This window comes from Epilithonimonas sp. (assembly GCF_056329745.1).
In genome coordinates this window covers 1-56,087 of record NZ_JBWEYV010000020.1, presented here as the reverse complement: position 1 = coordinate 56,087, position 56,087 = coordinate 1, and the positions used below count along the sequence as shown (strand labels likewise).

The 56,087-nt window shown below is 36.9% G+C and carries 42 protein-coding genes; 18 read left to right on the top strand and 24 right to left on the bottom strand.

Annotated elements, in window-relative coordinates; translation table 11 throughout:
* Positions 1-74: 74 nt before the first annotated feature.
* The 3 genes from kdsA to AC00Y6_RS13370 all read right to left on the bottom strand — a co-directional run bounded on the left by kdsA (position 75) and on the right by AC00Y6_RS13370 (position 5,151).
* Positions 75-884, bottom strand: a complete 810-nt coding sequence (gene kdsA / locus AC00Y6_RS13380) for a 3-deoxy-8-phosphooctulonate synthase (RefSeq protein ID WP_474491111.1) — start codon at positions 882-884, stop codon at positions 75-77.
* A 145-nt stretch (positions 885-1,029) separates the two neighbouring features.
* Positions 1,030-1,569 carry a DUF1697 domain-containing protein gene (locus tag AC00Y6_RS13375; protein WP_474491110.1) on the bottom strand — a complete coding sequence of 180 codons (540 nt, stop codon included), beginning with the start codon at positions 1,567-1,569 and terminating at the stop codon, positions 1,030-1,032.
* A gap of 96 nt (positions 1,570-1,665) precedes the next feature.
* Positions 1,666-5,151, bottom strand: a complete 3,486-nt coding sequence (locus AC00Y6_RS13370) for a DUF2723 domain-containing protein (protein WP_474491109.1) — start codon at positions 5,149-5,151, stop codon at positions 1,666-1,668.
* Positions 5,152-5,370: 219 nt separating this feature from the next.
* On the opposite strand from AC00Y6_RS13370, the gene AC00Y6_RS13365 reads away from it, so the two are divergent.
* Together AC00Y6_RS13365 and AC00Y6_RS13360 are read left to right on the top strand one after the other, a co-directional pair.
* Complete coding sequence (locus tag AC00Y6_RS13365; RefSeq protein ID WP_474491108.1) at positions 5,371-6,408, top strand: PLP-dependent cysteine synthase family protein; 1,038 nt, start codon at positions 5,371-5,373, stop codon at positions 6,406-6,408.
* Positions 6,409-6,489: 81 nt separating this feature from the next.
* Entirely contained in the window at positions 6,490-7,761 is a 1,272-nt protein-coding gene (locus AC00Y6_RS13360; RefSeq protein WP_474491107.1) for an aminotransferase class I/II-fold pyridoxal phosphate-dependent enzyme, read from the top strand.
* Positions 7,762-7,830: 69 nt separating this feature from the next.
* On the opposite strand, the gene AC00Y6_RS13355 is transcribed toward AC00Y6_RS13360, so the two are convergent.
* Complete coding sequence (locus AC00Y6_RS13355; RefSeq protein WP_474491106.1) at positions 7,831-9,771, bottom strand: heavy metal translocating P-type ATPase; 1,941 nt, start codon at positions 9,769-9,771, stop codon at positions 7,831-7,833.
* Positions 9,772-10,291: 520 nt separating this feature from the next.
* Between AC00Y6_RS13355 and AC00Y6_RS13350 the strand changes: the two genes are divergently transcribed.
* Genes AC00Y6_RS13350 through AC00Y6_RS13340 form a run of 3 tightly spaced genes read left to right on the top strand, consistent with a single transcriptional unit; the run spans position 10,292 to position 13,792 of the window.
* On the top strand, positions 10,292-10,747 hold the full coding sequence (locus tag AC00Y6_RS13350) for a glucosaminidase domain-containing protein (RefSeq protein ID WP_474491105.1): 456 nt from the start codon (positions 10,292-10,294) through the stop codon (positions 10,745-10,747).
* A gap of 52 nt (positions 10,748-10,799) precedes the next feature.
* On the top strand, positions 10,800-12,134 hold the full coding sequence (locus tag AC00Y6_RS13345) for an SGNH/GDSL hydrolase family protein (RefSeq protein WP_474491104.1): 1,335 nt from the start codon (positions 10,800-10,802) through the stop codon (positions 12,132-12,134).
* Between the two features lie 2 nt (positions 12,135-12,136).
* On the top strand, positions 12,137-13,792 hold the full coding sequence (locus AC00Y6_RS13340; RefSeq protein WP_474491103.1) for an MBOAT family O-acyltransferase: 1,656 nt from the start codon (positions 12,137-12,139) through the stop codon (positions 13,790-13,792).
* Here AC00Y6_RS13340 and AC00Y6_RS13335 read toward each other — a convergent pair.
* The 5 genes from AC00Y6_RS13335 to AC00Y6_RS13315 all read right to left on the bottom strand — a co-directional run bounded on the left by AC00Y6_RS13335 (position 13,773) and on the right by AC00Y6_RS13315 (position 23,030).
* Positions 13,773-15,107, bottom strand: a complete 1,335-nt coding sequence (locus AC00Y6_RS13335; RefSeq protein WP_474491102.1) for a GDSL-type esterase/lipase family protein — start codon at positions 15,105-15,107, stop codon at positions 13,773-13,775. The two genes, AC00Y6_RS13340 and AC00Y6_RS13335, sit on opposite strands and share 20 nt — an antisense overlap.
* A gap of 72 nt (positions 15,108-15,179) precedes the next feature.
* Positions 15,180-17,504, bottom strand: a complete 2,325-nt coding sequence (gene tamL / locus AC00Y6_RS13330) for a translocation and assembly module lipoprotein TamL (RefSeq protein ID WP_474491101.1) — start codon at positions 17,502-17,504, stop codon at positions 15,180-15,182.
* On the bottom strand, positions 17,505-22,535 hold the full coding sequence (locus AC00Y6_RS13325) for a translocation/assembly module TamB domain-containing protein (RefSeq protein WP_474491100.1): 5,031 nt from the start codon (positions 22,533-22,535) through the stop codon (positions 17,505-17,507). It abuts the gene before it with no gap.
* An 85-nt stretch (positions 22,536-22,620) separates the two neighbouring features.
* A complete protein-coding gene (locus AC00Y6_RS13320; protein WP_474491099.1) occupies positions 22,621-22,797 on the bottom strand; it encodes a hypothetical protein in 177 nt (58 codons plus the stop codon).
* A 14-nt stretch (positions 22,798-22,811) separates the two neighbouring features.
* Complete coding sequence (locus tag AC00Y6_RS13315) at positions 22,812-23,030, bottom strand: hypothetical protein (RefSeq protein ID WP_474491098.1); 219 nt, start codon at positions 23,028-23,030, stop codon at positions 22,812-22,814.
* A 196-nt stretch (positions 23,031-23,226) separates the two neighbouring features.
* Here AC00Y6_RS13315 and AC00Y6_RS13310 point away from each other — a divergent pair, with 196 nt between their 5' ends.
* From AC00Y6_RS13310 to AC00Y6_RS13295, 4 genes are all read left to right on the top strand, one after another.
* Complete coding sequence (locus AC00Y6_RS13310) at positions 23,227-23,928, top strand: response regulator transcription factor (RefSeq protein WP_474491097.1); 702 nt, start codon at positions 23,227-23,229, stop codon at positions 23,926-23,928.
* Positions 23,929-23,932: 4 nt separating this feature from the next.
* Entirely contained in the window at positions 23,933-25,324 is a 1,392-nt protein-coding gene (locus AC00Y6_RS13305; protein WP_474491096.1) for a HAMP domain-containing sensor histidine kinase, read from the top strand.
* 271 nt (positions 25,325-25,595) lie between these two features.
* Complete coding sequence (locus AC00Y6_RS13300) at positions 25,596-26,090, top strand: hypothetical protein (protein WP_474491095.1); 495 nt, start codon at positions 25,596-25,598, stop codon at positions 26,088-26,090.
* Positions 26,091-26,129: 39 nt separating this feature from the next.
* Positions 26,130-26,978, top strand: coding sequence for a YoaK family protein (locus AC00Y6_RS13295; protein WP_474491094.1), 849 nt, complete (start codon positions 26,130-26,132; stop codon positions 26,976-26,978).
* A gap of 111 nt (positions 26,979-27,089) precedes the next feature.
* On the opposite strand, the gene trxB is transcribed toward AC00Y6_RS13295, so the two are convergent.
* The gene (trxB, locus tag AC00Y6_RS13290; RefSeq protein WP_474491093.1) at positions 27,090-28,058 is read right to left on the bottom strand and encodes a thioredoxin-disulfide reductase; all 969 of its coding nucleotides are present in this window, start codon (positions 28,056-28,058) and stop codon (positions 27,090-27,092) included.
* Positions 28,059-28,180: 122 nt separating this feature from the next.
* Positions 28,181-29,218: a DNA polymerase III subunit delta gene (gene holA / locus AC00Y6_RS13285; protein WP_474491092.1), complete on the bottom strand. Its 1,038-nt coding sequence runs from the start codon at positions 29,216-29,218 to the stop codon at positions 28,181-28,183.
* An 8-nt stretch (positions 29,219-29,226) separates the two neighbouring features.
* On the opposite strand from holA, the gene AC00Y6_RS13280 reads away from it, so the two are divergent.
* Both AC00Y6_RS13280 and AC00Y6_RS13275 read left to right on the top strand, forming a co-directional pair.
* Complete coding sequence (locus AC00Y6_RS13280; RefSeq protein ID WP_474491091.1) at positions 29,227-29,661, top strand: type I restriction enzyme HsdR N-terminal domain-containing protein; 435 nt, start codon at positions 29,227-29,229, stop codon at positions 29,659-29,661.
* Positions 29,662-29,681: 20 nt separating this feature from the next.
* On the top strand, positions 29,682-32,156 hold the full coding sequence (locus AC00Y6_RS13275) for a hypothetical protein (RefSeq protein ID WP_474491090.1): 2,475 nt from the start codon (positions 29,682-29,684) through the stop codon (positions 32,154-32,156).
* 35 nt (positions 32,157-32,191) lie between these two features.
* Here the strand turns inward: AC00Y6_RS13275 and AC00Y6_RS13270 are convergent, their stop codons facing one another.
* The 3 genes from AC00Y6_RS13270 to proS all read right to left on the bottom strand — a co-directional run bounded on the left by AC00Y6_RS13270 (position 32,192) and on the right by proS (position 36,588).
* Positions 32,192-33,532 (bottom strand): Nramp family divalent metal transporter, encoded by a 1,341-nt coding sequence (locus tag AC00Y6_RS13270; protein WP_474491089.1) that lies wholly within the window; start codon positions 33,530-33,532, stop codon positions 32,192-32,194.
* A gap of 119 nt (positions 33,533-33,651) precedes the next feature.
* Positions 33,652-34,959 carry a DUF937 domain-containing protein gene (locus tag AC00Y6_RS13265; protein ID WP_474491088.1) on the bottom strand — a complete coding sequence of 436 codons (1,308 nt, stop codon included), beginning with the start codon at positions 34,957-34,959 and terminating at the stop codon, positions 33,652-33,654.
* Positions 34,960-35,112: 153 nt separating this feature from the next.
* On the bottom strand, positions 35,113-36,588 hold the full coding sequence (gene proS / locus AC00Y6_RS13260; protein ID WP_474491087.1) for a proline--tRNA ligase: 1,476 nt from the start codon (positions 36,586-36,588) through the stop codon (positions 35,113-35,115).
* Between the two features lie 150 nt (positions 36,589-36,738).
* On the opposite strand from proS, the gene AC00Y6_RS13255 reads away from it, so the two are divergent.
* Positions 36,739-37,761, top strand: a complete 1,023-nt coding sequence (locus AC00Y6_RS13255; RefSeq protein ID WP_474491086.1) for a prolyl-tRNA synthetase — start codon at positions 36,739-36,741, stop codon at positions 37,759-37,761.
* Positions 37,762-37,789: 28 nt separating this feature from the next.
* Complete coding sequence (locus AC00Y6_RS13250) at positions 37,790-39,205, top strand: OmpP1/FadL family transporter (RefSeq protein WP_474491085.1); 1,416 nt, start codon at positions 37,790-37,792, stop codon at positions 39,203-39,205.
* 429 nt (positions 39,206-39,634) lie between these two features.
* On the opposite strand, the gene AC00Y6_RS13245 is transcribed toward AC00Y6_RS13250, so the two are convergent.
* From AC00Y6_RS13245 to AC00Y6_RS13235, 3 genes are all read right to left on the bottom strand, one after another.
* Positions 39,635-39,883, bottom strand: coding sequence for a T9SS type A sorting domain-containing protein (locus tag AC00Y6_RS13245; protein ID WP_474491084.1), 249 nt, complete (start codon positions 39,881-39,883; stop codon positions 39,635-39,637).
* Positions 39,884-40,327: 444 nt separating this feature from the next.
* A complete protein-coding gene (locus AC00Y6_RS13240; protein WP_474491083.1) occupies positions 40,328-41,095 on the bottom strand; it encodes a DUF3108 domain-containing protein in 768 nt (255 codons plus the stop codon).
* A gap of 98 nt (positions 41,096-41,193) precedes the next feature.
* Positions 41,194-42,222 (bottom strand): threonine aldolase family protein, encoded by a 1,029-nt coding sequence (locus AC00Y6_RS13235; RefSeq protein ID WP_474491082.1) that lies wholly within the window; start codon positions 42,220-42,222, stop codon positions 41,194-41,196.
* Between the two features lie 258 nt (positions 42,223-42,480).
* Here AC00Y6_RS13235 and AC00Y6_RS13230 point away from each other — a divergent pair, with 258 nt between their 5' ends.
* The 3 genes from AC00Y6_RS13230 (at position 42,481) to AC00Y6_RS13220 (ending at position 45,349) form a co-directional block, all read left to right on the top strand.
* Positions 42,481-43,134 carry a metal-dependent transcriptional regulator gene (locus AC00Y6_RS13230; protein WP_474491081.1) on the top strand — a complete coding sequence of 218 codons (654 nt, stop codon included), beginning with the start codon at positions 42,481-42,483 and terminating at the stop codon, positions 43,132-43,134.
* A gap of 126 nt (positions 43,135-43,260) precedes the next feature.
* The gene (tyrS, locus tag AC00Y6_RS13225) at positions 43,261-44,556 is read left to right on the top strand and encodes a tyrosine--tRNA ligase (protein ID WP_474491080.1); all 1,296 of its coding nucleotides are present in this window, start codon (positions 43,261-43,263) and stop codon (positions 44,554-44,556) included.
* A 40-nt stretch (positions 44,557-44,596) separates the two neighbouring features.
* On the top strand, positions 44,597-45,349 hold the full coding sequence (locus AC00Y6_RS13220) for an acyl-CoA desaturase (RefSeq protein WP_474491079.1): 753 nt from the start codon (positions 44,597-44,599) through the stop codon (positions 45,347-45,349).
* Positions 45,350-45,669: 320 nt separating this feature from the next.
* Here the strand turns inward: AC00Y6_RS13220 and AC00Y6_RS13215 are convergent, their stop codons facing one another.
* Both AC00Y6_RS13215 and AC00Y6_RS13210 read right to left on the bottom strand, forming a co-directional pair.
* A complete protein-coding gene (locus tag AC00Y6_RS13215; RefSeq protein ID WP_474491078.1) occupies positions 45,670-48,543 on the bottom strand; it encodes a type I restriction endonuclease subunit R in 2,874 nt (957 codons plus the stop codon).
* A gap of 104 nt (positions 48,544-48,647) precedes the next feature.
* Positions 48,648-49,574: a tyrosine-type recombinase/integrase gene (locus AC00Y6_RS13210; protein WP_125349867.1), complete on the bottom strand. Its 927-nt coding sequence runs from the start codon at positions 49,572-49,574 to the stop codon at positions 48,648-48,650.
* 84 nt (positions 49,575-49,658) lie between these two features.
* Here AC00Y6_RS13210 and AC00Y6_RS13205 point away from each other — a divergent pair, with 84 nt between their 5' ends.
* On the top strand, positions 49,659-50,750 hold the full coding sequence (locus tag AC00Y6_RS13205) for a restriction endonuclease subunit S (RefSeq protein ID WP_474491077.1): 1,092 nt from the start codon (positions 49,659-49,661) through the stop codon (positions 50,748-50,750).
* Here AC00Y6_RS13205 and AC00Y6_RS13200 read toward each other — a convergent pair.
* A complete protein-coding gene (locus AC00Y6_RS13200) occupies positions 50,743-51,375 on the bottom strand; it encodes a restriction endonuclease subunit S (protein WP_474491076.1) in 633 nt (210 codons plus the stop codon). The genes AC00Y6_RS13205 and AC00Y6_RS13200 overlap by 8 nt on opposite strands.
* A 55-nt stretch (positions 51,376-51,430) precedes the next feature.
* On the opposite strand from AC00Y6_RS13200, the gene AC00Y6_RS13195 reads away from it, so the two are divergent.
* A complete protein-coding gene (locus AC00Y6_RS13195; protein ID WP_474491075.1) occupies positions 51,431-51,931 on the top strand; it encodes a restriction endonuclease subunit S in 501 nt (166 codons plus the stop codon).
* On the opposite strand, the gene AC00Y6_RS13190 is transcribed toward AC00Y6_RS13195, so the two are convergent.
* The 4 genes from AC00Y6_RS13190 to AC00Y6_RS13175 all read right to left on the bottom strand — a co-directional run bounded on the left by AC00Y6_RS13190 (position 51,924) and on the right by AC00Y6_RS13175 (position 55,996).
* Entirely contained in the window at positions 51,924-53,063 is a 1,140-nt protein-coding gene (locus AC00Y6_RS13190) for a restriction endonuclease subunit S (protein WP_474491074.1), read from the bottom strand. The genes AC00Y6_RS13195 and AC00Y6_RS13190 overlap by 8 nt on opposite strands.
* 138 nt (positions 53,064-53,201) lie before the next feature.
* The gene (locus tag AC00Y6_RS13185) at positions 53,202-53,687 is read right to left on the bottom strand and encodes a hypothetical protein (protein WP_474491073.1); all 486 of its coding nucleotides are present in this window, start codon (positions 53,685-53,687) and stop codon (positions 53,202-53,204) included.
* Entirely contained in the window at positions 53,684-54,430 is a 747-nt protein-coding gene (locus AC00Y6_RS13180; protein WP_474491072.1) for a DUF3800 domain-containing protein, read from the bottom strand. Before AC00Y6_RS13180 ends, AC00Y6_RS13185 begins: the two co-directional genes overlap by 4 nt.
* Positions 54,431-54,439: 9 nt before the next feature.
* On the bottom strand, positions 54,440-55,996 hold the full coding sequence (locus AC00Y6_RS13175) for a type I restriction-modification system subunit M (RefSeq protein ID WP_474491071.1): 1,557 nt from the start codon (positions 55,994-55,996) through the stop codon (positions 54,440-54,442).
* Positions 55,997-56,087 lie beyond the last annotated feature (91 nt).

Genomic DNA, 56,087 nt, shown 5'->3' with positions numbered 1-56,087 from the left:
GCTAAAGTCTTTAAAACATAAAAAATGGTCGGAATTTTCTTCCGACCATGACTACGGCAAAACCGGACTTTAGATTATAATATTGCTTCTCTAACGCGCGTGAGTTTCCCTAAGAGATCATCCAGCAAATCCAGCTTCAGCATATTGGCACCATCGGATTTGGCACACGAAGGATCTGGGTGCGTTTCTATAAAAATACCATCTGCACCTACAGCAATCCCTGCTTTGGCAATGGTCTCGATAAGCTCTGGGCGGCCACCTGTAACCCCAGAATTTTGGTTGGGTTGCTGCAAAGAATGCGTAACATCCAAGATAACCGGCGCATACTGCTGCATCGTAGGTATCCCACGGAAATCCACCACCAAATCTGTATAACCGAAAGAATTTCCCCGCTCTATAATCGCAGCTTTTTCGTTCCCGGAATCTTTCACTTTCTGAACCGCAAATTTCATTGCTTCGGGCGAAAGGAATTGTCCTTTTTTAAGCGTCACTGCTTTCCCGGTTTCTGCAGCGGCAATCAAAAGATCGGTTTGCCTTACCAGAAACGCCGGAATCTGCAATACATCCACATATTCCGCTGCCAAAGCCGCATGCTCGTTTTCGTGGATATCTGTTGTGGTGGGGATATTGAAAGTCTCCCCTACTTTTTTAAGGATTTTAAGTGCTTTTTCATCGCCAATCCCGGTGAAAGAATCCACACGGCTGCGGTTGGCTTTTTTGAAACTTCCTTTAAAAATATAAGGAATATTGTACTTGTCCGAAAGTTTTACAATATGCTCCGCAATTTGCAACGCCATTGTTTCGTCTTCTATAGCGCAAGGCCCGGCAATAAGGAAAAAATTTTTTGAATCTTTGTGATGGATATTATCCAGATATTGTATCATTTTATAAGTTTTAGATTACAAATTTCAGACTTTGGATACTCTAAAATTTGTATACAAATATAGGTAATTAATAGGTGAAATTTTCCTTGTTCATTATGATAACATTTAGAATATAATCTTCACCTGTAGAAGTGAAAATAATATGTTATACTGACACAAACTTCTTAATGATTTTCTCCAGCGTGTTGATGTTGCGGCTGGTAAATTGGTTTTTCAATGATTTTTTGCCCAGCATTTTACCAAATTCGGATTTAAGGGTTTCCCCTTTTGGGAGTTGCCAATAAAAAACATGATTTACAATTTTACCTTTCTCATTTTCCGATTTGTTTGATTTCTCAAATGCTTCCAAAAGTGTTTCTTCTATTTTTTCGTTACTGATAAAAGCGTAATTGTGAAAATTCTCTCTCGCGGGAAAAGGATTATTCTTGACAATACTGTTGATCTCCTCTTCATTCCTGATAAATAAAAAAGCCTCGTAATGGAAATGTTCCGACATGGCTTTTTCCAAAATACCTTTCAATTCCTCCACATCCTTATCTGACTTAAAAAGAATATTCCCGCTGGCTAAAACCGAAGAAACCTTTAGCATACCAGCTTCTGAAAAAACTGTACTGACTTCAGCCATTTTCATATTGGTTCCGTTGACGTTAACACCACGGAGAAAAGCGCAGAAATTTTCCATCATCTCAAAAATAAGAAATTAAATATGGTTTGAATAACTCAAAATAAAAAACCCTTCCAGAGTTAAAATCCTGAAAGGGTTGATAAAATTTTGTAAAAATTACTGGGTGACCTTCATCAGTTTTTTCGTGATCTGATCCATCTTTTCGGCTTCATAAGTGGTATCGTAATCTTTCATCACATCGAAAAGGTAGGTGTAGAACGAGGTAATTTTTTGCACATCATCCGCTTTTTTGAAAGCCTTTTCCTTGCCCATTTCCTGCAGGTCTTTTATAAACGTATCGAATCTTTTATCGATAACGTTAAGAGAATTGACAAGATACTGATAGCCCTTCTCTTTCTGACCAATCTTGTTATAAGCATCCGATACAGCACCAACTACGAGAGAATATTCCATAGGTTTGGTTTTCATCTGTCTGGCTGCGTAAGCCTGGAATTTAGGTGAAAGTTTGGTATAATAATCATACTCTTGGAAAATCCCCTTTTTAAGTTCGTCTGCCAATTTGAGCCCTTTCTGCTCCTGTCCAGCTACAATATAAGCATAAACAATTGAGCTAAGCGACCTAGGATCGTTATACTTCACAACCGGAATCTCTCTGCTTGCCAAGTCTAGCACTTCTATCGCCTTGTTTTTCTCGCCTTTCAAAGCCAAAGCTTCTGCTGCCCGGCTGGATGAGGATCTATAACTTACAATATTTTGGGTGCAAGTCTCATCAAAATGAACTTTTAGATTTTTAAAATTGCCCCATCTGTAATTTTTCACAATGTTATAAAGCTCATCGCCGTTCACCATTCCCAGTTCTCCGTCCGGTGATTCTTCGGTTTTAATTGGTACCAATCTGTAACTGAATCCATCAAATTTTAGATAATTGGAAAGGAAGAACAAATTACTCGGATCATAAATCCCGCCACTTGAGAAATTGATCGGACGTTTCCAATCAAAATTGGCCAGGATATCCATCATCATCATATTATTCTTAAACATGCTAGATCCTTTGTAATCTATAACAATTTGCTTTTCTGCTTTTTGAGCTTCTGCCGGTGTTATGATACCTGATTTAACTGCATTATTTACATTTACTGGAAGAATAAATTTGGATACCGGCAAAAAGTTAAACTTCTCGTACCGTTCTTCTCCAAAAATCATTTTTACGATCTCATCTTTTTCCGGAGATTTCATTTTTAGGAAATTAACAGCATCTTTCAGCGTCATAGAATCCTGAGTCAGATATTTTCTAAACTGTGCAAGTTCTGTATCTGGCGCACCCTGGTCTTTGAGATTGGCAAAAATATTAGACCAGTCAGTTTTAGACATCATATAAACCTGGTCATTAGAACCCTCCCGATAATCCTCGTGCGATAACGTAGATGGAACAGGCATAGAATTATAGGTTCTTCTCTTGACCTGATCGATATTCCAAGGCGTGGATAATAACGTAAAATTGACCACTTTTACATCCGGGCGAAACTCCTCTGTCTCTTGAATGGCCCAAACGGGATATGTGTCGTTATCACCATATACAAACATAATATCGTTCTTAGGAAGCGATTTGAGGCTGGAATAGGCATAATCGTAAGCCGTGTAACGCCCGCTACGGTCGTGTACATTATAGTTTTGGAAGCCCATCATAAAAGGAATCCCTAACAATATGATCCCGATTATAATTTGCGTCGTTTTACTCTTGACTTTTTTCTGCAACAGCCAGTAAATTGCGGCAACGCCCAAGCCTATCCAAATAGCAAAGGCATAGAAAGATCCCACCATCGCATAATCTCTTTCTCTGGGTTCAAAAGGTTTTACACCGGTATAAAAAACGATACCAACACTGGTTAATATAAATAATGATAATATCGCATAGAACCTTCCAAAGTCTCTGTTAAGTTGGAAGAAAAAGCCAATTAAACCTAGGATGAGTGGCAACATAAAAAATTTGACCGTGCTCTCATTCTTAAATTTTGCCGGCATTGCACTTTGGTCGCCCCAAAGATTGTTATCTATAAAAGGAATGCCTGTGATGAAATTACCATTGGTATTTTCCATATGTCCCTCTACATCATTTTGGCGACCTGCATAATTCCAAAGGAGATATCTTGCGAAATAAAAATAGTTCTGGAAGGTGATAAAATAATCGAGGTTTTGGGCTAATGTTGGTTTTTGAACATTGATAATGCCATACTGTTTAGCCTTCAGATAATCATCCATTTTAATGGTGCCATTCTCATATTTCCGACGAAGTTCATCAAAAAACTGTTTTGCTTCTGGGCTTTCTGAGACCTGTTCGTTCCCATAATTAAAAGTAAAATCAGGCGCACCATACATAGAGATATAATTGGGCATCACCGACTTATCTTCGCTAAACATCCTTGGGAAGAAACCAACCTGATCTTTGCTAAAAACATAATTAAATTTCTCTCCCACTACGCGGTATTTGCCGGTTTGCGGATCACGTTCATAGGTATCACCTGTTTTTTCGGTTTTATAACTTCCGTCTTCATTTTTTTCAATGCCATTAGGATCAAGATAAGCGGTATAGTTTTGGCCGTAGAATGTTGGCCAATCGCCATATTGCTCACGATTATAATAATCCAGCATACCAATGGCATTGTCAGGATCATTCAGATTCATTGGCGGATTAGCATTGGCTCTAATAGGAATTACTAGCCAGCAAGAAAACCCGATAATCATGTAAACAATAGACAGAGCCACAGTCTGATAAAGAGAACGGCCTGTTTTTTTTGTATAATTAATCAATAAATAGCAAACCAATGTTAAAATGACAAATGCGAAAACCGTCCCGGAATGGAATGGCAGACCCAAACCATTAACAAAGAAAATCTCGGATTTGCCAAACAACGTCATGATAAAAGGGAAAATACCTTTGAAAACAAGTCCCAGAATAATTAATGTAATCACATTGGCCCAAATGAAGGACTTCCAAGTAAACTTATAATTTCTGGTGTAGTAAATAAGGCATACTGCCGGCAGCGCCAACATACACATCATATGCACACCTACCGATAAACCGATGACAAAAAATAGCAGAATAATCCACCTCTCGTTATCTTTTTCAAGATATTCATTTTCCCATTTGGTAATCAGCCATACAATTAGCGCGATAAACATGCTTGCCATTGCGTAAACTTCTCCTTCCACCGCAGAAAACCAAAAGGTATCAGAAAATGTAAAGCACAAGGCACCTACCGCGCCTGCAAAAAAGGTGGCCAGCTCTTCTCTCACTGTTATATTTTCAAATTCTTTATTGAGAAGACGCCTTACCAAATGTGTAATAGTCCAAAAGAGGAATAAAATGGTTAATGCACTAAACAATGCAGACATCGCATTAATCACCAGCGAGTAATGTTGCCCGTTGCCAAATGCGAAAAAAGCGACCACAGCACCTACCAGCTGAAAAAGAGCAGCACCTGGGGCATGCGTTACCTCCAGCTTAACCGCAGAAGAGATATATTCGCCGCAATCCCAAAAACTAAAATTAGGCTCGATTGTTGATAAGTAGGTGAAAAATGCAATTGCAAAAACGATCCAACCCAGGATCGTGTTCCACTGTTTAAATGTCCAGTTCTTCATACAAAAAATGAAATATCGGCGAAATTAATGTTTTTGAATCAGTTTTTGGGGTTTTTAACAAAAATTAAATAATTGGCAGTGTTATCCAAAAAAGACCAAAATAAGCCTGATTAACAACTAAATATTTTGATTTAGATCACCTTCTATACAGAAAAGTAAGAAGATTGCAATATTTTTTTTATTTTTGCAGACAGTTTTTGAGAGAAAAAATGATATAAAATGACGAATGTATACGATAATATTCTTGGTTTAATTGGAAACACACCGTTAATTAGATTAAATCAGGTTACAAAGGACGTTCCTGCGGCAGTATACGCTAAGTTGGAGTCCTATAATCCAGGGCATTCTACGAAAGATAGAATTGCGCTACATATTATAGAAAATGCAGAAAAGCAAGGACTGATAAAGCCCGGATCTGTAATTGTAGAAACTACCTCCGGTAATACCGGTTTTTCTATAGCCATGGTATGTATAGTAAAAGGCTATAAATGCATATTGGCGGTAAGTGATAAAACCAAACCCGAAAAGATTGCCTATCTAAAGGCATTGGGCGCAACCGTATATGTTTGTCCGGCATCTGTACCTGCAGACGATCCTAAGTCTTACTACGAGGTAGCTAAGAGAATCGCGAAGGAAACTCCCAACTCTGTTTACATCAATCAATATTTTAACCAATTGAACATTGATGCACATTACCAGACAACAGGACCGGAAATTTGGAATCAGACAGAAGGTAAAATTACACACATCTTTGCATGTACAGGAACTGGAGGAACTTTATCTGGTACAGCTAAATACCTAAAAGAACAAAATCCTGACATCAAAGTGATAGGTGTAGATGCAGATGGTTCTATTCTCAAAACCTACCATGATACCGGAAAAATCAATAAATCAGAAATTCATCCTTATCAGATTGAAGGATTAGGAAAAAATCTTATCCCCGGCGCTTTGCTTTTTGATGAGATTGATGAATATGTGAGAGTTAATGATGAAATGTCTGCTTACAGGACTCGCGAGATCGCTTTAAAAGAGGCTATTATGGGAGGTTACACAACTGGGGCAGTAACTCAAGCGCTGATTCAGTATGCTAATTCGCATGAATTTAAGAAGGATGATCTTGTTGTTCTTATTTTTCCAGACCACGGCTCCCGATACATTACAAAAGTGTACAGTGATAAATGGATGGAAGAACAGGGGTTTATCAATAACTGCTTCCACAATTATGATGAAGTTTTCAAAACGGAGATTATCAAATAACTCTGTAACACAATATGTATAAGCCTTTTGTAAATACAAAAGGTTTTTTTTAATAAAATCAAAAAAATATTAGTTAGTAAAATGGACATTTTTGACAGAATAAAACACAATCCCGGCCCACTGGGACAATTTGCAGACTATGGTGAGGGTTATTATATTTTTCCTAGGTTAGAAGGACCTATTGGCCCAAGAATGAAGTTCCAGGGTAAAGAGGTCATCTTCTGGAGTGCCAATGATTACCTTGGCCTTTGTAACCATCCCGAAGTTAAAAAAGCAGATGCAGACGCTGCGGCGGAGTTCGGAATGTTTTATCCAATGGGTGCCAGAGCAATGTCTGGTGAAACAGAACAACATCTGCAATTGGAAAAGGAATTGGCAGATTTTGTGAAGAAAGATGCAGCCTATCTACTAAACTTTGGGTATCAGGGGATGGTTTCCACTATTGATGCCTTGGTATCAAGAAATGACGTGATTGTCTACGATGTAGATTCTCATGCATGTATTGTGGACGGTGTTAGGCTACATGCGGGCAAACGTTTCACCTACCGACATAATGATATAGAAAGTCTTAAAAAAAATCTAATTCGTGCACAAAAAGTGACCGAGGAAACAGGCGGTGGAATCCTTGTGATTACCGAAGGAGTTTTTGGAATGAGAGGACAACAAGGGAAACTTAAAGAAATCTGTGCGCTTAAAAGTGAATTTAACTTTAGACTTTTGGTGGACGATGCCCATGGTTTTGGAACATTGGGTAAAACAGGAGCAGGTGCTGGCGAAGAGCAGGGCTGCCAAGATCAGATTGATGTCTATTTCTCCACTTTTGCAAAATCCATGGCAGGCTTTGGAGCTTTCCTTGCCGGTGACAAAGACATTATCCGCTACCTAAAATTCAACCTTAGGTCTCAGATCTTTGCTAAATCCCTTACAATGCCAATGGTAATAGGAGGTTTAAAAAGATTAGAACTCTTGAGGACTAGACCTGAGATCAAAGCAAAACTTTGGGAAAATGTTGACAAATTACAAAATGGACTTAGAAAAATTGGCTATAACTTAGGAGATACCAACACGTGTGTAACACCTGTTTTTATCCAGGGAACACCTGTCGAAGCAACGTTGCTTGTTAAGGAACTTCGTGAAGATTATGGCATTTTCACCTCTGTGGTGGTTTACCCTGTAATTCCGAAAGGCATGATTCTTCTAAGATTAATCCCAACCGCTTCGCATACTGATGCCGAAATCGATGAGACGCTAGCTGCCTTTGCATCCATCTTTAATAAATTGCAAAGTGGATATTATAAAGAGGCTGAAGCTAGATTGTTGAAAGAACAAAATTTGGAGTTCAAACCAATCTAATCTTAAATAAAATTAGAAACATAAAAAAAGTTCAAACTGTATTGTTTGAACTTTTTTTATGTAATAATATTAAGAAAACTTCATATTTTGAATTCTAACTGCGTTCAGAATAGCAAGCATGGCTACGCCGACATCTGCAAAAACGGCTTCCCACATGTTTGCCAATCCGCCAGCGCCTAAAATCAATACAATAATTTTTACACCAAAGGCTAAAGCAATATTTTGGTAAACTATTTTCTTGGTGGCTTTACCTATGTTAATGGCAGTTACAATTTTGGATGGCTGGTCTGTCTGAATAATCACATCAGCCGTCTCTATTGCTGCATCGGATCCCAGCCCTCCCATAGCTATCCCCACATCACTCAAAGCCAACACAGGAGCATCATTAATACCATCTCCTACAAATGCGACTGTTTCTTTTGGACGTTTCATGATGTTTTCAAGCTTTTCAACCTTGTCTTCTGGTAGAAGTGCACCGTAAGCTAAATCAATACCCAGGGTCTCACCTACAGACTTTGTAAGGCTCACTTTATCACCACTTAGCATGACCGTTTTTATATGCTCGGATTTTAGCTTTTTAATGGCTTGTGGCGCATCATCTTTTATTTCATCGGCAATGATGACATAACCACTATAAACGTTGTCTATCGCAAGAACAACGCTGGTCTCGTTAATGCTTTCAAGTTCTTGAGGATAGATAATATTGTAGCTTTTTAACAGCTGTACATTACCTACCAAAATATTTTTCTGATTGATGACAGCTTTAAGGCCTTTTCCAGAAATTTCTTCAACATTTTCGGGTACAATGGTCGTAGGATGATATTGGGCAATCGCTTTGGCAATAGGATGGGTAGACTGGCTTTCGACAGAGGATAAAATGGTCAAAAACTCATCTTCTGCGATGTTTTCTGGGACAACTTTTTGTATTTTGAAAACAGCCTTTGTCAATGTACCTGTTTTGTCCATTACCACTGTTGTTACTTTGGCAATGATATCTAAATAGTTAGAACCTTTAAACAGAATTCCGTTTCTGGAAGCCGCTCCAATCCCACCAAAATATCCTAATGGAATCGAAATGACCAATGCACACGGGCAGGAAATCACCAAAAATACAAGTCCTCTGTATAACCAATTGCGAAATACATAATCGTGAACAAAAAATGCGGGTAACACTGTTACCATTACAGCCAGCAGGAAAACGACAGGTGTGTAGACCTTAGCAAAACGCCTGATGAATAATTCTGTTTTTGCTTTTCTGGAACTGGCTTCCTGCACCATTTCTAAGATCCTTACCACCGAACTGTTTTTAAAAAGTCGCGTAGCTTCAATCTCAATAACCTGATCCAAATTCAGCATGCCGGAAAGCACTTCTTCAGATTTTTTTATAGAAGAAGGTTTGCTCTCACCGGTTAAAGCAGATGTATTGAGACTTGCTTTCTCGGATAGCAGGATTCCATCTAAAGGAATCTTCTCGCCTACTTTTACCTGAATCTTTTCACCAATGGTAACATCAGTTGGTGCTATTGTCTGCCAGTTGCCATTTCGAAAAACAGTAGCCTCCTTGGGCCGTACATCCAGCAATGCCTTGATGTTATTCCGGGCTTTGTTGACTGCGGCATCCTGAAACATCTCGCCAATCGTGTAGAATAGCATCACAGCTACTGCTTCGGGAAATTCTCCAATGGCAAATGCACCAATGGTTGCAATAGCCATAAGGGAAAATTCATTAAAAAAATCAAATTTGCGAGCCAGACCAAAAGCCTCGCGCAGAACAGAGTAAGCAACCAATATATATGATGACAAATACCAGATAAATCTCACCCAAAAGTTAGTCACAAACCAATCTGCTTTTATCCAAAAATCAAGAATAAGACCTGTAAAAAAAAGTATTAGACTTATTTTTAGAGCAATATTCGAGTTGGAATGCTCGTGGTTATGATCAGCATGATCCTGATGTTGAGGTTGTTCTTGCTCCTCATTCCCGCAACATCCGCTACTGCAATTCGCCATAAATAATATATAATAAGATTCTTAATTAAAAAATAACCTAGAATTAATTTTGAAAATAATACTAGAAGTACAAATTTACATTTAAATATTGCAACACTCAAGAATGTTGATATAAATTTAACAAAATATATAATTAATAAATATTTGAAAACCAATAACTTAACAGGTTAAAATTGTTTTAGTTCAAAATTCCTGCTAAAAGTCTTAAAAATTGAAAAAAAATTTTCTTTTATCATTGCTATGTAAACTACTATGAATAAAGTAACAATGAGACATTGATCGAGAAAAAATTGATTATTTTTTTTAACATTTACCACAAAAAAACGGAATAACCACATTAATCAAAAGAAATTAAAACACTGAATAACAATACCTTAAACACAAACCAATCAATAAATGTTAATGAGATTTAACAGAAAATTAGAGAAATTATTTTCATTTCTTCGGTTTACAGTTAAAAAATACTAATTTTTTGATTGTCTGTATCTTAACCGATAGTTTTGCGTCAAATTTAATATTTATGAAACATTTTAAGTCATTAAAATTGGCTATCATAAGTTTAGTTTTGATATTAATTTCTGCTAATATAAAGGCTCAAAAAACTTATATATCGCAAAATAAACAATTTGCAGACCGTCTCTCAAAAGAATATGGAATCCCAAGCTCAGTCATTCTTGCTGTAGCTGTTGTTGAGTCCGGGGGCGGAACCAGCAAAAACAGCAAAACATTGAACAATCATTTTGGGATTGTAGGAAAAAATCCGGTTAGCAGTTCAAAATACAAATTTTTCTCAACAGTTCAGGAAAGCTACAGAGCTTTTTGCGAACTTCTTTCTTCCAAAAAATATTACTCTAGGCTAAAAGGCAGCGATGATCATTCTGAATGGATTAGTGCCATTGCCAAAGCCGGTTACTCGACACAACCATCCGAGTGGAAAAGAAGAATCAATCTTATCATTAATAAATTTAATCTCTAGATAGTTTTTGTATTATATTTGTCGTTTAATTGACGCAAACTATATATAAACATTGGAGAATAAGAATAAAAGAGTCCTTTTTCTGACTCTTTTTTGTTTCCTCACATACCTTTTTACATCCATCATATTTCAGGTTCTTAACTTAAGTTGGGAACCTTTTGACCGTGTCAATCTTATATCAGATATATTTCCAATAAAAAAAGTGGACAGTATTGCATTAGAGAAAAAAAAACTTACAGTAGAGGTAAGCCCACAACAGGATTTTGACCTTTATAAAAAAGGTAATCTAATCACTAATTTTCGCAAAAACGATTCTGCAGTTCTCCCAAACTTTCTGGAAAAATTACAAAAGCTTAAACAGGGCGAAAAATTAAAAATAAGAATTGCTTATTTTGGAGATAGTATGATTGAAAGCGATTTGCTAACCGGTACGCTTAGAAAATTACTTCAACAAGAATACGGCGGATCGGGGGTTGGCTATCTTCCTATTTTTTCCAGTGTTGCCGAATTCAGGCAAACCGCCACCTCTCATTCATCTGGATGGAAAGATATCAGCTTTAAATCTCAAGGAGCGAAGAATCTTTATTTCTCGGGTCACAAATTTTGGGGGAATGGCTATGGAGCATATACAGATAATACAATTACAGATTCTACCGCTATTATAGAAAAATCAATTATTTTTGGTGATATTGGCAGTGATAACATGATTGCCAATGGGAAAAAAGTTCATCTGAGTAGTTCGGATAGTGTCAATAGGAAAGTTTTGGCTAAAGACAAATCTAACTCTCTTAAGATAGCATCAAATACTGATGGAACATTTTATGGGATCAGCTTTGAAAGCGAAAGCGGCATTTTTGTGGACAACTTCTCTTTCCGTGGTATTACAGGTGTAGAGCTGAAAAAACTGGAAGAAGATTTTATAAAATCTATTCAAAACGCCAATCATTATGATCTTATCGTATTTCAGTATGGTGTAAATCTGCTTTTCAAACCTGATGATACCAACTATAGCTATTATGTAAAGATGATGAATCCTGTACTGAAGAAATTTAAAAACAGTCTTCCTGACGCCGAGTTTCTGATTGTCAGCACTGCAGACCGTGCATTCCGCTATGATGGAGAATACAAAACAGCCATCGGGCTACCCAATCTTTTGGAAATACAGGCCAAACTGGCTTTTAATAATGGTTTTGCTTTTTATAATCAATTTGAAACTATGGGTGGGACCGGTTCTATTGTAAAATGGGCTACAGAAAATCCTCCGTTGGCTAACAAAGATTATGTACATCCCAATGCAAAAGGTGCAGATGTATTGGGCAAAAAGCTTTTTGAAGCAATCCAAAAAGAATATCAAAAGTACAGGATTTACTCTAGAAAGAATCGTTAAATATGTTGCAACAGTTTTTAGAAGGTTTTGATTGGCAGATTTTCTTTCAGCAATTTTTGTATGATAGCAAAAACCCGTTGTTGTTTAATAATGGTTTTTTTGTTTATTTTTTCTTCTTTTTTATTGTTTTATTTTACTTACTAAGAAATAAACCAACAGCAAGACGCTATATGTTTTGTTTGTTTTCTCTGTATTTTTTCTATAAAGCCAGCGGCTCATTTGTATTGCTGGTAATTGCCGCGGCGGTTATAGATTTTATCATTTCCAATGCTATATATAATACCAATAAAAGACTAAAGAAGAAAATATTGCTGATATTCAGCATTGTATTTAACCTTGGGATTTTGATCTTTTTCAAATACACCAATTTTTTTATTTCCGTTTCCAATGATCTGTTGGCTACACATTTTAACCCGCTGAATATTCTTTTGCCAATAGGGATTTCTTTCTTTACTTTTGAAAACCTCAGCTACACGATTGATATTTATCGGGGTGATTTTGCGCCGGCCAAAAAATTTTCGGAATACCTTCTCTTCCTGTCATTTTTCCCAAAACTGGTGATGGGGCCTATTGTTCGTGCGCACGATTTTGTGCCGCAAATCAATCAACCATATGTTATTTCGGACAAAGATTTTGCTAAAGGTTTTTATCTGATTATTTCGGGATTAATTAAGAAATTAATAATTTCAGATTATATTACCCTGAATCTGATCAATTATATATTTGACAATCCATCTTTACATGTAGGCTTAGAAAATTTGATTGCTGTTTATGGCTACGCAATGGTGATCTATTGTGATTTCAGCGGTTACAGTGATGTCACTATTGGCATTGCGCTTTGGTTGGGTTTTAAAATTCCTACCAATTTTCTCTCGCCATACCAGAGCAACAACATTACATTATTCTGGCGCAGATGGCACATTTCCCTATCTTCTTGGCTAAGAGATTATCTCTATATACCTTTGGGAGGAAACAGAAAGGCGACTGTTGCCTCTTACATTTTTGTTATTTTGTTTTTAACCGGCGTATTTTTTTCATCCTCCAGATTATTTCATATTTCTTATCTGTGGTCAGGCATCATTACAGCTGTGATATTGCTTATTTTTATTTTACCTTCTGTAATTACCAAGAATCCAAAGGGTATTGCCGCTAATTTTAATCTTTTGACAACAATGCTTTTGGGAGGTTTCTGGCACGGCGCCAGCTGGAATTTCATTATTTGGGGGGCGATGCATGGCATCGCGTTAGGCATTCATAAGATATGGATGTTAATGACAGGAAAAGCTTTTTCAGCTTTTAATAATTCGAAGTTATACAATGTGGTGATGGTCATTATTACATTTCATTTTGTGTGTTTTGCCTGGATCTTTTTCAAAGCTCAAGATTTCGAATCTGCGATGGCGATGATCCACCAGATTATATATAATTTTGATCCTTCTGCATGGTATTCGTTCTACGATAATTACAAAGTAGTTGTTTGGATGATCAGCATTGCGCTGTGTATCCATTTTATTCCGGATAACCTGGCAGACAAAGTGATTGCAAAAACCGGTAACGTTTCCCTGATTTATTACATTGTTGTTTTTTTTGGATTTTTGGTTCTATATGGATATTTCAAATCCTCTGAACAGGTAATGCCTATCTATCTACAATTTTAGAGTTTTCAAAAGCTTTCCAGATTAGTTCACTTTGTTCTATATAACCACTTTTCTGAAAATGAACACCATCACCACTGGCTGTCTTGTTGTTAAGTGATTTTTGAAAGTAGCCCTTTCCTCCGGTGGCTTGATATTGATCCAGAAAAGCAGCATTGTTTGTATCTGCAGCTTCTTTTATCCAAGAAACAATTAGTTTGGTTTTATCCGGCTTCAGATTATTATCGGTGGGAGAAATCAGTAATATAGGAAGGTAAGGATTAGAGGTACGGAAACTGCTGATGAGGGTTTTAATATTGGCCTGAAAATCCACTTTACTTATTGCGCTTAATGCCTCATTCGTCCCCAAGGAGACAATTAACAAATCAGGGTTTGTATTTCTCAATTCTTCTATCTGTATTGGATACTTAATATAATCAGAATAGGTTGCACCATTTACACCCACACTATTAAGCACTACCCCTTGCTTTGTGCGACTGTTTAAAAACTGAAAACCATAAATGATATTTTCAGGGGCAGCATTAGTACGAAAAATAAAATTCTGAACCAGGTTAGGATATTTAACAACGGTCTCATCGCCAGTATAATGTCCCTCAACAATCAAATGAAGAGATTTCTCAAATTCAGAATTATACACCGGCGTTACCTGTTCGGCTCTAATGTTTTGTCCAGGTTTAGGTTTTTTCACAGAGTCTCCGTTAAGCTGGAGAAGCCTTGTTGTTGTTGTATTAAATTTTGCAGCCAATTCTGGGTAGGTTTCCCCTTCTTCAACGGTATAATTAATAATTTCCTTCCTTTTGATTACAAATTTCGAAAGACCGATTGCTGACTGATAAATACTAAAAGGCTGTCCATCCATTTTTTGACTTCCAAAGATCTTAACCTCATCAAAAATGTCATTTGAATCATTAAAATGAATTTCTAAAAAGGAATCTTTACTATTTCCCATTACAAAACCCAAAGCTCCCATTTCTGGGTAAACATCTTGGTCATAAACTGAACGAAAAGTTACCCAAGACTGGTTTGAAATTGATGAATAGTCCTTCTCGCCATTAGAATTGGCAATGGAATAAGGAAACAGCAAACCTCGACCTGCATTTCCGTATCTAGCCTGGAATTTGCTTCTTAAAATATCTGTAATCCAACCCGACTGAATATGAGAATCTCCAATAAATAATATCTGACTTACCTTCTGATTCTCCTTAAGCTTTTCAGTAAATTTCTTAAGTCTCTCGGCATTTTCAACTTGTTGTGAAAAACCCCAAAAACTTACTGCCAAAGTTATCAATGATATTGGTTTTCTAAACTTAATTTGCATTCCGATAAAATGATTTAGTTTTGAATACTTATGCATCCTCTTTTCTAAAGCGCTTGATTTGGATGATTAATATTAAAAAGGATATCCAATAGCAATATTGAGAATCAGGTTATTTTTTCTCCAGCTTGGGTCTCCAAAGTTAATTTTATCAAACATCCAACGGTCATTCTTCTCGTAATACGGCACACGCAGAGGCATTGCTAAATCCAAACGTAAAATCAGGATAGAAAAATCAAGCCTCAAACCGAAACCTGCACCTACAGCAATCTCCTTCATAAACTCTTTCGAAAATTTGGCTCCCGGCCGTTGAGGATCATCATTAACGAGCCAAACATTGCCGGCATCTGCAAAAAATGCCACATTCAGGAATTTATAAATATTAGCCCGATATTCTGCATTCAGCTCTAGCTTTATATCTCCCGACTGATCAAAGTAATAACCTGATGGGATGGTTCTTGGATCAAAACTTCCCGGTCCCAACGTCCTTGCACGGAAGGCACGGATACTGTTGCTACCACCAGAGAAAAACTGTCTAGAGAATGGGATATTTTCTGAATTGCCATAAGGGTAGGCAACGCCGCCAATAAACCGTGTAGCCAAAGAGGTTTTCTCAGTAAACTTATGATAAAAACGGAAATCATTCTCGATCTTGGCATATTGGCTAAACGGCACTCCAAAAATACTCTTCTCTTTGCCTTCCTTCATATTGGCTCCCGTTAGCAGACCTGTAAGGTTCCCCGCCAAATCCAAAGTTCCCTTATAATAAATGGTACTTGGCTTTTGGAGCATAGTATTGGTGTAGGTATAAGAATAGGTTGGGCCAAAAATCAACTGTCGTTGAACAACGCGCTGCATGGCATCACTTTTGGCAGAAATAGAGTCGTAGAGAGGCGTAACGTGAGCTGGGGTTACATAAGTAATATCAATCACCTTAAGATCGTGCTCTTTCCTGGCATTTTCTTTCCACACATAACCAAACGATCCCGAAAATGTATTGAGGGTGTAATATTCTGTCCTATTTTGGAACTCATATCCCAAAGAAATATTGGTGCGCGGAACAAATGCACTGGACGAATTAAATCTGAACGGCGCTACAATCCGCGGAATAGACAGCTGCACATTAGCACCAGCACGGAAAAGGTTTTTAGCATTCTCTGGGCCGCCCATCTGGACATCAAATGCACCATAAACCGAAGCTTTAAATTGCTCTGCCCCCTTGAAAAGGTTACGGTGCGTCCAGTTAAGATTCACCTCGCTACCCGCATAGTTAGCAGAGTTGGTTCTTCCCAAAGCTTCTAGCCTTAAAGACTGAATCTGCCTTGGTGTCAGCAGATAATACGCATCAAACTGATGTTTTAAAGAATCTGAAACAATAAATTCATTCTTAACAAATTTGAATACACCCAAGCTGATGAGCCTGTTGAGCGTCAGATTATGATCGGTTCGGTTATAGACATCGCCTTTCTTAAAGTAAAGGGCACGGTCAAAAATCTTGGGTTTAAATTTATGTTCCGGATCTATCACATATATATCCTGATAAGCGTATTTGCCTAAGGAATCGGTATTCATCGGCACACTGTATTTCCCATCGCGGACATCGCGGATATTGTAAGTAGGAAATACCACCACCTTATCTATGCTAAACTGTTGTACTGCGAGGTTAGGCGTATTATCCTTAAGTTTGACATTAAGTTCTACCTTATGGTCTTTGCTGATGGTACTGTCTGCCTGCACAATGATATTATCAGCACTAAAATAATAGAATCCCCTTTGTTTAAGAGCATTGTCTATACGGTCCCTTTCTGCCTTGATGACATCTAGGTCAAATGGTTCCCCTTTTTTCAACAAAGTTTTAGCGGCAACATTCTGAATTTCTGAGTTAACCAGTGATGAATCTTTTTGAAATTTGACATTACTGATTAAATACCTTTCCCCAGGTTTTACATTGTAAATGACTTTAGCTTTTTTATTTTTCGCAATGGTATCATATGTGGCTTTTGCATTAAAGTAACCCTTGTTCTCAGAATAATTCTCAATAATATCTTTGTTAAACTCACGATCTACATCATTCAGAAGGACAGGCTTCTCCCCCATTTTATATTTCAACCAGTAGTTGAAACCCTTCTCCTTTTTCGGTTCTTTAGCAATGTTGTAGAAATATAATTTGGGACGTAAACCCAGGAATGAAGAGTTGGGTTTGGGGGTAAGTTTTGATTCAAGCTCCGATTTCAGGTTTTTCTTTTCGCTTTTAGAAAGGCTATCACTTTTGATATTGACTTCGGCGCCCGTATAAAGCATTTGCCCTTCCTTCAAATATTTGGTATTGCTACACGATAACGCAAGGCCAAGGGAACCAAAAACCAAAAACTGCCTGATATATATATTATTGATCTTCATTTATTTAAACTCTACTTCTTTATTATTTCTTCTTTCTCTTCTGGATTCCTTTTTTGATTTTTCAAAAATCTCCCGGAATTTGTCGTAATCCAGCGTGATAATAAAACCAAGACCAGTTTCCACAATCTGTCCTTGCAATGCCACTTGGTACTGATTTTTACGATAAGCGCGCAGCGTGTAACGGCCATCTTTGGAGAGGCTATAATCTACGGTCACGTCTCCGGCGATATTGGTCATGCTTTCATTCTGTCTTGCATCACCTTCGAGACCAAAATTGCTTCCTACAGACACTTTCAGCCTGTCATTCAACAGTTTTTTACTAATGTCCACATTCAGATCGGTGCGCGTATTTTTTTGACCTGTGGAGTAATCTTCAGAAGACTCCAAATCAAAGTTAAGATCCACACCTTTGATAAGATCCGAAGCCAAATTGTTAATCTGCTGGGAAAGAATCTTGCTCACACTCTGCCTTGCCATGGCTTCTGCGGATAAACCGGCGCTAGACTCAAAAGGATTTTCACCAATGAAACGGTTCAGCAAAAGCAAAGCAAAAACCTGCTTATTCATCTCAGATTCCTGAGTTCTGATCTGAGCCAGTTTTTGATCCACAATATCTGTAACCGTAGAAGACACTGAGTTGTTCTTCTCATCTGTTGTAATATCAAAACTGATTTCCGGTTTTAGAAGTTCACCTTTCATTTTCAGCAAAGTACTGAATGGCATCCTCTGCTTAAACTGATTGAGCGTGGCGGCACTTTCTCCGCTCAACTGTTGCTCTACAAGGTCCAAAGGTGCCGTTTCGGTTTTGTAAACAGCCGTGATGTCCATCAATGCCGTTGTAGGTTCGCCCGTCCAGGTGATGGTACTTCCCTTCTGAATATCAAACTTACGTTTCAGCACACTAACGGTCATCTCATAACTCCCGGATTCCACTTCATATACGCCCACAAGCGTGGTTTTACCCGATGGATCCACGCCGCCTGTCAGCTCCGCTTCGCCTTGCAGTTTTACAAAATCCCCATTAGCTTTATCAATCAATAAAGACAATTTGGCCTTTTTACTGATTTCTATATTCACGCTAACATCCATGCCTTTGATTTTACTATTGGCATCTACAGAATCTGCTTTGATGGTTTTGTTAAGGGCAATCTGATCCTGATCCACAAACTCCACTATCCCGTCGCGCTCCTGCAAAGATGGATTGGACTGTGGCAACACAAATGTAAAATCTGTATTATCAGCAACTGAAAGTCGACCATCCACCTTGGGTAAATCTAGGTTACCGCGCACCTGCAAAGCAGCATCAATAGCCAAGATACCATACATGAGTGCATCATTTGACTTTTCAGAATTTACAACTTTAAAATCTTTTGCCTTAAGATCAAGATTAAAAGCAAAATCCCTGTATGTTTGTGTGAGAACCTGACCATTTATGTTGAGCGAGTTACCGTCTTTGTCATTAATTTTGAAGTTATCAAACTCTATCCCGCGGTTGGTAAAGGCAATCTTATCATCAATCTTCCTGAAATCACTTCCTGTTTTGGCGATCATGAGTCCGACATTATTCATTTTAACATCGCCCAAAATCTTAGGAGCAGCCGCGGTTCCAGTAATCTTAAGATCACCGGAGAGGTAACCTTCTGTATTGGTAATGGCATTCATAGAGAAACCCTGAAGCGTTTTCATCTGAAGGCGGTTCATATTCATATTGAGGTCAAAACTGCTGCTGGCGGTATTGTAATTACCCAAGATCTTAACATCATTATCATTGCCGGAAAGCGCAATATCGGCATTCAACATGTTGGGAGCAGCATTATTAACTTTAACATCCAGTTTGCCTACCGGGCTGCCATACACAAACAGGTCATTTACATCCAGATCGGCGGTGAAAGTCATATTTTTGTTTAGGTTTCTCAATTGTGCTGTGCCATTGATGGTTCCCTTGGCCAAAAGCGAATCTTTCTTAATAATCTCGGTAATGGTTTCTATCTTAAAATCTTTTAGAGACACATTCAGTGGGCTGTTGGCGGCAGTACTTTCGGATTGAAGAAGAATCTCGCTCCCACCATTAGACAAACGGAAATTATCCGCAAAAATCCCCCGGTTACCAACCTGTATTTTGTTATCCTCAGATACAGTCCAATCCATATAATTAAGTTTCAGACCGTTGGGATTGAGTGATATTTCCGTCACATCATTCAGAGATTTGGCATTACCCGCAATCAAAAACTGTGTAACATCTTTATCATCTTTAGTCGTAATATTATAATTGATGGTATTATCCGCCACATCCCCATTGATATTGACTTTGTTCAGCGCAAAACTTTCACTCTTAAGCGCCGCTACATCCAGATTATACTGCAAAGCCTGGTTTTGGTTACTAATTTTCAGGCTTGTATTTTCCAATAAATTGGTGCCATAAGTGACCTGCGGAATATGGGCATCCAGCTCTATTAGTTGGGAATCTGCATTATAATTCCCGTTTATATTAATGGTTTCAAAGCTTTTAAGATCGGGAACAAATTTCCTGATCAAATCATTATTCTTGATGCCGGCATTGAGTGTAAAATATTGTCCCGGGTCAATCTTAGCCATTTTTCTGGGTTTCTGAAATTGATAATACTGATTAACCGTTTGTTGCAAAGCACCAAAAATCTGGGTCAATTTATATTTACCTTTCAGTTCCAGATCAGCGATCTGGGAATTCAGCTTTATCAATGTAGAATCTGCTGTAGAAACCGCATTCAGTTTAATTTCTTGTACCGGGTACACTTCTTTGGTATCTGATATGGCAAAATTTTGAAGATTAAGGTAACCGTTGAGATGATCGGGATCAAGATTTTTAAAATCCCCATCAATACCTCCGGCAATAATCATCGGCGAACTGTAAAACCCTAACTTATGAAGATCCAGTTTATTTATATTACCATTCACTTTTACCGTAGGATTTTTCTCATTGTAGATGCCGGAAGCCGTGAGATGCAGATTAGCATTAGGATCTTTGGAATTGAGCTCGATATTATAAGCACCACGCCTGATTTTCCCAACCAGATTCATGTTCTGGTAACGGTAACCGTTATAAGATACCGACTGTACATTGCCTCGTAAGTCCGCATTCGCTTGTTTAAAATCAAAGCTTTCACCTTTTGCCACAATCTGCGCCGTAATGGCACCCAACTGCTTATTTTGGATCAATTTCCCAACCTGTAGGTTTTGCAGATTAGCCTTAACATCGTAAAGCTCATGGTTCTTCCTGCGCATATCAACTTTGGCCACAATCCCGGCGTTACCCAATGTGGAATATAAGCTTAAGTTTGTATTCACAACTTTAGTTGTTCCTTTTGCAGAGCCTTTAATACTGAAATGTGACGGCAAAGCTATATTGGAAGGGATTGTTCCCTTTGGCACAAGATTGAAAACCGTTCTGCCAGACGACGCCAATTCTGCAATCCTGAGATCGTAATAAAGCTGATCCGGATTCATAGCATTTTTCACACGCCCAGAGGCATTAATCCTCAGTTGATCCAAACCGGAAACCCTTAGCCTGCTAATTAACAGATCATTCACCATACCTTTCACATTGGCATCTACATTAAGGACAGCATTGGGATATTTATTAAAAGGCGCAGTTTTTCTAAGAGTTGGCACCAGGTTCAGGATGTCGGCAAAACCGATTTTAGAATTTTCCAGATTAGCTGATATTTTTACGGCGCCGGGATTCGCAGACAACTGCTCTATCGAGTTATAATTAAGGATAACCTCATCGCGCAACACAGTCTTAGAAGTCTGCAAATACAGGTTTTTAAGGTAAGCTTCTTTATCCGCATAAACAAAATCCGTTTTGAATTTCTGAACATCCAAACCTCTCGCCTCTTGTATCTCTGCTGACTTTACATTTCCGGAAAAGGCATTGTTTTCCATTTTGAAATTTCGGAGATCCAGGTTTAGCTGTCCAAAATTAAGATGGTTAAAATCCATCCCAGACTTGGTTGGAGCCACTGCCGTATTATTATAAACTGCTTTTACATCGTCCAGAACCAGCTTATCTAGAAGGACTTTCATAGCCTGCTCCTTGGATGATGCCGGCTTCTTATCTTCTGTCTTTTTGTTTTTATCGGCATTAGCATCTGCTGCGGGAAGGTAGAGGTTGGCATTGATATTAGCACCCGTTAAAAGCACATTGCCTACATTATAAGCATTTTTGTCAAGATCAATACTGTTAACCCTTGTACTCAGTTCTTTGAAGAGAACTTTAGCAAAAGTTTTGGTATTATCATCGCCATAATCTATATCAAAATTGGTTAGTTTGATGCCTTTTAAGCCTAGTTTCATGGCTTTTTTCTGATTCAAGGAGTCGACTTTTTTCTCCACTTTTTTTGATACCTCTTCTATAAGGTCCTGCTTCAGTTTAAGTTTGAGCCCATCCATATTTATGTCATTCACGGCATAGGCATTCTGCTCCAGGTCAAAAGTTTTTACGCGGGTATCAAAAGATTTGAAATAAACCTTGATGTCATTGCGGGACTGTTGGTCATTAAAGGTTACGCGAATATCTTTCAGCTTAATCTTATCCAGCGAGATAATAAACGGTTTTGACGGACTTTCCTCTTTGTCAGAAGTGGCAAAAGCATCAATAATATAATCGAAATTAAACTTTCCCTTAGGATTTCTGACCACATTGGCACGGACACCTTCCAGATCTATGGAAGTAATGTCGGCTTTGGAATGGATAAGCTGCCACATATCCAACCCCACATCCAATTTTTTAACCGCCAGCAGCGTATCAACATCCTGGCCTTTGAGGTAAAGATTCTCCATCACAAGGCTGTTCGGAAAACCTATATACACTTTCTCCAGGCTAACTTTGGTCTTTATCTTATCCTGGAGATAGACCACTAATTTATCTTTAATAAAATTTTGTACGGCAGGGATTCGGATACTGAAAATGAGCAATAGCAAAAACACCACTATGCTGATAATGGTGATGATGGTACGCCTAAGAATTTTTCTCCAATTGAGTTTTAATTTCAAGGGATCGTTTTTTATTCGGTGGGAAAATACAAATTATAATCTAAAATATGCGCAGCAATGCATTAATCTGATATTTTTTCATGATCTAATTCGGGTTCATCTGGCTTAGTAAAACATCATAATCATCTACGGAGTTGAGCGTGATGCCCGTTGCCAAAATTAGGGAACAACCTCTGTTAACAGAGCTTGGACTGATGTAAACAATGTGCGCCGTATTCACCAGAATGAAATGATTAAGTGTGATATAAACTTTGATAAACATAGATAGGATATAATCTATTGAGCGTACACGCTCCTGTTTTGATAAACATTAAAAGCCGCAATCTTTTCGCTGAAAGTATTGTAAATAATCTCTACAGAAAAATTGGAGATTTGGTAAAGAACATACTTCAACTGATCCAGAGTACGCTCTTCCATCATCTGACCCTGATCCAGCGCCATCTGGCACTGCATAAAATCCGGCAGGTTTTTGAAATCGTAGTAAGATATATTCATAGCAATTAGGTTATTATGGTGTTATAATTTGCTATACAATTAGTTGACCAAAATAGACTTATGATAAAAAATTCTGTTAATTTTCTTAATAAAATACTAACAGGCAATTTTAAGAGTCCGATGTTAGCAAAGAAAACCATGCCGCGGAATGATGGACTGTAATGGATTAATTTTTATATTTTTGTGATATTGCGTTATGAAAAAACTTATTCTGATTGAAGACGAATCCAGCGTGGTGTCTTTTATAAAAAAGGGATTGCAGGAGCTGGATTATAATATTTCTGTTGCTTTTGATGGACAAACGGGCATTAAGATGGCCGAAAACAATGACTTTGACCTGATTATCCTGGATATTATGTTGCCGGATATTAACGGGCTGGAAGTATGTAAAGAAATCAGAAAAAAGAATAAAACCGTTCCCATCCTTTTCCTTACAGCGCTGGATTCTTCAGAAAACATTGTCCTAGGGCTGGAAAGCGGTGGCGATGATTATCTTGTAAAGCCCTTTAAATTTATAGAACTTGTGGCTCGTATCAAGTCGCTTCTCCGGAGAAGTGGCCACAGCAATGGCGCAGAATCCCAAGAGCCTGATGATGAAAACATTTATCAGTTCTCTGACCTTACGGTAAATGACTATACCAAAAAAGTCACCCGCGGCGGTAATGACATCTCGCTGACTTCTACCGAATATAAACTGCTCCTATACTTTCTCAACAACCCCGAAAAAGTAATCTCACGGGCAGAGATCCTGGAAGCAGTCTGGGGTGTTAACTACGAGCTGGGAACCAACGTGGTAGATGTCTATGTTAACTACCTCCGGAAAAAACTGGACTTCCAAGAGGATAATAAACTGATACACACCGTTATAGGAATGGGCTATGTCTTGAAAAAACCATAATACTATGCTGAAAAGAATCTCTACCAACCAAACCAAAACCATGCTACTTCTGATGTTGGTTTTCACTGTAGTTATCCTGCTGTTCAGTGGTTTGGTGTATTTTTCCATTGTCAACTTTTCGCATCAGAGGTTTTATGAACTGCTTAAGATCCGTGCAACAACTATCGTACAGATCGAGAAAAGCAAAGAACATCTGGACATTCCTGCTAACCATATCCTAAACAGTGCCAATGACGAGGAACTTCCCCTGGAAAAAGATTATGTTTTCGAGGTGCCACAAGATTCTAATTACAGCCAAATTACACGGCAAATACATATTCCGGATACCTTCTTCAAAAATATTATCAGGAAGGGCGAAGACAATTATAATGATGACGAGTTTTATTACATAGGCCAATCCTTCAAGTCCGATAACAAGACTTACATCGCGATTGCTTCTGCAAAAAACCATTATGTGGTAGATTATCTCGGTTACCTGAAAAGAACGCTGGTCACCTGCATGGTTTTGGCCTTGTTTTTTTCGATGATATTCTCATTTTACCTGTCCAAAACACTCTTCCGCCCGATTCTTAAGATCACGGGAAAAGTAAAGGAAATCAGTTCGGAAAACCTTCACCTGAGACTAGAACCACAACCCGGAAATACGGAGCTTAATGAACTGATTGATACCTTTAACGATATGCTGAACCGCATAGAAACATCGTTTGAAACCCAAAACCATCTGATAGGTAACGTATCGCACGAGCTGAGGACACCACTCACGTCTATCATGGGCGAAGCCGACGTGGCGCTTTCCCAAAAACGATCGGAGGAACATTACCAGGAAACCCTACAGATCATCCTGGATGAAGCCGAAAAACTGGATCGAAAAATAAAAGCCCTACTGATGATTGCACAAACCGGTTTTGACGGGAAAATCCAGAAAATGGACAAAGTGCGGATGGATCAGCTGCTTTGGGATGTTATAGAAACGGCCAAGCGTATTAATTCCAAAAACAATGTTTACCTGGATATCAGCATGTTGCCAGACAACCCCAAAAAACTGAAAGTACAAGGCAACGAGCAACTCCTGCACTTGGCAATGGCCAATATTATCAATAACGGCTGCAAATACTCTAACTTTCAGCAGGTTAAAGTATCCCTTGGTGCTACGGATGATCATGTCTACATCATCATCAAAGACCATGGCATCGGGATCCCGGATTCGGAAATGGATAAAATCTATGATCCTTTTTTCCGGGCGTCCAACACCAAGAATTATGAAGGTTACGGCATTGGGCTGCCTCTGGCCAGGAATATTGTAAGAATACATCATGGTGAGCTGATTGTTAATTCCAAAGAAAATGTGGGAACAACGGTACAGATCCGCTTCCCAATCTATGTTCCTACTGAATAAATTAGCACGTACCCCGCAGCCCGACCTGAGTGTAGCTCATTTTTTTTACTGGGGATAAAAAAGGGCAAAAAATAGCGGGAACGGAGGGCGGAAAAGCTGCCCAAAATATTAAATTCGTTTACCGGAAAATGTAGAGATGTTTCATCTATCTCATAATTTTAATCTCATTTTAATCTCTCTAATTACATTTTAATTCTGTTCCAAAGGCATTCTAATCTGGTCATAATAGTTTTGTATTATCAAAAAATAACAAAACCCTATCAAACAAAATATGATGACCAAGACCATTTTAATAGCCACAGATTTTTCCCTAGAATCACTGGATATTCTCAAAAAAGTATTGAGGCATAAGAGTGAGCAGAATGACATTAATAGTTACAACATTGTTTTTGTAAGCGGTTACGACATGGGCGACTCTATCAGAGACCTATTGTTTACCACAAAAACCGCACTACTGGGCAAGATCCGGCCACAAGAGTTTTGTGATGCTTACAGCATTATCTATAACAAATACCCTAAGCTGATCAACAAAGTGTCTTGCGAAGTTTTCACAGGGAGTTTCCAAAGATCATTCAACCAGTTTGCCGAAACAACTTCCGCTGACGAAGTGTATATCTCATCTACAAAACTGCGAAACTTAAAGAAAGGGCAGTTTGATGTAACGCCATTCATCAAAAAATGCCGACAACTGGAAGCGGTAGAGGTTACCACCACAACCCCGGAATATGCACCGGAAAGAGGACGCCTGGCAGAGGTTTTCCTTTAACAAAAATCAGAATTTTACACCTATCAAAAAAGAATTAAAATGTTAAGAAATTATAGTAACAGCAGAACGTTGGGAGACAACATAAGACTGGGAACGCTGACTGCCTTTACGGCAGGAACTATAAATATAGCATCCCTACTTATCTTCCTCTCATTTACATCCAATGTCACCGGACATTATGCCATCTTGGCGGCAGAAATCAGCCAGGGAAACTGGACCCAGGTTGCCGTTGTAGGCGCATGGATTTTCCTCTTTTTCTTCGGGAGTTTTGTAGCCAACATGAGTGTAATAAACTTTAATAGGAAGAGTAAGTATTTTGCACATGCCTTCCCTATTATCCTGGAGATCCTATGTTTGCTTGCGGTAGGAATCTATGGGCAGTTCTACTACCAAAAAACACTGGGCGAAACCGAAGCACTGGTAGCATTGATGCTTTTTGCCACTGGATTGCAAAACGGCCTTACGGCAAGTATCTCCAACTTCTCGGTTAAGACCACCCACCTTACGGGTACCACAACAGATTTGGGAATACTTTTCTCTATGTTTACCCAGAAAAAATTTAGGAAAAACCCTGAGCTGATTGGTAAAGCCAAATTGTTGATGAGTATTATGATAGCCTATGTGTTGGGCGCGGTTTTCTCTGGATTAACCTATTACCATTTGGAATTCCGTGTGTTTTATGTCATCAGTATTTGCCTTCTGGTAGTAATTGGTTATGATTTTTATAAAATCAACCTAAGGCACTTCAATACTCAGTACAGGTATTATAAGATCTACCACAAACCAACATTGATTGCTTTTTTATATTATAAAATCCATAATAAAGACGAAAGAAGAACTATAAGTAGACCTAATACTAAAACAGAATTGGCTTTTAGCGACAAGTAATTATTCCTCCATAAACACATCATGCAAATCAATTTTTTGTAATAGTTCTTTAATAGAAATCGCCTGAGAATTATCTCAGGCGATTTTGTTTATTATGATATAAAATCTGGATTAACGTTCTACCCAAGTATGGTTTTCACCCGCCAGTTCGCCCAGATATTTCTCGGCATCCATAGCGGCCATACAACCACTTCCGGCTGCTGTAATAGCCTGCCTGTAATGATGATCCTGTACATCGCCTGCGGCAAAAACACCCGGCAAATTGGTTCGTGCAGATTTACCTTCGGTTACGATATAACCCAGCCCGTCCAAATCTACCTGACCTTTGAAAAGGTCTGTATTCGGCTTGTGACCAATGGCTATAAAAATCCCGTGAACCTCGATTGTTGAGACTTCATCAGTCAGGTTATTTACCACTTTGGCTCGTTCAACCAAAGCATTCTCACCTTCTATACCAATCAGTTCATGGTTATATTTCACCTCGATATTAGACGTATTCAAAACGCGGTCTACCATTACTTTAGAAGCGCGGAAATGGTCTTTCCTTACCAAAAGTGTTACCTTGTTACAGATCTGGGAAAGGTAAGTAGCCTCTTCTGCCGCCGTATCACCGGCTCCTACTACGATGACATCTTTTCCACGGTAGAAAAAGCCATCGCATGTTGCACAGGCAGAAACACCGCCACCAGCATATTTTTTCTCATCTGGCAAACCCAAATATTTTGCAGCAGCTCCGGTAGAAATGATGACACTTTTGGCCAAAATATCCCTGGAACCCGTACTCAACTTATGCACGCCGCCTCTTTTATGAGAAAAATCCACTTTGGAGATCATCTCATAATGAACTTTGGTATCAAAGCGCTCGGCTTGTTTTTGTAACTGCAACATCATTTCTGGCCCGGTAATACCTTCTGGATAGCCGGGGAAATTTTCCACATCTGTGGTGGTGGTTAGCTGACCGCCTGGTTCCAATCCTGTAAAAAGTTCAGGTTTCAAGTTGGCTCTTGCAGCGTAGATAGCCGCGGTAAAACCTGCTGGCCCGGATCCTACAATGACGCAGTCTAAAATATTATTTTCCATTTTATAAGTTCAAAATTTAAGTTTCAAAGTTTCCAAAAATCGGAAATATTATTGAGTTAAGTTGATTTTTTACGATGAATTTTGTCAATAATCGGTTTATCACTTATCCAATAAAGAAGATATTAAACTTTCACTTTCAGCTCATCGACTTTGATGATTTTGTACACCAGTTCTTTATAAATTTCTTCGTCTTCCATCTGGCGCACACCCAAGCCTTTGGATTTCAGATCCATCTCACGCAGGATCGAAATCACCCTGGTGGCATGTTTCAGTGGGTAAAACCGTGCTGCCTCTGCATAATCCTTAATGGCATAAGGCGCCACACGCATCTCTGCAGCTATGTTTTGAGGGGACTGACCAGACAAAGTGTGATAAAGAATAATGTTGGAAAAAAAGTTGTAAAGAACACCAAAAGCCATCTGCACAGGATTTGATTTTTTATTTTTTCCCATATAATAAGCAATACTGAAAGCTTTGCTCATATCCTTACTTCCCAAAGCCCGCTGCAGTTCAAAAATATTGAAATCTTTGCTGATGCCCACATTATCTTCGATGACTTTGCCGTCTAGAACAGCGTCATTTTTAAGGACAATTTTGAGTTTATTGAGCTCATTGGTGATTCGGGATAGATCATTGCCCAGATATTCTGCCAAAAGATGGCTGATGTTAGGTGCAGACTTAATCCCGAGGCGCGTAATCTCGCCCTGTATCCAAGCCGGTAACTGGTAATCTTTTATTTTTTCACTAGTAAACAGCATGCCGGATTTGGCCAGCATCTTTGAAACTTTTTTTCTACTGTCAAGTTTTTTGTGCTTGTGTGCAATGACCAAGACTGTTGACGGAACAGGGTTTTCCAGATAAGCTTCCAAGGCTTTCGACTCATCGTCGTTCAGTTTCATATCCTGGGCTTCTTTAACAATAATCAGTTGCCTGTCGCCCATCATTGGATATTGCCTGGCCAGCGAAAGAACCTCGGGATAGCCGGTATCTCTGCCGTAAACCACGGTTTGGTTAAATGCTTTTTCATCTTCTTCCAATACATCCTGTTCAAAATGCTTCACAGCAAGATCTATGTAGAACGCCTCTTCACCATGAAAAAAATAAACCGGTAAGAGTTCTTTATTTTTAATATTTTTGAGGATAATATCTATTTCTTTCATCTCAACGTATGCAGGTTCCCAAGCTTAATTTTGAAAATAAATTCGATTTCCGAATCAAACAGGACAAAGATACATTTTTTATCTATGACCTTGTGCGCAAAACCTGGCTGGTCCTGACGCCCGAAGAATGGGTAAGGCAGCACTGGCTGCACTATTACCACTTCGAAAAAAAGAAAAGCATCTCCTCTATTATCCTCGAAAAAAAAATTGAACTGAACGGCACTACAAAAAGGATAGACCTGATGATCACCGAAAAAACACAACCCAAAATATTGATTGAATGCAAAGCTCCTGACATTAGCCTGAAACCCGCCCATTTTGAGCAGATTGCGAGGTATAACAGCCTGATTGGCGCAGAAAAAATCATTATCAGCAATGGTTTGCACCATATTTTTGCGCAATACAAAGATAATGGCTATATTTTCCACAGCAATGATTTTTAAAAACTGATACCACTATTGAAATGAAAACGACCGGCTTAACAAAAACTAAAAAAATACTGCTTGCTATTTTCGGCACGTTGCTGATCCTGATATTGGCCTTCCCTTTTGCGCTGGACTTTTACCTTAATAAAAAACTGCCGGATCTCATCAATAAAAAAACAGATTATAACCTGACGCTGGATAACTTTAGCATGAGCTTGCTATCCGGGCATCTGGAAGCCGACAATATCTATGTGATTAATAAAAACCCGAAGGATTCTACCAAGACCCAAATCAAGGCAAAAATCAAGACACTCAGGATCAATAACTTCAATGTTTGGAAGGCTGTTTTCCATAAAAAATACAATGTAGAATCTATAGTTCTCAGCAACCCGGAAGTGGATGTAACACTTGGCCCAAAAAAACAAGACAGCAGCAAAAAACAAAAAAAACTGGATCTTATTATCCAAAATATTTTGGTGGAGAACGGTAATGTTACGGTTAATAATCATAACAATACGCCGCTCTTCAATGGGAAAAATGTCAATATAAAACTCACCGACATCAAGCAAAGTGAGGATGCTGCCAAAATCCCTTTTGCCTTCAAGGATTTTAAGGTAGATGCACAGGATGTCATCATCACGATTAATGAATTTTACCGCATAGATGCTAAAAAAATTGAGGCTAAAAACAAAACATTGCTTTTGGATCAATTACATCTGAAACCACTGCAGGAAGCCAAACATTATGACGCCAAAAATGTATTTGATCTTTCTGCCCAGTCATTGTCTGCCAATGATTTTGTCATCAGCCAAGATTCACTGATTGTGGACAGGATTCAGTTTGTGAAACCCAATCTTAAAGTGACTTCTACCGGCAAAAATAAAGTAGAAAAAGACCCGCAGGATATTGAACTAAAAATTGGAGTAAAAAATCTTGATTTCCAACAGGGAAAAGTATTGGTTTTACAGTCTAATTTGCACAAGACGGCATCTGTGGATCAGTTTAATTTTAAATTGAGCGATATTGTTTTTGATAAATATACAGTCAAGGAAAAAATCCCGTTCCACTTCCACAATCATGACATCGAAGCCGATCATATTTACCTGAAAACCGATGCTCAACATGCTATAGAAGTTGATAAAATTGCATCTGCAAATTCTGATATTTCACTTACAAAATTCAGGATGATTCCGTTGGTAAAAAGCAGCCACAAAGATATTATAGACATTAGCACCGATAAAATCCTTATCCATAAAAACAAATCCAAATATATTGGTCAAAAACTCAACCTCAATATTGCAGGGATTGATATTGTAAACCCAAAAGTGATCCTCTACCCTGTCCATCATAAAACGCCTAAGAAAAACAAGCCCGCTAATTTCCCTGATTTTTTTGCTCAGATTGGAAAACTGAATATCATTAATGGCCATTTTAAACAGATCGAGCGTGGAAAAGAAAAAATAACCGCGGGGAAAATTGACGTTCAGATCGCTCAGATCAAATCAGATCCTAAAATTATTAAGCAGGACATCCCATTTCTAAGTAAGAGCCACAGCATTAATGTCAAAAATATTAAGATAGATGCGGGGAAATACTATAATCTGAAACTGGCTTCGGTAAGCAACAGAGGCAATGAAACAACGGTTCATCAGTTGGAATTTCTGCCCAAATACTCCAGGGCTGGATTTAGCAAGGTGATTGCGGTGGAGGAAGATCTATATACGATACGTACCAAAATGATCCACATAACAGACAACAAATCAGTTTTGTTTGGTGATAAACCAGTGATTAATCTCGCAAAAGTGGTTATTGATGGCGTCAACTGCAATATCTACCATGATTTGGCACCGCCGGACGACAACTCTCCACGCTACCTCTTCAGCAAAAAGCTGCGTAATATTAAAATTCCAATGTTTATCAACACGATTGATTTAAGAAACTCGTCATTATCGTATGAGGAAAATGCTGAAAATGCTAATATCCCTGGAAAACTGACTTTCGAAAAATTTAATGCGGTCATCCACAATGTGAATAATGGTAAAATTAATGGATTGCCAACAATGGTGACGGTGGATACAGACTTCCTTTTCTATGGAACTGCCCCTACAAAAGTGAATTGGAAATTTGATGTTAAAAACCTTGAGGATCAGTTTACCATTGCAGGAAATATCAATAAATTGTCTGCGGATAATGTGAACCTTTTTGTAAGACCTTACCTCAATATTACTTTGGATGGAAAAATAGATTACGTAAAATTCGACTATCACGGCAATAATGATTTTATCGCCGGCAAATTTTATTTCAAATACAAGGATATGTATGTTAATTTCCTCAATAAAAAAACAGGGAAAGAACGAAAACTATTGGGGACTGTTGCCAACTGGTTCATCCGTAATGAATCGACAGGTGAACCCGAGCATGTGAATATCAAAAAGGAACGTGATCCCAGCAGAAGTTTCTTTAACCTTCTCTGGCAGGGCATTATGGAAGGCCTGAAGAAATATTTAATTTAAGAATAAAGCCTGATCATTATAGATCAGGCTTTGTTTTACAAATGTGGAAAAATGGTCTCTTTCAAAAGATAAAGATTGAGAACGATAATGATTCCGCTAATAAGCCATGCCAGGATTTTGAGCCATAATTTATTGGCAAACTGACCCATTTTTGACTTACTACAGGTAAACATTACCAAGGGAACAACGGCAAAACTTAGTTGCATGGATAAAATCACCTGACTGAAAACCAAAAGTTCGGCAGTTCCTCTTTCTCCATACAAAATGGAAATGATTAAAGCTGGTATAATGGCAATCAACCTTGTAATCAATCTTCTAACCCAAGGTTTTAAGCGGATATTGAGAAATCCTTCCATCACGATTTGCCCTGCTATAGTTCCGGTTAAGGTAGAATTTTGCCCCGAAGCTAATAAAGCAATCCCAAAAAATATACTGGCGAGTGTGGTTCCTAATAGCGGCGTTAACAGTTTATATGCATCTGTAATATCCGCAACATCTTTGTTCCCAGACGTATGAAACGTAGCTGCCGCAATAATCAAAATAGCTGCATTGATGACAAAAGCCAACATTAGCGAAATACTGCTGTCTAAACTGGCAAACTTCAATGCTTCTTTTTTGCCCTCAACTGTCCTGGGATAATTACGGGTTTGTACGATACTGCTGTGCAAATAAAGGTTGTGTGGCATTACCGTAGCACCCAAAATACCAATAGCGATATAGAGCATTGATGGATTCTGGATAATTTCCTTCTTAGGTATTAATCCTTCCAACATGGGGAAAAGATCCGGCTTGCTGAGAAAAATCTCATAGAAAAACGACACAAAAATGATGAAAATTAATCCACCAACAATACTTTCTATGTAACGGAATCCTTTTGACTGTAAAAATAAAATTAAAAAGACATCTACAATGGTAATAGCGACGCCCCAGCTGAGTGGTATGCCAAAGAGAAGATTCAGAGCAATGGCAGAACCGATCACCTCAGCCAAATCACAGGCTGCGATGGCAATCTCACAAAAAATCCATAAGACAAAATTAACCGCCGGATGAAAATGATCTTTGCAGGCCTGCGCCAAATCGCGCTCCGCAACAATGCCCAATTTTACAGAAAGATGTTGCAAGACAATTGCGAAAAGGTTAGAAATAAGAATTACTGATAACAAAGTATAGCCAAACTGCGCACCACCCGCAATATCAGTCGCCCAGTTACCCGGATCCATGTAACCAACGGCTATTAATAGTCCTGGTCCCATATAGGCCATTAGTTTTTTACCAAAACCGGCACTTTCGGGCACTTTTACGCTGGCAAAAACCTCATGCAGAGAGTTGGATGTTTTCTCTTTCCTCCATGCATTATTGTGTATTTTATTTTTCAATATTTAATTTAATTGTTAGATTAGACTAACAAATATACAGATAGTTTTCTGATCTGCAAAAACAACATAAAAAAAACTGCCAATAATTGGCAGTTTTTATATTTACTATTGATAAAAAATTACTTAATAAATCTAATTGCAGTTTTTCTGTCAGATTCTCTTTCTTTATCAGAAGCTTCTGCAGGCACTTTAGCAAATTTGGAACCGTAACCTTCTGCTTCTTTTACTTGTGCGGAGTTTAGAGAAGTTTTTACTGTGTTCGCTCTTTCACCTGATAATTTAAGATTAGCTGCGGCATCACCTTTTTTATCTGTGTAAGCCCCCACTTTTATTTTTGCATCTGGGAACTCAGCCAAAATCGCTTTCAGATTATCCAACTGAACTTTTGAATCTGGAGTAAGCACTGCTTTCCCAAATTCGAAGTTAAGATTATCAAAGTTGAACCATTTGTCTTTTAACTGCTCTTCGGTAGCGTTTTTATACTCATCCGATTTCAGGAAAGTAACGATTTGGTCTTCTATACCACCTTTATAAGCTTTAAGAGTTTTACCGCTCGGCAAAGTAACCACAGTTGTTTCTCTGGTAACAGAAACAGTATCTCCCTTAGGACTTGTTGAATCTACTACAGTAGATGTAGAGTCCACAGTTGCTACAGCTGTATTTTCAGTTTTTTTATTACATTGGTTCCAGAAGAAATAAGCTAACAATAATAATAAGATTAATGGCAATAACCATTTCCAAATGCTGCCGCCAGAGTTATTATCAGGCGCAATTTCGTGTGTTGTACCACTTCTTGTTACATCTACTTTTGGGGTTTCTGTTACAGGAACTTTGGGATTAATGTCTGCAAGTGGTGTTTGGTGAGCTTCTGGAACTACATTGGGAATTTCCGGTTCAGGGCTTCCAAACCAGTTACCCAGCCCAAGTGATGCGAAACTAAAGCCAGCAGGCAATAAAGCAGATAAGAAGCCTTTTTGTCCTGATAAAAGATTTTCAAATGATGATAAATCAAGATTGTGATCTGCGATGTATTTTCCTATACCTCCTGATGCGGCACCTGTTACAAGATTAATTAGAGAATTGGTAGAATCTGTCTTGATTCCCGCAAAGCTGGATACAGAACTAGCCAAGGCAGATAGTTTATCACCACCACCAAAAATTAATGATAAAATTCTTGAGATTAATGACTGATCACCTCCTCCATTATTAAGCAGGTTTGAAGTAATACCAGACGTTGCAGCATCCTTCAATGTACTGAACAATTCTGATTTTGCATTACTGTTGGCAAAGCCACCTACAACCGCAGGCAAAAGAACAGAAATTGCTTTTGAAACGCCAGATTCGCTTTCTCCTAGTTGTGTTGCGGCCTGAGATACTGTAGAAGCACCGAGTTGACCTTTGATAAGCTCGATTAAATTGATTGACATAATAGTTTATTTTTATATGATTTGTTTTGTAATATTAACAAATATCAATCCAGTATTTTAAAAAATCCATAATTTTAAGAAATTTTTAACATTAAATCTAATTTAAAAAGAGCCATTAATAATAAAAAAACCGCGAATCTATCGCGGTTTCTGTTAATATGCTTTTGCAAATACAACTCTTTGCTTAGATGGTTTTCCACTAATTAGTGAAACACCGTCTTCTTGTTCATTATTTAGTGGGATACACCTGATAGTCGCTTTTGTCTCTTGTTTAATCTGTTCTTCTTCTTCTTCGGAACCATCCCAGTGTGCCAAGATAAATCCACCTTTTTCTTCCAACACAGTCTTGAATTCTTCATAAGAATCCACTTTTGTGATATTCTCCTCCCTATAAGACAGTGCCTTATTATAGATGTCTTTTTGGATGGTCTGCAACAATTCTTCGATGTAAGAATCGAGGCCTTCCAAAGCAACTGTTTCCTTTGTCAGATTATCTCTTCTGGCAATTTCCACGGTTTTGTTTTCCAAATCCCGTTGTCCCATCGCAATCCTTAGAGGAACTCCTTTTAGCTCATACTCAGCAAATTTCCAACCCGGCTTGTTTTGTGTATCATCATCAAATTTGACAGAGATCCCTTTTGCCTTAAGTTTTGCCTTAATGTCAAGTGCCACCTCACTGATCTGAGCCAACTGCTCTTCACCTTTAAATATTGGGACAATAACAACCTGAATTGGGGCCAAAGTTGGTGGCAATATCAATCCTAGATCATCAGAATGTGTCATGATCAAAGCACCCATCAATCTTGTAGAGGTTCCCCAAGAGGTTCCCCATGCATATTCAATTTTTCCTTCTCTAGTCGTAAACTTGACATCAAATGCTTTTCCAAAATTCTGCCCAAGGAAATGGGAAGTACCAGCTTGTAAAGCTTTGCCGTCCTGCATCATCGCCTCGATACAATATGTTTCATCAGCTCCGGCAAATCTTTCCGAAGGAGATTTAATGCCGCGGATTACAGGAATAGCCATAAAATCTTCTGCAAACTTTGCATAAACTTCTATCATTTTTTCGGTTTCCTCAACCGCTTCATCTTTGGTTGCATGAGCCGTGTGCCCTTCTTGCCAAAGAAACTCCGCCGTTCTAAGGAATAATCTGGTTCTCATTTCCCAACGTACGACATTGGCCCACTGGTTAATCAAAATGGGTAAATCCCTGTAGGACTGAATCCAACTTTTATAAGTATTCCAGATAATAGCTTCGGATGTTGGTCTTACAATCAGTTCTTCCTCCAGTTTAGCCTCGGGATCTACGATTAGTTTACCCGGATTATTAGGATCAGTTTTTAATCTGTAGTGGGTAACCACTGCACACTCCTTGGCAAAACCCTCAGCATTTTTTTCTTCTGCTTCGAAAAGGCTTTTTGGAACAAAAAGAGGGAAATAAGCATTTTGATGACCCGTTTCTTTGAACTGTCGATCCATCTCGTCACGCATTTTTTCCCAAATAGCATAACCATATGGTTTGATAACCATGCATCCTCTAACGCCGGAATTCTCTGCCAAATCTGCTTTTACCACCAACTCGTTATACCACTTGCTGTAATCTTCTGCTCTTGATGTTAACTTTGCCATAAATTTTTTACTATAATAATTTAACTTTTTAACTAATTTTAATCTAAATAAAAAGCCTAATTTTACACGTGTTTTTTACACATTTGTATGGTATAAAATTTGGTTTATTTAAGAAGTGCAAATATAGCAAACTTAATAATTCTCATAACAATGAAAAATATAAACAATGGCAGCTTTCTAAATCTGATTAAATCAAAAGGTTTAATCTTGATTTCCAGCAGTTTACTCCTATCTTCTTGTATTGTTTACACAGGCGGATACTCAGAAACTGATGGGGTTTATTATGATCCCAACAAAGATTCTTTACCAGCAGGGTCATATGGAAATAATTATGGTAATCAGGTTGATGATTATTATAACTACAGCGATAGTGCATCGAGCATCTATGACAACAATCAAAAAAACATTCAGGATCAGCAAAACAGGTATACCAAGCCTTTGGCCAATGATTCGGATTGGGGTGCCTTTACAGGTACAGAGACCAACTACTCCAGTTTTAACAATTGGGGATGGGGCGGTTATGGCTGGGGATCTCCGTACTACGGATATTATGGATGGAATAGCCCTTATAACTCCTGGAACTGGGGGTTAGGCTTCGGTTGGGGATGGGGCAGCTCATTTTACTCACCATGGTCTTGGGGTGGTTTTTATGATCCATTCTATTCAGGATACTACGGACATGGCTGGGGTGGCTATTATGGTGGATACTACCCTTATGGTGGATATGGATGGAACAGTTACAGACCATCATATTATCGATCTGGCACGGTAGGCCGTTTTGGTACTCAAAACAACAGTTATAGATCAAACAATAATTTCAACGGTATCAACAGCACCGCAGGTTATAGAAATGCACCGCAGGCTAATAATAATGGTAACAATAACAGCTACAGAAATTATCAAAATAATGGGGTGAGAAATTATCCTTCCAACAATCAGAGAAATTATAATAACTTCCCATCTAACGGTGGATACAGGAATAATAATTCTCAAAGTTATCCCAATAACAACAGTTTTAGAAACAATCAGAACAATGGTTTCCGAAACGAAGGCTTCAACTCTGCGCCAATGAGATCTGGTAGTTCAGGTGGTTTTAACTCTGGTGGCGGTTTCAGAAGTGGCGGTTCAACTGGTGGTGGCGGTGGTTACCGTTCTGGTGGTGGAAGGAGATAGTAATAACTGAAAAAATTTTTAAATTATAATGCTAAAAAAAATATGTTTACTGATCAATATCCCTGCAGCTTTCTTTTATTTGAAAGCTCAGGATGTATCAGTAATTACAAATACTGCGGATGTTTATTCTGGCAATCCTATTAGCGGAAGTGCAAAATTCAATTCTATGGCGGGATCCATGGGAGCTTTAGGTGGCGACATTTCTTCTTCAAGTGTTAACCCAGCTGGTATTGGTGTTTTCATAACCAGCGATGTAAGCTTTACATTGGGCGTTACCAATAATAAGAATACAACCACTTTTGCGGGAACATCTATAGATGCGAAAAACAATAAAACGGACATCAGCAATGCAGGAGGTGTTTTATCAATAGACCTTACTAATTCTAGCAGCAATTGGAAATTTGTAAATATAGGATTCAATTATTCGTCACAAGTTCTAGATAATTATTCATTGTCTGCGGGAAATCAGAATATCAAGATATTGGATGATTTCTCTTATCCCGACAAGAAGATTAATTATACCTATTTTGGGCATCAATATGGCAGAACCGGAGATTTGTCAAAAACAAATGTAACTGTTGGTGCCAATTATGATAACCGTCTTTATTTTGGTGTTGGTCTTAATTTTCATAATTCGTATTTGCAACAGTACGATTCTGCAGATTTCTCGGCAGATAATAGAAATTCAGTCTTATCATATAATAAACAATACACAGATTTTGCTGAAAACTCTAATGGTTTCTCTGCCAATATTGGTATGATTGCCAGAGTTGGTAACCAGTTCCGCTTCGGCGCAGCTGTGGAAACACCTACATGGTGGTCTCTTGACAGGGCTTTTAACCAATATTATTTTGGTAATAATCAATACGATACATACAATGAGGACAGAAGGTTTGCCAGTCCAATGAAGGTAAGCCTAAGTGCTGCTTTTGTTCCTAGTAAAAACTTTTCTCTAAATGTGGATTATATACAAGGGGTTACAAAACCAAAATATCATGTAGACGGAACTCCAGAGAGTGATCTTAATGATTTTTTCAGCAGCCAATATAAAAATACATCCGAAGTAAGAGCCGGTGCTGAGTACCGGATTGCAGGGTTTAGACTGCGTGGTGGCTATGCTTACCAAGGTAACAATTTTGATAATATGTCTTTTTTGGCTTATAACAATGATGGATCAGCATCTAATCAGGCATTTTCTAATCTTTTTGTAGGCCAGAGAAATGTTATAGGCGCCGGTATTGGCTACGATTTTAAAGCATTTTACATAGATGCTGCTTATCAAAATATCTCTTCCAAATATAAAAGTCCTTTTTTACAGGGAAATCCCGATGACAATTCAGGATACTTTAATGGCGGTTATGATGTAAACAGTGATGCTTACGCAGTTTCCGATGTTAAAACCAACAAGAATAACTTTTTTATCACATTAGGCTGGAAATTTTAAAAAATTTATAAAGCACATAAAAAAATCCCACAATTATTAGATTGTGGGATTTTTTACTTTTGATTAATCTCTTCGGCTTCTTCCATCAGTTTGAGATAGGTAATATATCTGCTTTCCTCTATTTCACCAGTTTCCAAGGCTGCAATCACCGCGCATTTTGGTTTTTTAATGTATGATGGAAAATAAGGCTGAAAAATATCAAAATATCGCCATCAGTCCACGATGGTTTTCCCACAAAACAGCAGGTTGTTGAAGTTAATCGTTAACCTTAAATATCAGCAACCTTTTCCATCTATCAAATATTTTCAATTCCATTCAGGACAGTTTGATGAATCACTAAACAAATCAGGTAGTAAATTTTGGAAACTCCTATAAAAAAAAACCGTGCTGTATTACAACACGATTTTTTTCTAATAGCAGTCCTACTTATTAATCTATAATTACTTTGGCAGACTGATTTTTTGTTTTTACTATATAAATACCTCTAGGTAAATTATCTAATTTCACTTTACTTCTATTTTTTACCTGACTAATTGTCTGCACCAGCTGACCATTAACATTGTAAACCAAAAGATCTTGTTTACCGATAAGACCGTCAACGTAGAATGCATGATTTTTAACAGGATTTGGGTAGACTGAAAGTTTTTGAGTGTCAAGATCCGCTTCGCCTGTTGCCATAGCATCATAACAAGTCCAAGACCGGTTGTCAAAAGATACTCGGTTATTGCTGCCGTCTGATAATTCTATAACTACATTACCGGCAACCTGATGCTTCTTTTATCTGCATCGAGCAATTTTGAAAACATTGATATAATAAATATTTTTTCCAGGCTTATGAGGTTCAAGTCAAAAGAAAAAGTTTAGCAGTTTCAAATCTTGATAAAAGACCTATAAGTCTGATTAATAGAAAAGATTTTGAACTATCAAGTGATTATTACCCTGACGATTTCTTCTGACATCCCCGTCTGCTTTTCAATACTTAATTCTGATATAGCACTTTTAGTAGCATAATTTTGGGCAAATAATTTGCATATCCACCAATGAATTATGTTGACTAAAAACTTCCAAACTTCATTCTCTGCCTTCAATAAGTATCTGCAAAAAGTTTTCTAAAAATTGCTATTATTTCTGAAAAGTTAATGGTGTTTTAACATTGCTGTAACTGTCGATGCTTGCCTTTAGCGAACCAACTGCTAATTCTGCTTTGATGAGTATGGGAACCCTATTGCTGTCATTAGATACCCACATGGTTACTCCTTCCTTTTCTTTAAAAACGCGCCCACTCATTACAGAAGGAATAATTTTGAGACATTGTATTTTCCCAAATTTTGTAGGAATATTTTCAATACCTGCCACTTTTAATTGGAAAGGAAAAAGCTCATCATCTACCCAAACGTTCATTCTTATTACACTACCTACCCTTAAGTGATCTGCAGATAAGCTTCGCAAATAGTAAAAACAGGACAACATATCCTGAACATCTCCCGGTACTTTAACTGTTTTTGCCGGCCGGTCCGTATGCTTTTTATCTACCAGAACCAATGTATTGTTGTTATTATTAAAAGTGCTTTGAAGATGCTGAGTATAGCTGCCCTCAGAGACATTTCTCACATAGAAAAGCGGTTCTTTGTTCTCATTCACATAACTTTCGTACACATCTTCTACTTTGAAAAAAGCTTTGGCTGCCCCACTTGTTTTACCTGTTCCCCTAATATAGAATGCCTGCTGACCTTTATAGGAAGTCTTGGTTGTGGCTAATGTTGCATTACCAGCAGTAATAAAACCATAATGTATCCTGTAATTTAAAACCTCACCTGCGTTGATATTGTCGTACTGCCCAAATGCTGCTGCATAAAAAAATAAAACGACAATGCTAATAAAATACTTCATTAATAACTGTTTATTACAATACTAAGACAAATTTTTTGCCAAATGTATAAAATTAAAAGTCTGCTTTATGGTATCGAATAACTTTTTAAAATAAAATTTTATAATGATTTTATCTTCTCTATAAATTCATCTACCTTAGATGAATCTGTTGACCAAGAGGTAATCAAACGAATGGCAGAATGATTATCGCCCAGTCTTTGCCAAATGTAAAAATCAAAGTCAGCCTGCAGCTTTTCTATCTGGGAATGGCTAAGGATTGGAAAAATCTGATTGGTAAAAGTGTCAGATAAAAATGCAAATCCTCTTTCCTGAAATGCCGCCTTAATCCTCATCGCTTGGACATTGGCATGATGAGCCAAATTAAAGTAAAGATCATCCTTCATCAACTCCAAAAACTGGATACCCAACAATCGCCCTTTGGCAAGAAGCGCTCCCTTTTGTTTGATATTAAAATCGAAATCCTGTTTTAGCCGATCATTGGTTATAATAATAGCTTCGCCCAGAAGTGCCCCATTTTTGGTACCTCCCAGATAAAAAACATCCGTAAGCTGAGCAACATCCGCAAGCATTAAATCGTTTTTTTCACTGGTAAGGGCGTGACCTAATCTGGCACCATCCATAAAAAGATAGAGCTGTTTCTCTTTACAAAAAATTGATAAATCCTGAAGTTCCTGTTTAGAATAAATGGTCCCAATTTCTGTAGAATTGGAGATGTAAACCAATTTTGGTTTCAGCTGATGAGGCCTGTTGGTATGGGTATCCAAAACAGATTGAATATGCGCTGGCGTCAGCCTACCATCATCCGTGGTTACACTATGTATTTTATGACCTGTTGATTCAATAGCCCCAGTTTCATTAGTAAAAATATGGCCCGTATCTGCTGCAATAACACTTTCATAAGGCCGAAGAATCGCCGAAATCACCAAGAGATTGGCCTGAGTGCCGCCACTTACAAAATGGATGTCCACATCTGTATCCAATTTTTGCTGAATGCGCTTTTTGGCTTCGGCAGAATAGTCATCTTCGCCATAGCCGCTTTGCTGAACCAGGTTGGTTTTGGATAATGCTTCCAGAATATTGGGATGGCAGCCTTCTGCATAATCATTTTTGAAAGAGTATTTGATCATGGATTATGTTTTTTTGACCCTGCAAAGTTATATATTTTGCGTGAGGGCGAAGGGCATTGTCGGAGCTCGTTTTTGTTTTTTACTTAAATGAATAATGAACCCTACGAAAAACAAAAACAGCGACTGCCCGCAGACCGGCCCGCTTACCCCGCGAGGAATTTGTTTTTCCCACCCAACGCCTATCGGGGTAAAGGGACACGCCCCAAAATTTGTTAGATCAATTTATTATAAAATCTAACTTTTAGTTATCTTTGGGCTATGAATTCTTTAACCGAAGAAAATTACTTGAAAGCCCTCTATCACCTTGCTGATGAGCATGAGGAAGTGTCTGTGAATGATCTTAGCCGTCATCTGCACATCAAAATGCCTTCTGTAAACAGCATGATTAAAAAATTTGCAGAGAAAAAATGGGTTATTTATGAATCCTACAAACCTGTAAAACTAACCGAAAGCGGAAAAAAAGAAGCCTCCCTCATTGTCCGGAAACACCGCCTTACCGAGATGTTTCTGGTGGAAAAAATGGGTTTTGGCTGGGAAAATGTGCATGAAATTGCGGAGCAGCTGGAACACATCCATTCGGATAAGTTTTTTGATAAGATGGATGAGATCCTTAATTACCCAAAAGTAGATCCTCATGGCGAACCAATCCCCGACAAAGAAGGCCACGTGGTGCAACCCGACCTTAAGAAGCTAAGCCAGTGCACAGAAAATGAGATTGTAAAACTCAGTTCTGTCACCACTTCTTCTGAAGAGTTTCTTAACTTTCTTAATAAAAGGGAACTGATGTTGGGTACCACCATTTTGGTCTTGGGAAAAGAAGACTTTGACCAATCGATGCAGGTAAAATACCATAACCAAACTGAAACGCTGAGCAAAACGGTTTGCGACAGGTTGCTTGTAAAGCCGGAATAACAACAACGGATCATCAAATTGCTAACCTAAATTTTACTGACAAAACTCAACTTACCCAGATTTGGTCGCCTTCAGACAGCGTATGTTATGGCTTAATTGCTATATTTGCACTCAAATTTTAAGACAATGAATGCATTTATAGAAGAGCTAAAATGGCGCGGACTTTTTTCTGACATGACGCCGGGAACGGAAGATCAACTGGATAAAGAGATGACCAAAGCTTACATTGGGTTTGATCCCACTGCAGATTCTTTGCATATCGGAAGCCTTATCCAGATCAAAATCCTAGCCCATTTTCAACAGCACGGCCACCAGCCGATTGCCTTGGTTGGCGGTGCAACAGGGATGATTGGAGACCCTTCCGGCAAATCTGCAGAGCGTAATCTTTTGGACGAGAAAACGCTGCTCTATTATGTTGACTGTCTCAAAAACCAACTATCAAGATTCCTCAAATTTGATGGCGATGCAGATAACAGAGCCCTTCTTGTCAATAATTATGACTGGATGAAGGATTTTACCTTCCTTGATTTTGCCAAAAATATCGGGAAACACATCACGGTTAACTATATGATGGCCAAAGATTCGGTGAAAAAACGTTTCTCCGGGGATTCTGGCGTGGATGGGATGAGTTTTACCGAGTTCACTTACCAGCTTTTACAAGGTTACGATTACCTCCACCTGTACCAGAACGAAGGCGTGAAACTGCAAATGGGAGGTTCTGACCAATGGGGAAATATCACTACCGGGACAGAACTCATCAGAAGAAAAGCCCAGGGTGAAGCTTATGCACTTACAGTTCCTTTGATTACAAAAGCGGACGGTTCCAAATTTGGCAAATCCGAAAGTGGCGAGAATTACTGGCTGGATGCTAAGAAAACGTCGCCTTATAAGTTCTACCAATTTTGGCTGAATGCAACCGATGATGATGCAGAACGCTTTATCAAATTCTACACCTTCCTTCCAAAAGAAGAAATCGAATCTTTGATTGAAGAGCATAAAACTGCGGCTCACGAAAGAAAACTTCAGAAAAAGCTAGCTGAAGAAGTAACCGTTTGGGTTCATGGAAAAGAAGAATTTGAAAGAGCATTAAAAGCTTCTCAAATCCTGTTCGGGCAGTCAACCGCAGAAGATTTGGTAAGTTTGGATGAAGAATTGTTCCTTCAGATTTTTGATGGTGTTCCTCAAAAAGAAATTTCAAAATCTGAATTGGTTGGTAGCAATATCGTTGATTTGATTTCGGAAAAATCTGGCTTCCTAAAATCCAAAGGCGAAGCCAAAAGAGAATTAGCAGGCAATGCTATCTCCGTCAACAAAACCAAAGTTGGCGAAGATTTTTCGGTATCCAAAAGTGATTTGATTGATGGGAAATTTCTTCTTCTACAAAAAGGTAAAAAGAATTATTTCATCGTAAAAGGAATTTAAATATCACAACTTATTAATTAGTTCAATTACATTTTTATAAATGGCAGTTATCATTTTTATCATAGTACTTTGGTACTCCGGTCTATTTTTTCAGACATTTTTTCTCCATCGTTATGCGGCACATCAGACATTCAGGATGTCAAAATTTGGTGAAAAATTATGTTATGTTTTAACTTGGGTTACGCAAGGCTCCAACTATCTTTCGGCTTATGGTTATGGTGTAATGCACCGGCTACACCATGCTTATGCAGACACCGAAAAAGATCCGCATTCTCCAAAATATGACGCCAACCTTTTTGCGATGATGTGGAGAACAAAAAAAATATATCAGCAAATCAACGAGCAAAAAGCAAAAATAGAAGATAAGTTTACGAAGAATGTACCGCAATGGAAAGGCTTTGACAAGTTTGCGAGCTCTTGGGCTTCCAGAATTGGATGGGCTGTTTTGTACACGCTGTTCTTTTACTTTTTTGCAACAGCCTGGTGGCAGTGGCTTTTGTTGCCTGTCGCTTACATGATGGCGCCTATCCACGGTGTTATCATCAATTGGTTTGGTCACATCTACGGTTATGTCAACTTTAAAGTTTCCGATACTTCCAAAAACCTACTCCGTTTTGATTGGCTGATGATGGGTGAGGCTTATCACAACAACCATCATAAACACGGTGGTAGAGCCAATTTCGGAGGTGTAAGGTGGCACGAGATAGATGTTACTTATTACATTATGATTCTTCTGGACAAGATGAAATTAATCAAACTGAATCCTGTCTCAGTCGTAAAAAGAGAAATTTAATTTTGAATAAGTTTAGGTTAGAGTTATCCGAATAAATTCTTAGTTATCGAAAAAAAAATACCGTTGAAAAATCAACGGTATTTTTTTATTTTAAAGTTTTCAGGAAAAAGCTGTATCGGTTGAATACTAAGCTTTTATAAAGATTATCAAAAAAGTCAGGTAACGATTTGGTAACGGTGCTTACTGCTTTGCTTTTCAACGTGTTTCCGTTAGCTCAAGACAAATATACAAAAATAGAAGGATAGGTTTTAATTTTCCTATCCTTTATTTATCACTCTTAATTTTTTTTGATTCTTATTAATACCTACTAGAATAAAACATTAATTTCCTGATATCCCATTAACAAAAGTGTCTACGAATCCTATGATTTTATTTAGAATGCGATCTCCGATTTCCTTAGATTTTAATACACTCGGTCTGCCTTCTTTTCGTAAATCTAAAATTTCTTTTCGCAAAGGTTCACGTTCTGTAAAAAGATAGTTTTCGATTAATCTTTCGGTTTTTTCTTCAGATAGATTTTCAGTTTTAACTAATTCTTGAAGTGCTTTTTCTTGTTCTATATTCCAGAATTTTTCAAATTCTTCGGGAATAGTATCCGTATCTTTAATATTTGGTAGACTCTCTTGAATAAATTTATCAATCAATTCTCTTTTACTTCTTAATGAAACCTCAGTGTTTAATAAGTTGGCAATCTCTTTTTCAATGCTTTCTTTATCTTTCGCACTGTGTTTGGACGTGAATTTGACCAACAATTGGATAATATATGTAACATTAATCGTATCACGTCTTATCAATTCTAATTCAAAATCTATATCATTGAGAATAGATGTTTTTTCAGGTGAAGGATCTGTTCCCAGTCCATCTTTTAAATCCAAATACTTACTCGTGTAATCTGCAAATAGTTGTTCTTCAATCTGTAAATCATCCCAAGTAAATTCTGTATAATGGCTCATCTTCTTGTGAAGGCGCATCAAAGCACGAAAAGCTAAGATAAACTCCAATTTATCTTCTTCTGAATATAATCCATCAACAGACGTAACTTCTGGAACGATTTCTAATAATTTTTGTGTTGCTTCGTTAAATTTATCAACATAAATCTCATAAGGTTCAACTATAATTTCATCAATAGCTTCCTTATTACTGAACAAAGCAATAGCTTCGTCTGTTTTGTCTTTTAAATTTCTGAAACAGACAATATTTCCTTGGGTTTTATTCTTATCTAATATACGGTTGGTTCTACTAAAAGCTTGTATCAGTCCATGATATTGAAGATTTTTATCAACATATAAGGTGTTCAAAGATTTGCTGTCGAATCCTGTCAAAAACATATTAGCAACTAATAAAATATCCGCTTCATGTTTTGGGTGTTTCGATTTTTTAGCTACGGCATTGTAATAATTGTAATATCCTTCGTTGTCTTTGATATTTTGCTTTTCACCAAACATCTCATTAAAATCTTCAACATAATTTTCCAATAACTCTCTACGGTGCGGTTTATATCCGTATTCAGTTTGAGGTTCAGCAGCCATATTGATTTGAGCAGCTACTTGTTCTTCCATTTCTTCTTCATTCTGAGCAAAACTGAAAATAGTTGTTATTTTAAGATTATGCTCCCCATTTAATTTTTTACGTTTAAAAATTTCATAGTATTGAATAACGGAATCAATATCCTGTACACACATCATCGCACAAAATTTCTTGTTTTGTGTTTTCTGATCATGATGTTGAATGATATAATCTACGATTGCTTCTTTGCGTTCAGGTGCTTCAAAAACTTCCGTTTCGTTAATTTGCTCTACTTTTAAATCAATGATATGTTCTTTCTGTTTGAAAGTCTGAATATATTCTACAGAAAACTTCAGAACATTCTCATCACGTATGGCATCAGTAATTACATATTTATGCAGACACTTTCCAAAAAGACTTGCTGTGGTTTTCATTCCGTCAGAATTCTTCTCTAAAATTGGTGTGCCTGTAAAACCAAACAACTGAATGTTAGTGAAATAATTTACGATGTTTTTATGCGTATCACCAAATTGCGAGCGGTGACATTCATCAAAAATAAAGACCATTCTTTCATTCTGAATAGCTTTCATTTTGCCAAAATTTCTGATTGAAATCGCATTATTCAGTTTCTGAATAGTTGTAACAATGATTCGAACATTCGGATCATTAAATTTTCGAACTAAATCATCTGTATTAGTAGCAGAACTAACAGAACCTTTACTGAAATTATCATATTCCTGATTGGTTTGATAATCTAAATCTTTCCTATCTACCACAAAAACCACCTTTTTAATGGCTGGAATATTAGATAAAATCTGACTAGCTTTAAAACTGGTTAAAGTTTTACCACTTCCTGTTGTATGCCAAATATATCCGTTTTTTTCAATATTATAACCGTTCAGAATTTCGTTTTCTTTTACCTTTTTGATTATGTTTTCTACCGCATAGTACTGATACGGTCGAAGCACCATTAATGCTTTGGCAGTTTCATTCAACACAATGTACTTACATATCATTTTACTGATATGACAAGGTTCTAAAAAAGCATCCGTAAAACCATTCAGTATGTTGTTGAGTGGATTATTCTGTTCGTCTGTCCAGTGAAAAGTCTGAAGATATTCCTGCTTGTTTATTCCGAAATTGCTAAAATATTTGGTGTTTACCCCGTTACTGATAACGAATAATTGTACAAAATGAAACAAACCTTTTCCAGCACCAAAGCTATGTTTTTGATAGCGGTTGATTTGGTTAAATGCTTCCTTCATTTCCAAACCTCTTCGCTTTAACTCAATTTGTACTAATGGCAAACCGTTTATCAACAGCGTAACATCATAGCGATTTTGATATTTTCCTTCCTGTGTAATCTGATTGGTTACCTGATACTCATTTTGACACCAATGTTCTACATTAAGAAATTCAAAATATAGATTATCGCCATTATCCCTAACGATATGATGCTTCTTTTCTCTTAATACCTTGGCTTTTTCAAAGACAGATCCCTTATTGAGAATGTTTAATACTTTTTCAAATTCACTCTCACTAAATTGTATATGATTGTGCTTTTCTAATTGCGTTTTAAGGTTTGCCAACAAAGATTTTTCATCAGCTATAGTAATATATTTATATCCCAATTTTTGTAATTGGATAAGGAGTTGTTCTTCTAAAATTTGCTCAGACTGTTTGCTCAAAATAATTATGAATTAGGAGTTAACCGTGTTTTTTTATCTACACACAAATTTAACAAAATAAAGTGATCTCAATTCATTAGCGCCTCCTAATTCATAATATAAACTTACCTCAAAGCTTTAAACATCTGTTCAATGGCTTTCTTCTTTTGTTCCATATTTGGATGAACATATAAATTTAATGTTGTACTTATATTTGAGTGTCCCAATAATACACTAACTGTTTTGTAATCACAATTACTTTCGATACATCTTGTGGCGAAGCTGTGTCGTAACCCGTGAAATTTAAGTTCAGGCATTTTTAATTCCTTCATTAAGTTCTTGTAATAGCTTCTATAGGTTCTTGGCTCCGTGGGTTTGGCATCGTTTGTCAATACAAAGAACGAGGGATTAACTATCTTTTTAAATGGTTTGAGTATTCGCAATAAATCTTTACTTATTGGAATCTCACGAATAGAATTTTTTGTTTTAGGTGTATCAAGAATGAGTTCTGTTCTTCTATTCCCATCTTCTATAACATATATACGTTGAATTGTACGATTAACGCTGATTATGCCGTTGTCTATGTCAATATCTTTCCAAGTTAAAGCACATATTTCTCCGATGCGCATACCAGCACTCAGGCAAATGTAAACGCCTAAATTTCTAAATGTAAAATGTTCTTGTATATAGTTCATTATTTTTTTCTGATCAGTCTTGGTTAGCACTTCAATATTATGCTTTTCTCGTTCAGTAGGAAACTGAATATCAAAAGGGGTATACTGTAACCATTTGTTTTTAGCTCCAAATTTCAAAATCATTTTCAGAACAATTAAAATATCCTTAATTGTTTTATGACTTAAACCCGTTTCCAATTTTTGAAAAACAAAGCTTTGGACATCAGCTTCCTCAATCGCAATTTTGTTGCCGAAATTAGGCAGTAGATGATTTTCAATCAATAGCGTATAAGCTGAGAAACTTGACTTTTTTACATACTGTTTTTTGTCTATTTTCCATAGATCGATAACTTCTGAGAGTTGTTTTTGTTCATTCATTATAATTTAATTTTTTAAAATTTCAAAGGAAAGCAATTAAGGACACTTTATCCCCCAGATGGATTTGGAACTAAGTTCCCAAATTTGAGATTTCCTGAGTTTACTGAGGAGTGGGAAACTAAGAAGTTGGGGGAGATTGGTGATGTGAAAATGTGTAGAAGAATCTTTAATGATGAAACTGAACCAATGGGTGATATTCCATTTTTTAAAATTGGTTCATTTGGAAAAGAAGCTGATGCATTTATTTCAAAGGAATTATATTTGGATTATAGAAAGCGATTTTCATTTCCTAAAAAAGGAGATATTTTAATTTCTGCGGCAGGAACAATCGGGAGAACAGTTGTCTATGATGGAAACGACGCTTACTTTCAAGATTCTAATATTGTTTGGATTGATAATGATAATAAAAATATCACAAATGAATTTTTGTATTATATTCTACAAATAGTGAAATACAATACGGAAGGTGGAACAATTCAACGGTTGTATAATAATGTTCTGAAATCAACAAAATTTAGTTCTCCTTCAATCCAAGAACAGGAAAAAATCTCAACATTTCTGTCGCTTGTTGACAAAAGAATTCAAACCCAAAACAAAATAATTGAGGAGTTGAAATTATTAAAGATTACGATTCGCTATCAACTATACGAACGAATTCTTAATCAAGAAAATGAATATGTTCAAGTTAAGGATACTTTAACCTATGAACAGCCAACTAAATATTTGGTAACAAATACGGATTATTCATCTGATATTTCGTTAATTCCAGTTCTAACTGCAAATAAAGCTTTTATATTAGGATATACCGATGAAGAATTTGGTGTTTATGACAAAGGTCAATGTATCATTTTCGATGATTTTACAATGGATATAAAGTTTGTTAATTTTCCATTCAAAGTAAAATCTTCAGCAATTAAAGTACTGACAGCGAAACCAAACGTGAACCTAAAATTTATATTTGAGTATTTGTCATTTTTAAATCTATCATCAAATGAACACAAACGGCATTATATCTCTGAAATTGAGACTATGGAAATGCAATTACCAAATTATATTCAACAAACATATGTTGCAGATTTTCTAGCAAGTATTGACGATAAAATAAAAACTGAATTTGAAATTCATACGCTATTACTTAAGCAGAAACAATACTTGTTAGCTAATTTATTTATATAAATAAATTAGCTAACAAGTATCTCTTTTGTTTTTCAAATTTATGCAATAGTTGGCTTTCAATATCAATCTTTGAATCTATAGATGAAAGGTAATCAGCAATCTTTTTTTGCTCTTCAATACAAGGTAAATCAAATTTAATTCTCGCAAAATTGTCGTAGAAAAGATAATCTCTTACTCCCCCTTCAACATTTCTTAAAACTTCTCTATTAAAAAAATCTGTCTTTAGATATTGATATAGAAAGTTGTCATTTACGGTGTTATCTGTTTTAAAACAAACATACAATGAACTGATAATAATATTCTCTAAGTTTTCACTATAGCCAATAGACCCCACATTAATTCTTGCTGGATTATAGGCAAAGGTGTTCTTGTTAATTATTTTGTATAATTTAATATCGTAGCCTCTATCTTCGCTATCAACTCCCTCGAATTGCTCACTTTGCGGAACGAATCCTAATTTGTTATTTATAGAATAAACAGGAAGCTTTTCGTTATTTTTATTTCTCTTATTTACAAGAGTTGTAACCTCTCCCAACTTTTTAGTATTCCAATCTATATAGTTTTCATTGTTTCCATTTTTAAATCTCAATTGACGTGAGAATAATTTCTTACTAATCGTAATCACATAGGAAATAAAATCCTTAATTAAAGGGCTTTGTCAGAAACTAATTCTAAAGCAAGTGCCGAATAAAAAATTAAGTGATTGCGTCTCTTGTTATTCATCATCATTAACAGAATCGAATGTAATTGATAAAAATGGAGTTTATCCAGTTTATGGAGCTACAGGTGTTATTGCATTTACGGAAAATCCACAAATTAATGAAGATGCCGTTTTAATAATAAAAGATGGTTCTGGAGTTGGAAAGGTTCAATACGCATCGGATAAGTTTTCGGTTATTGGTACTTTGAACTATTTAACTGTAAAACCAGATGTTAATTTGAAGTATATTTTTTTCTGTTTAAAATTCTTCAACTTTGAGAAATACAAAGTTGGCTCTGGGATTCCACATATCTATTTCAAAGATTATGGAGAATCATTAATTTTTTGTCCATCACTTGATGAACAAGGTAAAATTGAGAAATTACTATCATCAATTGATGAGAAAATAAAGATTGAAAAGACGTTAGTAAAAAAATATGAGATACAAAAAAAGAACCTGTTGCAGAACCTGTTTATATAAATAGGTTCTGCAACAGATATTGTTTTTGACAATGGTATTTATCTAAAACACTTTTCTCGGTTTCAATTTTTGCATCTATCGAAGACAAGAATATGGAAATTCTGGTTTGTTCGTCTATAGATGGAATTAAGATTTTAAACTTCGAAAATTCAGTTTTATTTATAATTGGTAGAGTTGATGAACTTTGGGTTGACTTAATATAATCAGAAATATTTTTAATTGCATAAAATAGAAACTCACTATCAAAACAAGAATGAGGTATTACAGAATTTATTTGTTGATTTGTTACACAAGGGTTTAGAGATAAACTCATTTTTCCAATTGAAGCAATACAAGTAAACATTATGCTCTTTTGAGGAAGAATTTTTAGGTTATCAGCCTTCTTAATTGTCCGTTCCGTTGAATGTTGATATTTATTCTCTGTTATGTCTGTTGGTGTTACAAATTGAATATCTCCATTCCATAAATCTAAATCTTTAGTACTGGGTGTTTTTCCTGTAATTATTTCTCCTATTTCTCCCAAACTCTTCAATTCCCATTCTCTCATAAAACCTTTAAATCTAATTTTCTGAGAAAACAGCTTTTCACTTAGCCCTTTAATTAAGGTTTCTAATTGTCCAATTATTTTGTTTTGGGCTTGAATACGTTCGTCAATTAGAGATAAGAATGTGGCAATTTTTTGTTGTTCCTCAACACATGGAATATTAATATCTATTTGTTCAATTGTAGATTTTGAAAGGCTTGGAACTCCAGATGCTTCATTATATTTTAACCAATTTATCTGTTCAAAAATATTATAGACGAATTTTGGTAAGACATTTTTAAAAGAATGAGTATAAAAAAGAGTATCAACAGTCCAAAATTTCCCATTGAAATACAAGGGTTTGTTAATAGTTCCTTTTCTCCCTATACAAACACTTTCTCCTTCGTATAAAAAATCATCAACAGAAGCCATATACCCACCTGTTCCAAACACTGGAATAGTACCTTTTGATAAATGCTTGTAATCTTTCCCACTACCAATAGTCAAAATACTTGCTATTTTTTCTCTATTCCACTCTTCGGTAAACTCTGGAAATCTCAAATTTGGGAACTTAGCCACATTTTTATTATCTTTTTGTATCTTGGTCATCGTATTATCTTCTTATTCAGCATTAGGGATTTAATCTATTTGCTTTTTTATTTTTATTTTGTACCTTTGCATCAGCTCAGTAACCATTTCTTTATTGGATGTAAGTGTTAAAGGAGTATAAGAAGCCGTTTAGTTCCGCTAAGCGGTTTTGGCTTTTATATACGTTTCGTATTCTTTTAACAACTTCCTTTTTCGGTGTTCTGTTTCAATATAGTAAGCTGTTATGAACATATAATATTCTCCTCTGTCTGTTAAAATCACAATATAATTTTCAGATTCATTAAACAAAACAATACGTTCATCTTTCCCTCTTACATTTTTCCACATGAGAATTTCTTTGTGTTCAAAGTTTTCTATAACAAATTTTGGAAAACGGATACGTTCCATTCTTCTAAAATCTGGTTGTCTATTGGTTTGGTCTTCTCCTTCGTGTGTAATGCGATAAAATGTACGGTGCATTCCGTCCACTTCAGGATATTTTCTTACAGCTACTTTTAGCCCTTCATAATTGGGTTGAGTTTTAATAAAATCATTATGAAAAACCAAATAAACTGCTTCAAAATATGATGTGAAATCGCCACCAAAATCACTAAATGGTATTAATTCGGGAAATACTAAACTCATACAAAATACGGTTTTTGTGGTTCCCAAATAAAAACGTTGAACTTTCGCTCTTTCAGCAAAGTAGATTTTGTTAAGGAATATTTAGAACGATGTTTAATGAGTTGTATTAATTCATTTTTTGCTTTACTGTTTGCTAATCCTCTATTCACATAAGCGGTAGCTCCCACCAATAAATCTGCCAATTGCAAAATTTCTACTTCGTGAGATCTTACCTGCTGTACTTTTTTAATGATTTCCTTAGAATAATCATATTTATCGTTCCTTAAAACTTGTTCCAGTTTGTGAACTTTTTCTTTGCTTTTGGTATCTTTAATATCAATGTAAATATGATGCGAATTTTCAGGGTTTAGAATGGCTTTTAACATTCCAAAATACATCTTATAGTAAAATGTATCGTGTGTATGATTGAACTTTTCATAATCTATTGCAGATTTATTAGAAACTACAAGCACCCTAAACTGCAAGTCATCATCATCAAAAAAATAATTGATTACATCTTTGTAATACTCGATTTTTGATTTTGAAACTTTGTTCCATTTTAGCTCATAGTAGGTTCGATTGTCATTATCATTCTTTTTATTTTTAGGAATAAGGTTGTGTTTGAGTTTAAAACTATACAATCTTTCAAAAATTTCTTCCTTCTTTTCAATCGGACAATAAACAGCCCCAATAACCATAACAGGCTCTTTGTCATTCTGTAAATGACAACTTTCATCGCAATATATATTGATTGTTGGCTTCATTATAAAAAATTAAAAAACAAGTCCCAATTCTTTGAAATACACATCAATCTCTTTGTCCAGTTGAGCTCTCTTTGCTTCCAAAGATTTAATTTCCTGCATTACAACTTGGATATCGATTTCTTCTTCAGCTTCGAAAGTATCTACATAACGAGGTATATTAAGATTATAGTCATTTTCTGCAACTTCTTGTAAAGTAGCCAAATGACTGTATTTCTCAATTTCGGTTCTATTACGATAAGTTTCCACAATCTTATTGATATGCTCTTCACGTAACATATTTTGGTTCTTAACTTTCTCGAATTCTTTACTTGCATCAATAAATAGGATATGGTCAGGATCTTCCTTACATTTCTTAAACACCAAAATACAAGTCGGAATACCAGTTCCGTAAAAAATATTGGCAGGTAAACCAATTACAGCATCTAAATAATTTTTCTGTTCAATAAGATATTTTCGAATATGTAATTCTGCCGAACCTCTAAACAAGACACCGTGTGGCAATACAATAGCCATTGTTCCGTTTTCAGCAAGATGATGAATCATGTGTTGTACAAAGGCAAAATCTGCTTTGCTTGCAGGGGCTAATTTACCGTATTGACTAAAACGTTCATTACTAAGATGCAGATGATTAGCACTCCAGTTGGCTGAAAATGGTGGATTTGCTACAATGGCTTCTGCTAACAAACCTTCGTGTTGAGGATGTTCTAAAGTGTCTTCCTGTTTGATATCAAATTTCAGATAATGTACGCCGTGCAATATCATATTCATTCGGGCAAGATTGTACGTTGTCCGATTCATTTCTTGTCCATAGAAATTATTGACGTCTTTTACTTCTCTTGCTACACGCAGTAATAATGAACCTGAACCACAGGTTGGGTCATATACCGATTTTAAACGGTTTTTACCAGTCGTAACGATCTTTGCGAGAATTTTAGATACTTCTTGAGGGGTGTAGAATTCGCCCGCTTTTTTTCCTGCACCGCTGGCAAACTGACCAATCAAGTATTCATATGCATCACCTAATACATCTAATTCGGTATGTTCTAATTTGAAATCAATTTCATCAAGATGTACAAGTACTTTTACAATAACAGCATTCCTAGCTTCGGCAGATTTACCCAATTTAGTACTGTTTAGATCCATATCTTCAAACAGGTTATCAAAGTCTTCTTCACTTTGTGTTCCCATTGTACTTAATTGGATATTAGTCAGTATTTTTTGTAAATCTTCTAAGATAAATGTGTTCGTGTCGCTATTACCTCGTTTAGCTATTTCACTGAATAATTCAGAGGGTTTTAGAAAATATCCTAATGTTTCAAGAGCTTCTTCTCTAATAGCTTCAATGTATTCTAAGCCTTCGGCTGTGTTTTCATCAATATTTCTGAATTGGATTTTATCTTCTTCCAAAATGGAGTTCGCATAAATTTCCATTTTTTCAGCCAAATATTTATAAAAAATAAATCCCAAAATATAATCTCGGAATTCATCAGCATTCATTTTTCCACGCAGTGTATTGGCTATATTCCAGAGCTGTTGCTCTAATATTTTCTTCTGTTCTTCTGACATTGAAATAAGCGTTATTTGATTAGGGATTTATTATCCTTAACTCGTAGTGCATTATTAAATTAATTCAATTTTAAGTCTATTCATTTTTCTA

Bases quoted from the DNA above. Each gene is read 5' to 3' on its own strand.
- kdsA (WP_474491111.1), bottom strand. From the start codon at position 884: ATGATACAATATCTGGATAATATCCATCACAAAGATTCAAAAAATTTT.
- AC00Y6_RS13375 (WP_474491110.1), bottom strand. From the start codon at position 1,569: ATGATGGAAAATTTCTGCGCTTTTCTCCGTGGTGTTAACGTCAACGGA.
- AC00Y6_RS13370 (WP_474491109.1), bottom strand. From the start codon at position 5,151: ATGAAGAACTGGACATTTAAACAGTGGAACACGATCCTGGGTTGGATC.
- AC00Y6_RS13365 (WP_474491108.1), top strand. From the start codon at position 5,371: ATGACGAATGTATACGATAATATTCTTGGTTTAATTGGAAACACACCG.
- AC00Y6_RS13360 (WP_474491107.1), top strand. From the start codon at position 6,490: ATGGACATTTTTGACAGAATAAAACACAATCCCGGCCCACTGGGACAA.
- AC00Y6_RS13355 (WP_474491106.1), bottom strand. From the start codon at position 9,771: ATGGCGAATTGCAGTAGCGGATGTTGCGGGAATGAGGAGCAAGAACAA.
- AC00Y6_RS13350 (WP_474491105.1), top strand. From the start codon at position 10,292: ATGAAACATTTTAAGTCATTAAAATTGGCTATCATAAGTTTAGTTTTG.
- AC00Y6_RS13340 (WP_474491103.1), top strand. From the start codon at position 12,137: ATGTTGCAACAGTTTTTAGAAGGTTTTGATTGGCAGATTTTCTTTCAG.
- AC00Y6_RS13335 (WP_474491102.1), bottom strand. From the start codon at position 15,107: ATGCAAATTAAGTTTAGAAAACCAATATCATTGATAACTTTGGCAGTA.
- tamL (WP_474491101.1), bottom strand. From the start codon at position 17,504: ATGAAGATCAATAATATATATATCAGGCAGTTTTTGGTTTTTGGTTCC.
- AC00Y6_RS13320 (WP_474491099.1), bottom strand. From the start codon at position 22,797: ATGTTTATCAAAGTTTATATCACACTTAATCATTTCATTCTGGTGAAT.
- AC00Y6_RS13315 (WP_474491098.1), bottom strand. From the start codon at position 23,030: ATGAATATATCTTACTACGATTTCAAAAACCTGCCGGATTTTATGCAG.
- AC00Y6_RS13310 (WP_474491097.1), top strand. From the start codon at position 23,227: ATGAAAAAACTTATTCTGATTGAAGACGAATCCAGCGTGGTGTCTTTT.
- AC00Y6_RS13305 (WP_474491096.1), top strand. From the start codon at position 23,933: ATGCTGAAAAGAATCTCTACCAACCAAACCAAAACCATGCTACTTCTG.
- AC00Y6_RS13300 (WP_474491095.1), top strand. From the start codon at position 25,596: ATGATGACCAAGACCATTTTAATAGCCACAGATTTTTCCCTAGAATCA.
- AC00Y6_RS13295 (WP_474491094.1), top strand. From the start codon at position 26,130: ATGTTAAGAAATTATAGTAACAGCAGAACGTTGGGAGACAACATAAGA.
- trxB (WP_474491093.1), bottom strand. From the start codon at position 28,058: ATGGAAAATAATATTTTAGACTGCGTCATTGTAGGATCCGGGCCAGCA.
- holA (WP_474491092.1), bottom strand. From the start codon at position 29,218: ATGAAAGAAATAGATATTATCCTCAAAAATATTAAAAATAAAGAACTC.
- AC00Y6_RS13280 (WP_474491091.1), top strand. From the start codon at position 29,227: ATGCAGGTTCCCAAGCTTAATTTTGAAAATAAATTCGATTTCCGAATC.
- AC00Y6_RS13275 (WP_474491090.1), top strand. From the start codon at position 29,682: ATGAAAACGACCGGCTTAACAAAAACTAAAAAAATACTGCTTGCTATT.
- AC00Y6_RS13265 (WP_474491088.1), bottom strand. From the start codon at position 34,959: ATGTCAATCAATTTAATCGAGCTTATCAAAGGTCAACTCGGTGCTTCT.
- proS (WP_474491087.1), bottom strand. From the start codon at position 36,588: ATGGCAAAGTTAACATCAAGAGCAGAAGATTACAGCAAGTGGTATAAC.
- AC00Y6_RS13255 (WP_474491086.1), top strand. From the start codon at position 36,739: ATGAAAAATATAAACAATGGCAGCTTTCTAAATCTGATTAAATCAAAA.
- AC00Y6_RS13250 (WP_474491085.1), top strand. From the start codon at position 37,790: ATGCTAAAAAAAATATGTTTACTGATCAATATCCCTGCAGCTTTCTTT.
- AC00Y6_RS13245 (WP_474491084.1), bottom strand. From the start codon at position 39,883: ATGGCAACAGGCGAAGCGGATCTTGACACTCAAAAACTTTCAGTCTAC.
- AC00Y6_RS13240 (WP_474491083.1), bottom strand. From the start codon at position 41,095: ATGAAGTATTTTATTAGCATTGTCGTTTTATTTTTTTATGCAGCAGCA.
- AC00Y6_RS13235 (WP_474491082.1), bottom strand. From the start codon at position 42,222: ATGATCAAATACTCTTTCAAAAATGATTATGCAGAAGGCTGCCATCCC.
- AC00Y6_RS13230 (WP_474491081.1), top strand. From the start codon at position 42,481: ATGAATTCTTTAACCGAAGAAAATTACTTGAAAGCCCTCTATCACCTT.
- tyrS (WP_474491080.1), top strand. From the start codon at position 43,261: ATGAATGCATTTATAGAAGAGCTAAAATGGCGCGGACTTTTTTCTGAC.
- AC00Y6_RS13220 (WP_474491079.1), top strand. From the start codon at position 44,597: ATGGCAGTTATCATTTTTATCATAGTACTTTGGTACTCCGGTCTATTT.
- AC00Y6_RS13210 (WP_125349867.1), bottom strand. From the start codon at position 49,574: ATGAATGAACAAAAACAACTCTCAGAAGTTATCGATCTATGGAAAATA.
- AC00Y6_RS13190 (WP_474491074.1), bottom strand. From the start codon at position 53,063: ATGACCAAGATACAAAAAGATAATAAAAATGTGGCTAAGTTCCCAAAT.
- AC00Y6_RS13185 (WP_474491073.1), bottom strand. From the start codon at position 53,687: ATGAGTTTAGTATTTCCCGAATTAATACCATTTAGTGATTTTGGTGGC.
- AC00Y6_RS13180 (WP_474491072.1), bottom strand. From the start codon at position 54,430: ATGAAGCCAACAATCAATATATATTGCGATGAAAGTTGTCATTTACAG.
- AC00Y6_RS13175 (WP_474491071.1), bottom strand. From the start codon at position 55,996: ATGTCAGAAGAACAGAAGAAAATATTAGAGCAACAGCTCTGGAATATA.